The following is a 57671-nucleotide window of genomic DNA, read 5'->3' as shown; positions in this document are numbered from 1 at the left end:
CCCCGACGAGAAGTTCCTGCACCGGCTGTGGGACGCAACCCGCGAAGGGGCGATGCTGCAGCTCAAGATCTACAAGAAGGCGCACGTCACCCCGTCCTCCTGGGTGCGGGTGAAATACCCGCACTTCGCCAACCTCGGGTTGACGGACACCCAGATGCTCAAGGTCGCCCGCGCGGAAGGGTGCCGCTTCGAGGAGGAGGCCTTCCTCCGCGCGATCCGGAAGTTCGAGGGAAAAGGGTAACCGCGCCTTCCACAGGCCAGGGAAAGGACTCCTCTGCATGCCCTTCCTCGAGGCTCTGGGAAAAAGATGGGAAACCCTCAAGGGCGATGTCGAGATCGCCGACGTCGGATTCCTGTTCCTCCGGGTCGCCGCCCCCGCGGGAAATTATGCCTGGCTCCTTCTCTCGGGAATACCGGAGGGGGAGGCCGGGATCTTTCACTGGATCATCCGATATTTCATCGTCTATTCCCTGTTCCTTTATCTTCTCCTGTTCCTGCTGCCCGGAAGGAAGAAAACGATCTACGGCATTTCCCTGGGCTTCGATCTCTCCTACGTATACCTCCTGGCCGCCCATTCCGGCGGCTACGACAGCAGTTTCTTCATCGGATTCTACCTCCTGACGGCCCTGCATTCCTTCTACTACGGACTTCGTGGCGGGCTTCTCGTCGCGGGGGCAAGCGCAATCGTCTACTTCTTCAGCGGGACCTCGGTCTCTGCCCTGAACCGGATCGACTTCTTCCTGCGCGTCTCCTTCCTTTTCCTCATCGCCCTTCCCCTCGGGATCCTGTCCGCGAAGCTGCGCGTGGACAAAGCCCAGATCGAATCGCTCAACGCGGAACTCCTTCGCTCGATCGAGGAATTGAAACGGCTGCAGGACAAGCTGATCCGGGCGGAGAAACTTTCCGCCCTCGGTCGCCTCACCTCGGACGTAGCCCACGAGATCCGGAACCCGCTGACCGTGATCGGGGGCTTCGCCAGGCGCCTGGAGAAACGTCTCCCGGAGAACGAGAAGCAAAAGGAGTATGCCGGGATCATCGTCTCCGAGGTCGCCCGGCTGGAGCTGATCCTGAAGGACATCCTCGCCTTCTCGAGAGAGGCGAAGCATCACCAGAGCCACACGAACCTCAACGACATCCTTACCGAGACCGGCGAAGCCATCGCCGACTTGTGCAAGGAGAAGGGGGTCCGCTCTACGATCGAAGCGGCGCCGCATCTGCCGTCCTGCGTCGTGGACAGGGACCAGGTCCGGCAGGCCGTCAACAACCTCGTGCAGAACGCCGTCGAGGCGATGCCGGCGGGGGGAACCCTGACGCTGCGGACCCGATCGATGGAGGATAACGGCGTGCCCTACATCGTCATCGACGTCGCCGACACCGGCGTCGGGATCCCGAAGGAAAAGATGGTCCGGATCTTCGAACCGTTCTATTCCAGGAAGGAGATCGGGCAGGGGACGGGCCTCGGCCTCTCGATCTGCAAAAAGATCCTGGAGGAGCACAGAGGTGTTATCAAGGTCGATAGCACGCCCGGAGAAGGATCCGTCTTCAGCCTCTGCTTTCCCTACACGCCGGCGGAAGAGGCCTTCAAGATCCAGTGCTGGGAGTACATGAAGTGCGGCGTGGAGAAGTCCGCCGATGCCGGCAGGAGCTGCCCTGCGTACCCCAATTACGGGAGGATCTGCTGGTCGGTGGCGGGAACCTTCTCCGAAACGAGGGTGCAGGGGGTAATGGCGCAGAAACTCGGCGACTGCAGGAAATGCGAGTACTACATCCGGGTGGAAGTGACGAGAGACCTATAAACCGGAAGAGGGCTGCCGGCCGGGCTTCCACAGGCGGGCCAGCAGCGCCGTGAGGCAGATCGCAAGAACCAGCCGCGCCCCCAGCATGATCCATGCGCTCCCCCCGATCACCACGAAGATCAGGGTGTCCTCCACCACGGCGTGGCACGTCGCCAGGAACAGGCCCATCAGAAAAAGCTCGCGCGACGGGAGGCGCTTTTCCTGCGCGACGCGGATGATGATCCCCGCGCCGTAGGCGATCCCCAGGAAGACCCCTGTGAAAAGGGGAAGGGCGGCCTCCCGGGTCAACCCGATGCCCCGCATGAGAGGATCCACCGCCTCCCCGGTCCGCCGGAAAACGGGCAGGTAGCGCAAAAGCTCGAAGAGCGTCACCAGCGGAACGATGATGAGGACCAGTTTCCCGGCGAGTTTCAGGGCCCCCAGGAGGGCGACGGCCACCGCGTCCATCATCCCGAGGCCATCCGGTGGACGATGTGAAACGCGAGCCCCGACGCCGCCGAGAGGCAGAACCGGCAAAGGGTGAGGAATCCCCCGCGCGCGCCGGTGCTCTTCAAAACCCCGCCTTCCACCACCAGGTTGTGGGCGACCCCCATCATGAGGCCGCACTGGGTCACCTGGAAAGCGTCGAGGTGAAGCGGGACGAGAATGGCGATCGCGGCGTAGAGGTTGAGAAGGAACGCAGCGATGAAGGCGAATGCGGCCTCGCCGGGGAGGCCGAACAGCCCCATCACCGGCGCGAAGAAGCCGCCCAGGACCTCGATGACGGGGGTCCGCTTGAGAAGGTCCACCGCGACGTAAAGGGGGACGGTGATCTTGAGGATCTGGAGGGCGGTCCGCAGCCCGGCGTCGAAGCCGGTGCGGAGCCGGGCGCGGAGATCGGGAACCGTCCCCTCCGCGCCGCGCCCGGGTTCCTGTGCGCGATTCACTTGACCGCGATCAGCTCGACTTCGAAGAGGAGCGTGGCGTTCGGCCCGATTTCACGCCCCGCGCCGCGCTCGCCGTAGGCGAGGCTCGACGGGACGAAGAGCTGCCACTTGTCGCCTTCCTTCATCTTCTGCAGCGCCTCGGTCCATCCGGGGATCACGCCGTTGACGGGGAAGGTCACCGTCTGACCGCGCTTGTAGGAGCTGTCGAACTCGGTCCCGTCGATCAGGGTGCCGCGGTAGTGGGTCTCCACCGTGTCGGCAAGCGCAGGGGTCTTGCCTTTACCCGACCGGATCGCCTTGTATTGCAGGCCGGAAGGCAGCGTGACCACCCCCTCCTTCTTTCCGTTTTCGGCCAGGAACGCCTCTCCCTCCTTTTTGTTCTTTTCCGCCAGCTTTTGTATGGCCTCGGCCTGTTTCTCCATCAGATCCTTTTGAAGGGCGGTCATCGCGGCGTGGTACTCCTCTTCGCTCATCAGGGTCTTCTCACCGGAGAAGGCATCCCTCATCCCCTTCGAGACCAGGTCGGCGTCCACGTCGACCGCGTCCCTTTTGAGGTTTTTCCCGATACTCATCCCGATGCCGTAGCTGACCTTGTCCTTCTGGGTCTTCAGCACGACCGCCTCCTCCGCCCATGCCGTGCCTGCCAAGAGCGCGATCCCGAACGCCGCCACCCAGCGAAATCCCATGGAAGCTCCTTTCCTCCTGCCGGCTCGTCCCGTTTTACAGGGGGAATTTTATCACCCGGGGATGCGGCTGTCACCCGGCGGCGCGAGCGGACGCCGGCCCCGAAAAACACCTTGACACCTCCCTACGATAATGCGATGAAACAATTTCTCGATGAAGCCGGAAGTCGCCAGAATCCTCCAGGGAGCCGACACCGCCCGCTGGAAGGAAGTGGGCGTGGAATACGGAAACCGGGTCCTTTCGATCCGCGTCCCGGAGAACTCCACCGTTCTGGAGATGAAGGAGCATCCGGCGCTCCCGGATCCCAAGGCGGCGATCGAGGCCTCCCTTCGCCACCCCATCGGCACGCAGACCTTGCCGGACCTCCTGAAAGGGAAGGGGAAGCCCGCCGACCATCTGACGGTCTGCATCGCCACGTCCGACATTACCCGGCCCGTGCCCTACAAGGGAGAATCGGGAATCCTGCCCCCCCTCCTGGAGGCGTTGCACCGGGCCGGGGTCAATAGGGAGAACGTGACGCTCCTGGTGGGCACGGGGACGCACCGGCCGAGCACCGCGGAAGAAAAAGTCGCCATGTTCGGGGAGCCGGTCGCGGCGCAGTACCGGATCATCGACCACGACTGCGACGACGAATCGATGCTGGTCCACGTCGGAAAAACCCGCCGGGGCACCGAAATCCACCTCAACCGGTTCTTCTGCGAGGCGGACCTGAAGATCGCCACCGGGTTGGTGGAGAGCCACTTCATGGCCGGGGTCTCCGCGGGAAGGAAAGCGATCTGCCCCGCCCTGGTCAGCAGGAAGACCGTCGAGATCTTTCACGGGGCGGAATTCCTCGACTCGCCCCTTGCCACGAACCTGGTCCTGGACGGAAACCCCTGCCACGATGAGTCGCTGGAGATCGCCCGGACGTCGGGGGTCGATTTCATCGTCAACACGGTGCTGAACCGGCGCCTGGAGCTGATCGGCGTCCATTCCGGCGACCTGGTGGAGTCGCACGCAAGGGCCGTCGAGCTGGTCCGGGACGTCGTCGCCATTCCGGTCGACGAAGAGTTCGACATCGTGCTGACGCACGGGGGATACGTCGGCATCAACCACTACCAGAACGCCAAGGCCGCCGTGAATGCGCTGCCGATCGTCCGGAAAAACGGATTCATCCTCCTGGCCGCCTGCGAGCGAGACGAGGACCCCGTGGGGCCGTCCACCTACAAGACGCTGCTGCACCTGCTGAAGCTCCAGGGTCCCGAGGGCTACCTCTCCATGCTGCGGAGCCCTTCCTGGAAGTTCACCCGGGACCAGTGGGAGCCACAGATGTGGGCGAAGGTGATCCGGAAGATCGGCGAAGAAGGCATCCTCTACTGCTCGCCGATCCTCACGGAAAAGGAGCACGAGATCGTTCCGGGCGTCATGGGATGGGACTTCCTGACGGCTCGCAGCTACAAGGACGATGCCGAAAGAGCCCGGGAGATGGTCCAGAACGCTGTCCTCTTCGCAGTGAATCATCCGAAATGGGGAGGCGCCCTTCCCTCCTTCGCCTTCCTTGCGGAAGGCCCCTACGCCGTGCCGGTCCTCAAGTCCGCACCGGCTGCTACGTAACCCTCCAGACGAACGATGACCGGAACGGTCGCGGGGCGCCTCACCCGGATCTTCCACGCGGCACTTGCTGCCGTCGACCCGGCCCGGCTGGTGAAGGAGGCGCTGCGGGCCGGACCGGAAGGGCTGTCGTTCGCTTCCGGCGGGACCGTTGCCTCCGCGCCGTGGGCCGGCACGAGAAACATCTACCTGGTCGGCGGGGGGAAAGCCGGAAGGACGATGGGGGAAGCGGCCCTCGCGGTCATCGGGAAGAGGGTTGCGGCCGGCGCGCTGGCCTGCCCGGCGGGGAGCGGGGGAAGCGCGGGGGCGTTGCGGTTCATCGAGGCGGGGCACCCCCTGCCCGACAGCGGAAGCCTTTCGGCGGCGCGCGAAATCCTTTCCCTCCTTTCGCGGGCGGGAGAAGGAGACCTCGTGATCGCCCTGATCTCCGGCGGCGGCTCCGCCATGCTCTCTGCCCCCGTCGAAGGGGTTTCCCCCGAGGAAAAGGCGACCCTGTCGAAGCTCCTCCTGCGCGCGGGGGCCGACATCGCATCGTTCAATACGGTTCGCAAGCACCTCTCGCTGGTCAAGGGGGGCCGGGCGGCCCGGGCGGCGGTTCCCGCGCGGGTGTGGGCACTCCTCCTCTCCGACGTCCCCGGGGACGACCCTTCCGTCATCGCGTCGGGACCGTTCTCCCCCGACCCGACGACCTATGGGGATGCGCTGGAGATCCTGTCCCGCCCGGGGATCCTTCACGAGGTCCCCCGCAGCGTGCTCCGGCATCTCGAGGCGGCGGCGGCCGGAGAGGTGAGCGAGACCCCGAAGCCCGGCGATCCCGTATTCGCGTCGGTGAGCTGCGCCGTCGTGGGATCGAACCGCACGGCCCTCGAGGCGGCGGCGGCGGCGGCGAAAACCGAGGGGCTGAGTCCCATCCGCCTCCTGCCGGGATTTCTATCGGGCGAAGCCAGGGGATGCGCAAAGTCCTTCGTCGCGGAAATGCGACTTCTTTCGTCTTCCCTTGCGCCGGGCGGGACCGCCGTTCTCCTTGCCGGCGGGGAGACCACCGTCAACGTGAAGGGAACAGGAAAAGGAGGGCGCAGCCAGGAGTTCGCGCTGTCGGCGGCGCTCGAACTTTCCGGAACCGTGGGGCTGACGGTACTTTGCGGAGGGACCGACGGAGTCGACGGGCCCACCGACGCCGCAGGGGCGATCGCCGACGGATCCACTTGCGGCCGGGCGGAGGAGGAAGGCCTGTCCCCCCGTTCTTTCCTGGAAAACAACGACGCCTATTCCTTTTTCCGGGCAATCGGAGACCTCGTCGTCACCGGCCCCACGGGGACCAACGTCGCCGATGTCGCCATCGGGCTGGTTTCGAAGACGTAAGGCGGTTCTGCCGACACCGTCAGGAAGACTTCAGCGGAAAACGATTTTCCCGCCTGTCAGCGGACCCAGGCCGGAGAGGAAGCGGTCCTGGTTGCGGAACAGCACTGCCCGGAGGCCCCGGGAGGCGGCACGCTCCACGTGCCCGGAATTGTCATCCACGAACAGCGCTTCCCCGGGAGCCACGCCCAGGGCGCAGACCGTGTCGTCGAAGATCGTCGCGTCGCGCTTCCCCTTACCGAGACGGTAACTGTTGAACACCCGGTCGAACTCGAGGAAGAACCGATCGCGCGCGTCGAGCCGCTCCAGCCAGTCGGTCTGGTCGCTCAGGATCGCCGTGAGGAAGCCGTCGGCGCGCAGCGCCCGCACGGCCGCAAGCATCCGGGGGCGCAGGACGAAACGCCGCAGGATCTCTCCGGTGAGATCGGAATCCTCCCCCGCAATGCCGGTCTTTCGACGCAGAACGTCCCAATAGTCGGTTTCCGTCCCGCGCCCCGTGATATAGCCCGTCTCATAGATCACGTCCGAAGCCATCGTGAATAACTCCGCGGGATCCAGCCCGTGGCGGAGGGCAATCGCCTCGAGCCCCTCCCGGAACCCTTCGGCGGCCAGCACCCCGCCGAAATCGAAGATCACCGCCCGTATCGGCATTTCGGCCCGCGTCACTTGAGGGTCCGGAACAGGTTACTGTAATCGTCGGTCCACAGGCGCACGTCTTCCCTCGCCGCAAGGGGCTTCCCGGCATCCGTAAGGGAAGGCCCGTCGAACCATCGTCGATCCCCCGACACGAGGATCCAGGTCGACCCGTAGGTGCCGCTCCCTTCTTCGTCTTCCGTGTCCACCACCACGGCTCCCTTTCCCATCGATTCCGCCGCGCGCCATACGACAGGTTTCAAATCCAGGTACTTGTTCGACACGTGCACCGCCAGGATCCCGCTCTCCTTCAGATGCCGGAAATAGAGATCGAACGCCTCCCGGGTCAGGAGGTGGACGGGGATCGAGTCGCCGGAGAAGGCGTCCACAGCAAGGACGTCGAAATCCTGGGGCGGCTCCCCCTCCAGGGAAAGGCGGGCGTCGCCCAACACGATGTCGACCTTCGCCCCGGAATCCCGCAGGTAGCTGAACTCCGTGTCCGCCAACCGGACGACCAACGGGTTGATCTCGTAGAAGCGGTAGGTGTCCCCCGGCCTTCCGTACGCGGCGATCGTCCCCGCGCCAAGGCCGACGACGCCGACGCGCCGGGGAGTCCCCCGCCTGCGGTCGAGCAACGCGAACCCCACACCCGACTTCGTGCCATAGTAGGTGGTCGGCTGTCGCCGCCGCACGGGCGAGAGGAATTGCCTGCCGTGCGTGATGGTGCCGTGGACCAGCGTGCGCATCGCGTTGCCGCTGTCCGGGGAGCCCGAATCGCTCACCTTCAACCCCCCGTAGAAATTCCGGGCCAGCACCCGCGCGTCCCGGGTCGTCTCCCGGATCTGCCATGCCAGCAGGCCCGCAAGCCCCACCGTACAGATCGCGGCGAACAAAAGCCCCGCCGCCCACCGCCGGCGATTCGACGAATCCAGCGGCCGGAGCCGGGACAGGACGACCAGGGACAGGGCGGCGCAGGCGGCGATCCCCGCCGGTAGTTCGTAGATTCCACGGAAGCCGTACGGCGCAACAAGGCCGACGAAGACCCCGCCCACCGCTCCCCCCAGCGAAATCATCAGGTAATAGGAGGTGAGGTGGCGGGGAGGCGGCTTCATCCTGGCCAGCTCGCCATGGCACACCATGCAGCAGACGAAGAGCCCACCGGTAAAAAGGGGGATCAAAATCGAAAGCCTTTCGGTCTCATGCCCCTTGGAGAGCAGAAAGGACATCCCCCCGAGCGCCAAGGCAAGGAGCGGCAGGTACGCGCTTCGGCGGTACCGGCCCTCCCCGGAGAAGCACAGGATGAAGCTCAGCAGGTAAAGGGATAAAGGGAGCACCCACAGAAACGGGATCGCCGCGACGTTCTGCGTGAGATGGTTGGTGACGGCCAGCAGCATCGTCGACGCGCAGGCCGCAAGGGCCATCCAGAGGGCCCGCACCCCCCACCTCGGTTTCGCGTCCCCCTCCTCCGCGGCCACGCCCGGCCGCTCGGGTTCGTCCTTCCGGCTGCGCAGCGCCACCGCCGCGCACAGGAGGCCAAAGACCAGGAAACCCGCCGACCATCCCTGCGCCTGGCGCCGGACGGCAAAAAACGGCTCGATGAGCACGGGGTAGGAGAGAAGGGCAATCATCGAGCCGGCGTTCGAAAGCGCGAAAAGGCGGTAGGGCATCGCGCCCCGATAGGTCCGGACGTACCAGGCCTGCAGCAGAGGGCTGGTCGTCGAGAGCAGCAGGTAGGGCGGCCCGACGGTGGCCGAAAGGAGCGCCAGGATCCGCAGGGTCGGATCCTGGGAAGGAGCCGGTTTCCAGCCGCCGCCGGGGACGATCGGCAGCAGGAAGAGACAGATCGCCAGGAGGGAGATGTGCAGAAGCACCTGACCCTTCGGCTTCAGGAACCGGATCGATGCGTCCGCGTAGAAGTAGCCGAGAAGGAGAACCACCTGGAAGAACAGCATGCACGTGGTCCAGACCGCCGCCGATCCGCCGAACCACGGCAGGATCATCTTCGCGATGAGCAGTTGCACCTGGAACAGCAGGAACGCGCTGAGGAAGATCGTGGCGGCGTACACGGACGGGCCGCGGACCTACTTCCTCTTCATCCCCGGCGGGATCTTTCCGAACAGCTGCCCCGTACGCAGGACCGGCCTGCCGTCGAGGTAGAGCTCCCCCTCCCGCCGCAGGTCCTTGATCATGTCCCAGTGGACCGCGGAGTCGTTCCTTCCCCCGGACTCCGGGTAGGAGCGCCCGATGGCCAGGTGGATCGTCCCTCCCATCTTCTCGTCGAGGAGGATGTCCCGCGTGAAGGAAGTCACCCCGGCGTTGGCGCCGATGCCGAACTCGCCCAGGACGCGGGCTCCCGGGTCGGCGGCCAGCATCTCCTTGAGGATCGACTCGTTCTTGTCGGCGGAGGCCCCGACGACTTTTCCTTTCCGGAAGGTCAGCCGGATGCCGGAAACCTCGCGGCCGCCGTAGATCGCCGGGAACTCGTAGGAGATCGTCCCTTCCGTGGAGCTCTCCACCGGCGCCGTGAAAATCTCCCCGTCCGGCATGTTGCAGTCGCCCGCGCAGGGGATCGCCGTGCGGCCCTTGATGGAAAAGGAGAGATCGGTGTCCTTCCCCACGATCCGCACCCGCGCGCTCTTTTCCAGGATCCTCTTCGCGCGGAGGAACATTTTTCCCATCGCAGCCCAGTCCTGGTCCACGGCCCGGTAGTACAGCTTCTCGTACTCCGGGAGGGACCGGTCCGTTTCCTGTGCAAGCGCTTCGGTCGGGAAGTTGGTCAGCACCCAGCGGACCCGGCGCAGGACGATCTCGGAGATCGGCTTGGTCGCCTTCCGCCTGTCGGCCAGTTTCTTCGGGGGGATGTGGCTCAAGGCCCGGGTGTTGCCCGGGGCGAGGATGACGATATCGGCGTCGATCCTCTTCGCTTCGTACCGCTTCGTCGGCGGCAGGTGGGCGATCTGCGCCTCTGCGGCCTCCTCGAAGAAGATCCGCTGGGCATCCTCGAACCCCACGGACAGCAGCGGGTGCGCACCCGCGCGCAGCACCTCGCGGAAGACCTCCAGCGACAGGGGACGGGCCAGATCGCTGCACGAGATCCGGACGATCTCCCCCTTCTTCGCCTTCACCGAGTGGTGGACCAGGATGCCGGCGAGCCGCCGGACCTGCGCCTCAGAGCCCATAAATCTCCTTGTCCGCCGGGTATTCCACCGTGAACGACAGCCCCAGCTTCCTTTTTTCTCCCGGCGCGAGCGGAAGCTCCCACCGGACCTCGCCGCCCTCGCCGACCTTGCCGCCGCCGGCGACTTCGACGTCCTTCACCACGATGTCCTTGTGGCGGGGAAGAGGGACACGGTCGAGCACCGTGAGCGGGACGGTTTCCTTCCGGTAATTGGCCACCTCGATCTCGAACCGGAACCGGAGCCGTTTCATCTTGGAGAAGACCCCGCCCTCCTCCCGCTTCCTCTCGATTTCCCTGCGCCGCACCTGGACGGCGTCATCCTTCCCGAAGTCGATCGTGAACTCCGCGCCTTCCGGGATGTCCTGCAGGCGGCCCTTCCCCGCGTACGCATCCTCTACAAAGAGCCCCGCGGAGGAGGAGAGGACCGGCAGCCCGCTCTCGTTTCTCCCTTCGGCGGAAAGAAATCCCCCTTCGGCGATCCACGGGATCGAGCGCCATGCAACTTTCGCCTTCTGTTCGTGGCGGGCCAGCGCAAAGGTCTTTTTCTCCCCGCTGCCGGGGAGTGCGTGCATTCCTTCAAGGGTCACGTCGAAGGATGCGAACCGGCGTTCGGGAGCGGACGGGGCTTCCTCCTTCGCTTCCGATTCCAGCGCTGCCGGGGAACCCGCCCTCAGCGCATCCTGCGCCTGCATTTTCATCATCGGCCGCGCGATGGGGGGCGCGGGAAAATCGATGTTCCAGGGGGGGAGGGGAAGCGGCGGAAGCTGGGCCGTCCGTCCGGGTCTTCCGGTGGAGAAGGTGAATGCCGCCTCCTTCCAGTCCTCGCCCGTGCGCTGCCACGCCTCGCCCAGCAGCTCGAAGGAGAGATTTCCCGTCCCGGGGAGAAGCCGCACGTTGTACCGCGGGATGAACCCCGCCGCAGGGACCAGGTAACTCACGGCGATGCGGCCCGCAGCGGGGCGGGCAAGCTCGATCCGGATCGCTTTCTCCTGCGTGGGCCGGGCGGGGCGGATCTTGTCCAACTCCTGCCGGACCGCTGCGATCTTCCTGTCATAGTCCCGGACGGCGCGCTCCCTCTCCAGGATCCTCTCGTCGATGGCCTGGGCCCGGGAGCGGAAAAGCGAAAGCGAGGCCTCGATCTCGGCGGTCGTCAGACGGGGCTGACGAACGCTCTTCCGCGCGTCGGCCTCCTCCCCGGGCGAGAAAACCGACCGGACGCCGCTCTCCAGAAGCTCCTTCTCCTTCCTGTCGTCACGGATGGCCTCTTCCGCGCCGCGCTTGCCTTCGGAGAGCTCCTCGAACTTCCGCTCCAACTCCTTGACCCGCCCGCTCGCGGCTTCCGTCCGGAAGATGTCTTCCGAGGAGACCCCGGCGATCCTCGCGGCGCCGCTCAGCACCTTCACGGAGATCGACTCCGGAAAGAGGGTGGAGGAAAGGCCCGGAAGAACTACCGTCCCCGTCGGCGCGTCCACGTCGACCAGGCGGGTCACTTCCGCCAGATCCGGATAGAGAACCACTTTCCCCACGCGGGAGGTGATCTCGGCCGCACACAGCGGAGTCCATGGAAAGGTTGCCGACAGGAAGAGAACCAGACTTGCCGGGAAAAGAAACCGTCGCATCGCGCACCTCGCCTGCGGCAGGAATCGACGCATCCTGGCCGCGAAAGGATGGACCGCCGAAACCGGAAGAAAGTTCCCGGCGCGTAAAAGACGTGCGGCCGTACGCGGGATTATTCCCCCCGCTTGACCTCCTCGATGGCGGCCATCTTCTTCCTGGCTTGCTCGACCTTCCTCCGGGCGCGGGCCAGGACCTCGCCGTCGACCGACTCCCGGTTGAAGGCGTAGCACGTGTCGACCAGGACGGGAGACTGGAGACCGAGCTGGCGGTTCTCCTCCAGGTCCAGCGCGAGGACCCCTTCCCACTTCTGCCCGTGGATGCTGTACGACCCCACGAAGATCGACCGGAAGGTGGACTCGATCATCTCGTAGACGTGGGTGCAGCCCAGGTTCCGGGGGATGCGCTCCTTGACCTTCTTCAGCCCCCCGCGCTCGAGGACCCCGATCCCCTTCAAGGAGGAAAGCATCTCGAGGGGTTTCTTCTCGCAGCACGGATAGGGGATCCGTTCCATCTCCCCCCCGACCTCCTCGATGTGGAATTTGTCGTCCAGGAGGATGGCCAGGTTCATGTCGTGGTAGTCGTCGTGCATCCGGGACAGGGCGAGCATCTTTCCGTCATCCAGTTTGTACATCTCGCACTTCACGATCCGCCCGAAGACCTGCTTGTGGTGCTTGGCCAGTGCCGTGATCGCCTCGTAGTCCATTCCCCTGCTCCTCTTCCCTATTCCTTTTTCCGGCGGGGACCGGCGAGCCCGCGCAGCGTCGCCAGGTTCCGGATGTCCATTTCGTCATCATCGTCCCCGTCCTTGGGGGTCTCCAGCACCATCGGCAGCTCGCGGAACGCGCGGTGGGTCAGGATCCTCCGGAAGGCGTCCAGGCCGATCTTCCCCTCGCCGATGTGGAAATGCCGGTCGACGCGGCTTCCGAAATCGGTCCGGGAGTCGTTCAGGTGCCACATCCGCACCAGCGGCAGGACGGCGCGCCGTTCCATTTCCGCGAGCAGGTTCCCCCATCCGTCCACGCTCGCAATATCATATCCCGCCTCGAACAGATGCGCGCTGTCCAGGCAGACGGCCACGTCCGGCGGGGCCCCGGCGGCGTCCAGCAGCCTCCGGATCTGCTCCATCGTGCGCCCGATGGAATTCCCCTGCCCGGCCGTGTTCTCCAGCAGAAGGGTCACCCCCTTGGGGAACCGGCCGAACGTCCGGAGCGCCGAAGCGATCCGCGCGATCCCGGCTTCTTCCGGGTCCTCTCCGCTCGATCCCGGGTGCAGCACCAGGTACGGAACCGACAGCATCGCGGCGCGGGAAGCCTCGTCCTCGAGCGCGTACAGGGAGCGCGTCCGGACCGCCTCCTTCGCGGAGCCCAGGTTGATGAGGTACGCGCAGTGGATGGCCACCGTGCGGACGCCCGTGCGGGCAGTCTCGTCCCGGAACCCCCGGACGTCGTCCTCCTCCAGCGCCTTCCCCATCCACCGGGTCTGCTGCTTGGAAAAAATCTGGATGACGTCGGCGCCGATCGTTTTCCCCCGCCCGGGGGCGGTGGCGACCCCTCCGGCCACCGAGACGTGCGCGCCGAGGGGAGGAAGCCTGCGTCCGGGATTCACCTCTATCTTCGTTCGAACCGGTGGCATTGCCGGCAGTTCTTCTTGCGGAGCGGGTGTTCCTTGGTCATCGGAAACACCTTTCCGTCGTCATGGCAGGAGAAGCACTCCGCGTCGGTAGCGGCTTTCAGGTGAGGCTCCGCACGGGTCAAGTAGCGGGGACGCCCGGTGAGGTAGAGAACCATGAGCAACCCGATGACCACCACCACCATGATGAGGAAATGGACGTCCTTCGTCTTCATCCTCTTTGCTACCTCGGAGTCTTGGTTTTCCGCACGCGCAGGACACACTCGTCCTTTCCTTCGCCCCGGGTCCCCTCGAATCGAAGCGAAAACCCGAGAGCCCCTTCCCACGTCCCGAAATCGACCGAATGGGCGATCCGGCACAGGAGCGACACTTCCTCCTGCGGAAACCCCATTTCCTTCCACTGGTCGACCAGCGGGCAGCGGGACATCGCGATCACCGCCTCTTCCCCGTTCGCGGAGACGATCCGGGGAGCAAACTGGTGTTGCTTCACGGGATCGGGGCTGGCGAACTCCCTCGCCGCCTGCACCAGGTCACCGGTGCGCGCCGCAAGCGAATACCCCTTCATGGATTTTTCCTTTCCGTGAGCGTAAATCGCCTCGCACAGAATGGCGACTGCCTCTTCCTCGCCCAATCTTCCCTTAAGAACGCGAAGGAGGTGAGCATAGACGGCTGCGCGCTGGCGTGTGGCCTGTGCGACCTTTTCGCCCGTATCCGGCATTCCGCTCCCTTCTCTCAACGAGATAAAAGTTGATTGTAGGGCCGGATCCGTTATTTTTTCATCAACTTTTTCTGTTCTACTGTTCCGCAAGTCACTATAATGAGGCAAATTCATGTCGAAACGGCGGAGGTGAGATGAAGCCCGTTTCCGTGTACCGCGTAGATTATGTGAGAAAGACGAAGGTACAGATCGGAACGGTATTGGAACGACGCACAAAAGACCGGGGAGACAACCTGGGCGGCCTCCTCTATCTTGCAAGGAAAATGTTTTCGGCTTCGCCGCAGGAAGCCTTTTTAACCGCCCTCGACGGTCAGGAAGCAAGAATGGCGCAAGGGGTGGAAGGACGGGCCCTCCCACCCCGGTAGTCGTTTTTCCCCCGCCGGTTACCGGGAAGCTGCCGCTTTCCCGTTTCCCTCCCCCTTTTTTTCCGGCAGAGCGGCGATTTTCACATACTCGTTCCGGATGTACTGCTTGAAGTTCCGCACCGCGAGTTTTCCCGTAGGGTCGTCCGCGGGCTTCCCTTCCTCCGAGGGGCGCAGCAGCTCGTAGTAGCGGACGCCGCCCGCAGTGGCGTACGACCGGGAAGGGACGAGGACCGTCGGCTCCTCCCCCTTCCGCGAACGCCAGACCGAGCATCCGACCAGCTTGAGTCCGGATAACAAACCTTCCTCGAAATGGATTTCCACATCCGCCAGCCTGGATTCCGGCGTCCCGCCGTGGTTCAGCACGTAATGCACTCTCATGGCACGACCTCCCGAGGAGTATTTGCCGCGGGAGAGGGCAATCCCCGTGCCGGCGCCGGTACGCGCCATCAACGGAAGGCGCTGCGCCTTCCGTTTGGAGCGCATGTCGCAGGAGGATCCGGCGGAGCCAGTCCCGGGTGCGCGGCCGCGCTAGACCATCATGTTGTAGGGATCGACGTCGGCCTCCATGCGGACGCTGTACTTGCGGACGACGTCGCGCAGGGAGCGCATCAGCGAAGGGAAGAAATCTCCCACGGGGAACCGCACGGGCATCTTGAGGAGAACCTGGTAATGGTGCTTCCGCTTCACGAGGGAAATGGGCGAGGGCGCGGGGCCCAGCAGTTGGATCCCCGCGGCGGATACCGGTCCCGCCAGCGCCTCCGCCACCTCCGCCGCCGCCTCGCGGACCTTCCCGGCCGAAGGTCCCCACAGGCGCAGGAGGAGCATCCGCCCGAAAGGCGGGTAGCCGAGGGCCTCCCGCGCCGCCAGCTCCTCCGCCATGAAACCGGCGAAATCGTGCCTCGCCGCCATGCGGATGCAGACGTGATCCGGGGACAGGGTCTGGACGATCACCTTGCCCGCACGATCTCCCCTCCCCGCGCGCCCCGCCACCTGCGTCAAGATCTGGAACGTCCGCTCCGCCGACCGGAAATCGGGAAAGGAGAGGGACAGGTCGGCCAGCAGCACTCCCACGAGCGTCACCTCGGGGAAATCGTGCCCCTTGGCGATCATCTGGGTCCCCACGAGGATGTCCACGTCCCCCGCGTGCATCCGGGAGAGAATCTCTCCATAGGCTCCCTTCCGCCGACTGACGTCGGAGTCGAGGCGCGCGACCCGGGCGTCCTTCCACCGCTTTGCGGCCCATGCAAGCAGGCGCTCCGTGCCGATCCCCACCTGGGCGATCCTGTGCCCGCCGCACGCGGCGCACTTCTCGGGGGGCGCAGTGCGCGCGTTGCAATAGTGGCACAACAGCGCGCCGTGCTGCTGGTGGAAGGTCAACGAGACCCTGCAGTTCCGGCAGCGAGCGGTCTCCCCGCAGTCCAGGCAGGTGATGGCGGGTGCGTATCCCCTCCGGTTCAGGAAGAGCATCGCCTTCTCCCCGCGGGAGAGGGTCTCTTCGATCGCCGCTTCCAGCTCGGGGGAGAAGTAGCGGTCGGCTCCCCGCATGCCCGCACGATCCTTGAGGTCCACGACCAGGATTTCCGGGAGCTCCCTTCCGCCGATCCGCTCCGGCAGGGAGAGGAGCACGGCCTCCCCCGTTCGCGTCCTGTGGACGGATTCCGCGGAGGGCGTCGCGGAGCCCAGCAGGACGACGGCGTCCTCCATTTTCCCGCGCAGCAGGGCGAGGTCGCGCGCCTGGTAGCGGATCCCGTCTTCCTGCTTATAGGCGGAATCGTGCTCCTCGTCGACGATGAACAGCCCCGGCACGGGGAAGGGAGAGAAGACGGCGGAGCGCGCCCCGACGGAAAGGAAGACCTCGCCGGCGCGGACCCGTTTCCACTGGGCCGCACGCTCGGCGGGAGAAAGACCGCTGTGCAGGACGGCCACCCCCTCCCCGAACCGGGACTTCACACGCCCGAGCAGTTGCGGAGTGAGGGCGATCTCGGGGACGAGAAACACCGCTTGTCTCCCCGTGAGGCGGACCTGCTCGATGGCCCGCAGGTAGACCTCCGTCTTTCCGGACCCCGTGATCCCGTGGAGCACGAACGCGGCGAACTTCCCCGAGGCAAGGGCCACGCCGACCTTCGCCAGGGCCGCCTCCTGCTGATGCGTGGGCACGATCTCCCCCGACGTGTCGGGAAGATGGGCAGCGGAAAGCCCGACAGGTTTCTCCCGCGTCGAGGACAAGAGCATTCCCTTCGCCGCAAGTCTCCGGGCGGCGTCCGCCCCGCCGGGGACTCGCGCCGAAATCTCCGAGGCGGAGATCTCCCCCGCCTCGAGGACCGCCGCGACCACTTGCCGCTGCTTGGGCGTCATCGGCAATTCGTCGGCGCCGGGCGCCGGATGGAAAAATGTTTCGGTCCGGGGAACCGACGGAGCCTCTCTCCGGGGAAGCCCGCGGGGGAGGGCCGCGCGCAGCATCTCGCCGATGGGCGAAAGGCACTCGCGCGCCGCCGCGGAGAGGAATGCGAGGTGGCGGGGAGTGACGTACGGTTCCTCGTCGAGAAAGGCAAGGACCGGTTTTGCCTCCCGGCCTTCGAGCGCGGACCCGTCCACCTCCGCGACGATCAGGCCGGTGACCCGCCGCGGCCCGAACGGGACGAGGACGCGAACGCCGATCTTCGCGCGCCCTTCCTCCCCCTGCGGAACCCGGTAGGTGAACGTATGGTCGATCGGAAGCGGCACGGCCACTTCCACATACAGCGGCGTTGTCGGCGGCGTGGACATCTTGATGTCATCTTACCCCGGCTTGGCACGCCAGGCGATGCGGGAAGGTGGGGTCAAGCCGACAAGAAAAATAGGTGGTGGAGGAGAAGGGATTTGAACCCTCGACCCCCACGTTGCGAACGTGGTGCTCTCCCAGCTGAGCTACTCCCCCACCTCGGGTTTCCTATTTTCCCCAATTCGGCTCGCGGTGTCAAACAGGATGCCGGCCCCGCAGCAGCGAAGCAGGGAACGCGTGGCGCAGTTCAAGCGACAACGGCTGCGCTGCATCGAACGAAGGGGCACCTGGTCACCGGCGCAGCCGCCGCAGGAGGGGGGCGCAGCGAGGTAAAGCGCAGACATGCGGATCCATCGCATGTCGAGCCACGAGCGGAGTCCCCCTCCGAGGCGGCGAAGCCGGTACCGGGTGCAAGGCGCCGCACAGCAGGCGATCCCGTTTCGGTCCCGCGCGGGAGGGCTTTTTCCGGGGTATAGAGAAACGGACCGCGGCGGATAGCGATGAGCGGCATTCGGACAAATTTCTTCGACGAATCGCTATTTTTCTGTTGACAGAGTTTTTCCATGTTCATAAAATTTGGATAGATTATTAAACGGGGGGTTTAAAAAACCGTATTGATCGACATCGGGGCAAGGATCAAGCACCTGCGGCAGATCAACGGACTTGCCCAGGCCGACCTCGCGGAGCGTGCCGGCCTCACCAAGGGTGCCATCTCCCAGATCGAACGGAACCACACGTCCCCCTCGGTTACCAACCTCCTCGAAATTCTCTCCGCCCTGAACGAAACCCCGTCCTCCTTCTTCGCCGACGACGAGGAGGAGAAGGTGCTCTTCCGGAAATCGGAAGCGCTTCCCTCCGACGTGACGGGATACCAGTCCTTCGAGACTTCGATCCCCAAGAGCCGCTACCGCTCCATGGTCGCCTATCGGGCGCTGATCAAGCCGGGCAAGGAGACACCGCTCGAACCGGCGCAGGAAGGGGAGAACTACGTGTTCGTCCTCTCCGGCCGGCTGGGCCTGCGGCTGGGGAGCGCCACCTACGTGGCACGAAAAGGGGAGAGCCTCTATTTCTACCCCGAGAAGGAGTTCGCCTTTTCGAACAAGGGAAAGGCCCCCGTCGAATTTCTCTGGGTAAAGACGAGCGGCCGATAAGGCGATAAGAAAACGGGAGGAACCGGGCAACCCAACCCTGGTCGGCGAAGAGCGCACGAGGAGGACATGGACCCAAACCTTGGTGACGATTCCGTTCCGCCGCGTAACGGCCCGGGCAGCCAGAATCCCGTAGGCCTGCCGTGGCCGCAGGTGACCCGGGAGCAATGGAACGACTACCGCTGGCAGCTTTCCCACCGCATCACCTCCATCCGGGAACTGGCCGGACTTCGCTACTTCTCTCCGGAAGAAGCCGCCATCCTCGACCGCGTGAACGACATCTATCACCTCGGCATCACTCCCTACTACCTGTCGCTCATCCGGTTCGACGACCCCGCGGACCCCATCGCCCTCCAGGCGATCCCGGGCACCGAGGAGTATTTCGGGATGGGCGTCGGCGAGGACGATCCGCTCGACGAGGAGAAGGACAGCCCAGTCCCGGGCCTCACGCACCGCTACCCCGACCGCTGCCTGATGGTGGTGACCAACTTCTGCTCGATGTACTGCCGGCACTGTACGCGGAAGCGGATCTGGGCGCTGGGCGAAGGGGCGAAGACGGAGTTCGAGCTCACCAAGATGTTCTCCTACATCAAGCGGCACGAGGAGATCCGGGACGTCATCGTCTCCGGCGGCGACCCCCTCACGCTTCCCACCGATCGCATCGAGTTCATCCTGAAGAACCTGCGGAAGATCCCGCACGTGGAAATCATCCGGATCGGCACGCGCGTGCCGGTGGTCCTCCCGATGCGGATCGACGACGAGCTGTGCGCTTTGCTTTCGAAGTACGGCCCGATCTGGCTCAACACCCAGTTCAACCATCCGCGCGAGGTCACCGAGGAGGCGCGCAAGGCGTGCGACCGGCTGCTCCGAGCCGGCGTCCCCGTGAGCAACCAGACGGTCCTCCTCAAGGGGATCAACGACCACCCGGAGATCATCCGCCGTCTCAACACGCAGCTCGTCAAGGCGAAGGTGCGGCCCTACTACCTCTTCCAGTGCGACCAGGTGCGGGGGCTGGAACACTTCCGGACGCGGCTGTCGAAGGGCGTCGAGATCATGGAGGCGCTGCGGGGGCACACCACCGGCCTGGCCATCCCCACCTTCGTGGTGGACGTCCCCGGGGGCGGGGGGAAGATCCCGCTCATGCCGAATTACATCCTCTCGATGGGCGAGCAGCGGACGATCCTGCGCAATTACGAGGGAATCATCGTCAGCTACGAGGAGCCGCGTGACGGCGGGCGGCCTTCCGCCCAGCCGGAGACGGAGGGGATTCCTCCCCGCCTGGACGTGTACCGCCTGCTGACCGGAGAAATCAAGACGCTCATCCCCGCGGGCAACGAGCGTATGGCCCGGAGAAGGAGACGGTGCGAGTCGGGCTCTCCTACAACGTAAGGCCCGCAAACCCTCCCGCCCACCTCCCTGAAGACGCCTTCGAGGAGTACGACTCGGAGGCGACCGTGGGACACCTCTGCAACGCGCTCTCCGCCCTCGGCCACGAAGTCGCCCGGCTGGGAGCGGGACCCGGCATCATCGACGCGCTGCGGCGAAGCCGGCCCGACATCGTCTTCAACATCGCCGAAGGGGAAGGGGGACGGTGCCGGGAAGCGCACGTCCCCGCCCTCCTGGAGATGCTCGGCATCCCCTACGTCGGCTCGGACCCGCTGACGCTCTGCGTCACGCTCGACAAGCCGGTCGCCAAGCGGCTGGTCGCCGCCGAAGGGTACCCCACGCCGAAGTTCCGTTCCTTCCGCTCGGCCGATGCGTTCACCGGCGCTGGTCTTGCCTTCCCCGTCATCGTAAAGCCGGCCTTCGAGGGGTCGAGCAAGGGGGTGAGACTCTCCTCCCGGGCCGCCTCGCCGGAACAGGCGCGGGAGATGGTGCGGTTCGTCACCGGGACGTACCTCCAGGACGCCATCGTCGAGGAGTTCATCGCCGGCCCCGAGGTCACCGTGGGGATCCTGGGGAACGAGAGTCCGCGCGTGGTCGGCGTCATGGAGATCGCGCCAAAAAATGTGCCGAACGAGGAGTTCGTGTATTCCCTCGAGGTCAAGCGCGACTGGGAGAACCAGGTCGAATACCGGTGTCCGCCGCAGTTCGCGCCCGGGGTCGTCGCCGGGATCGAGCGGTGCGCCTTGGGGATCTACCGCCTGCTGGGATGCAGGGACTTCTCCCGGATCGACTTCCGGATCGACGCGAAGGGGGTCCCGCAGTTCATCGAGTGCAACCCCCTCCCTGGCCTTTCTCCGGGGTACGGCGACCTCCCGATCATGGCCGACCGGATGGGGATGCCCTACCTCTCCCTCATCTCGGAGATTCTCTCACACGCTCTCTCCCGCCAGGGGATCCCGCCGTGATGCCGCAGGAGCTCGCCGGGAAAAACGTGGCGGTGCTCTACACCTCCGTGGAGGAATCCCTCGCGGGGGTGACGGATGCGAAGATGCGGGAGACGATGGACCTCGCCGTCAGCGCCCGCTCGGTCACGGACGGGCTCAACGAGTCGGGGGTGGCGGCGCGGATCGTCCCCTTCGGGAAGGACATCGTCGCGCTCGCCGAATCCTTCCGCTCCTTCGGCGCGGACGCCGTCTTCAACTTGAGCGAGTGCCCGCTGAACTCCGCGCAAAAGGAGCCCCACGCGGCCGCCTTCCTCGAGCTGCTCCGGCTCCCCTACACGGGCAACGGGCCGATGCCGCTGGCGGTGTGCAACGACAAGGCGCTCACCAAGCGGGTCCTCGCCTCCCACGGCATCTCCACGCCGGGATTCCGCCTCTACTCCGACGTCCCGCGGGAGCGCTCCGGCCTTGCCTTCCCCGTCATCGTGAAGCCGTCCAGGGAGGACGGGTCGGCGGGAATCACGGAAGACAGCATCGTCGAGGACGAGGCGGGGCTTCAAGGAAGGGTGGCGCACGTCATCGGGAGGTACGGACAGGAGGCGCTCGCCGAGGAGTTCGTTGGAGGGAGGGAATTCAACGTCGCCGTCCTGGGCAACGGTACGGCACAGGATCCTTTCCGCACCTTCCCCCCCGCGGAGCTCGTCTACCGGAACCGCCGGTGGCGGATCTGCTCCTTCGAGTCGAAGTGGGATCCCGGCCATCCCTCCTACGCGGAGATCGCCCCGCAGTGCCCGGCCGGGGTCTCCGACGAACTGCGCGCGGGCCTGACCCTGCTCACGATCGAATGCGCCCGGGTCTTCGGGTTGTGCGGCTACTCCCGCGTGGACTTCCGGACCGACGGCAACGGCAAGCTGTTCGTTCTCGAGGTGAACCCCAACCCCGACATCTCCCCCGACGCGGGGCTGGCGCGGGCAGCCCGCGCAGGGGGCCTTTCCTACAAAGCGCTGATTCTGGAGATCCTGCGCCTGGGACTCGCCCGGGGGGTGCGATGACGAAGATCCGGTCGATCGAAGCGGGAGACCGCGAGGCCGTCCGCGGCCTGATCGACGGCACGGGCGCGTTCAAACCCCACGAGGTGGACGTGGCGATGGAACTGGTGGAGATCGCCCTCACCCGGCCTGGGCAGGACGACTACCATCCTTTCGTCCTGGAAGAGGAGGACGGGACGGTCGTCGCCTACGCCTGCTTCGGAAAGAATCCGATGACGAAAGCCACTTTCGACCTCTACTGGCTGGCCACCCGCGCCGACCGGATGGGGAAAGGATACGGCCGGAGAATCGTCGCCTTCGTCGAAGAGGAGGTGAAGCGCCGCGAGGGAAGGCTCCTCGTGATCGAAACATCATCGAAGGAGAGTTACGGAACGACGCGGGAGTTCTACATCAAGATCGGCTGCACCCTCGCCGCAACGCTGCCCGACTACTACGACGAGGGAGACGACAAGCTCATCTACCTGAAGAAGATCCACTGACCCGCATCCACTGCCCGCATTATCCGGTTGTGCCCGCACGCGATTGGGAATACCATTCAATTGCGGCTTGTCGAATTTCCTGACAACAACGGTATTCCGCGACGGAGGCGGGCGATGAAGAAAAAACTCAGCTGCAGGGCGATGGGCCTCAACTGCACCTTCGCGGTCGAGGACGAATCAGAAAAAGAGATCGTCCGGAAGATCGCCGTTCACCTCAAGACCGTCCACGCCATCGAGATCACGGAAGAGCACCGGAAGAAGGCGAACAACCTCATCCGCCTCGTGGAGAGGTAAGAGGCACTTCCAAGGCTTCTCCGGTTTCGACGTACCAGATAAAACCACGAACGGGTATGTGAAAGCATTCCGTCAGGATCGCCATGTAGGTTCGAACCTGAAGGAAGTAATCCTTTTCCGAAGCCTTCTCCCGCCGCCCCGTCTTGTAGTCGACTACCCAGTATTCTGCGGAAGAGCGGACGATCAGGTCGGCGCGCTCCTCTCTCGATAGCCCGTCCCTGCACGCCAGCAGGGGGACTTCCGTCCCGACAAGCGACATTCCGCGCAGTTTCCTGCAGAAGGCGCTCGAGGAAATCTTCCGGCAGATCTCCTTCCACCGCCGCTCCTCGCCTTCCCCCCAGGAAATGGCGGGCGGCAGAGGATCCCGCGGAGGCCACGGGGCGAAAACCGGAGGGGCCGACTCCAGCGCCTTGTGGACTTTCTCCCCGAACTGCTTCCCCTTCTCCCGGTCATGGAACTCCTTGAGGGAGAGCGGTTCCGGAAGAACGTGCGGGGGCACCGAAGGCGGGGGGGCCCATCCTTTAATAAAGGAAAGGTCGAACGGCGCCGGGGGGGAAACCTCTTCCAACGGCAACGGCTCCGAAACCACAACTTCCAGAAGCTCTCCCCCCCCGTCAAAGACCCGTCGCGTCCCGGAAAGCCCGGTCACGGCGCACTTCCCCTCTCCGCCGTCCGTTGCGCGAGAAAGACCGTTTCGGAGCGCATCCCTTTGTCCCGACCCCTGGCCTTTCGATCCTTCCACCAGATAGAGCCGGTCGCGCGCGCGGGTCGCGGCGACATAGAGCAGGCGGACCTCCTCCGCGTCCTGCTTCGCCTGCTCCCATTGCTCGAAGGTCGCGGTTGCCGCGCCGAGGGGAATCTGACGGAATGCGGAATAGGTCTTGAATCCCGGGAAAATCACCGCGGAAAGCCTCCGGACCCGGTCCACCCGAAGCCCCTCGACGCGCTTCCTTCCCCCCCGCGAGAGGTTGGCCAGGATCACGATGGGGAATTCCAGCCCCTTGGAGGCGTGGATGGTGGATATCTGAACGGCGTTCTCCCCTTCGTCGAAGGAGGGGAACTCGCTTTCCTGCCGGTCCTCCTCCGTCTTGCGCCGCAGGTCGGCGAGAAACGCCTTCACGGAGCCGCCGCCGGTCCACTCGAACGCCCTCGCCATCCCGGCGGCCTTCGCCAGATTCTGGACGATGCGGTCCCCGTCGGGAAGCCGCGCCGCCACGAACTCCACCCCCGCCTCCCGGTAGAGCTCGGCCAGGAGGCCGGAAAGCGACGCCCTCCCGCTGGTTGCGGAGAGGCGCGCCAGGAGATCGAGCGCGTCGCGCACCCTGGCCGACGGGGGCGACCCGCCGTCCGCGTAGAGCGGCAGGATCTCCTCGTCCCGCAGCCCGAAGAAGATCGTCTTGAGCGCCGCGTATCGCGCGGAGAGGTCCGCCGGCGCATCGACGGCAGAGAGGACCATCCGCAGGTCCTGCACCTCCTGACGGGCATAGAATCCTTTCCGCGGAGGCACGACGAGCGGGATCCCCGCCTTGCCGAAGGCCTCGCGGAAGGCGGAAAGCACCTCCCCGCCCGTGTCCGACCGGTACAGGACCGCGATGTCGCGAAACGAGGCCGGAACCGAAGGCGCCCCGCCCTTTCCCCCCACGACGACCCTTCCGACAATCCCCTGGACCAGCGCGCAAACGAATTCCGCTTCGCGGACCTCCTCTCCCAGTGTGTACAGCGTCACCGCAGAGCCGGTGCCCGGGTCCTGTCGATGGGGGACCACGGGGACGTACACGGGGGAGAAATCCTCCCCGCCGGAGAGGACGTGTCCGAAGAGGCCGTTGACGGTCGCAAGCAGGTCGGGCCGGCTCCGGAAGTTGCGGACGAGCGCGATCCCTTCCCCCGATTGCGAGAGCATCTTCTCCCGGAAATGGGCGTAGACCTGGATGTCCGCCCGCCGGAAGCCGTAGATGGACTGCTTCGGGTCGCCGACCACGAACAGCCTTCCCGGCGAGCCGTCCGAGGAGAGGGCATGGAGCATCTCCGCCTGCAGGGGATCGGTGTCCTGGAACTCGTCCACGAAGATGTAGCGGAACCGCTCCGAGAGCGATGCCGCCACCTCGCGGTTCCGCGCGAGCAGGCCGTTCGCACGGAGCAGCAGGTCCATGAAATCGAGCCCGCTCCCCTTCGACTTCTCGTAGAACGCAAGCGCCGCGCGCGCCCGGTCCACGAGGAAACGGGCGGCGGCGTCGCCCGCCGGCGTCTTCGACAGCTCCCGCCAGAAACTCTTCAGCGCGTCCCGCGCCTGCGCCAGCGTAAAGCCGGAAGGCAGAGGAAAATTTTTCCTGCTCCTCGTCCGGTCGGCCCGGAACCCGAAGGCAACCACCCCTTGCGCGGCCAACGCGGCCGCGGCCGCAAGGTCGTCCCGCGAAACCGCCTCCCATGCCTTTTCTAGAACCGACAAGGCATCGGCGAGTACCGGGGCCATCTCGTGGGAAGGGTCTTCGATCCCGCCGACGAAGGTCCGGAACCATTCGAGCGGGCCGGCATACTCCCGCCTCAGGTACGCGAGGAAATCGGCCGGCGACCCGAAATCGAGCTCCCCCGCCGCAAGAAGGTCCCGCTGGGAAAGGCAAAGGCGGCGAATCATCGACCAGACGGCGTCCTGGCCCGGTGCGCCGAAGAGCACCTGCTCCCAAGAGGAATCGGTTTTCTCCCCCCCGAACTCGGACCGCAGGAACGCGCGGAAGGCGCTGTCCCATGCGTCGGACGCCTCCCCTTCCGGAAGCACCTCGAACCTCGGGTCGACCCCCTCCTCCGCGGGAAAGGAAAGAAGGATGCGCCGGCAGAAGGAGTGGAACGTGGTGACGGAGAGCCTTCCCACTCCGTCCACCAGCTCTTCCACGCGCTCCCGGAGGACCGCAAGCTCCCCCTCCTCCCCGCCGGGAACCCGCACGAGGGAGTTCCACGCCGCGACCTTTTCCTGCACTTCTTCCAGGGAGGATGCCGACCGGCAGGCGGTCAGCAGCAGCTCCAGCCCTTCCACCACCCGGGACTTCATTTCGGCCGCCGCCTTGTCGGTGAACGTCAGGAGCAGGACCTGGTCGGGGAGGAGTTCTTTCCGGGCCAGAAAGAGGTTCGTCACGCGCGCGATCAGGGTCGCCGTCTTCCCCGTCCCCGCGGAGGCGTCCACCGCGATGTCGCGGCCGAAATCCGTGACGGCCCTTATGCGATCGCTTTCCATTACGAGTACCCCGGATAACGGGGGGAAATTCTTTTTTCCTCGAAGATAAAACCAGGAGTGTCCCCCGCTATCGATGAGATCATTTCATCGCAGGACGGTGCTCTCCGATCCCCTGCAGGGCGGGGTCTTCGCCCACCCGGCGCGAAAGCGCCTCCGTCTCCCGTTTCGCCCCCTCGTATCGCGGCGACACGCGGCAGTGGTCCGCGAAGGGGCAGGCGTCGCAATATCGCGGCGGAGGACCGCCCGCGTAGCCGAACCGATGGTGGGGAAGAGGCGGGAACGTTCCCGACCGGTCGAGCGCGATCCAGTCGGAAAGGGCAGCGGACCACTCGTCCCGCACGGCTTTCCATTGCTCGCCCGCGACCGTCACGGGCCGGACCCCGTTCTTCAGAAAGAAAAGGGAAGCGCGGACGTCGGGAGGCGGCGGTGAAAGCGTCCGGGCAAAAGCGAGGTAAACCGGGATCTGGTTGGCAAGGCCGTGCAGGATCCATTCGAGCGGCGCCTTCTCGCGCGTACCGTCGCGGTATTTGTAATCGATGATCTCGGCCTCTCCCGCCTCGCCCCGGTCGATGCGGTCGACCCTGCCGCGGAAGGCGGGGAGGCGCCTCTCCCCCGCCACCGTAAACCGGAGCTCCACACCCGCCACCCGGTACGCTTCCGGGTCGCCCGCGCGGCTTCGCTCCCATTCCACAAAGGCGGCGGCGTCCCGCTCGATCTCCCGGCACCGCAGGTGGAACAGTCCCGGCAGGCCGGTGGGATTCTCCCGCGCGAAACGGGCGAAAGCTTTCCTTGCTGCGAGCGCGACGTCCCCCCACCCTTTCCCGGAGAGGACGTCCTTCCCCAGCAAGTGGAGGATGTCGTGGAGGATGAGCCCCGACTCGGCAGGCGTAAGCAACAGCTCCTCTTCCGGCTCCTCGACCGGGGTAAGTCCCAACCGGTATTGCAGGAAGTACCGGTACGGGCAGCGGGCCAGCAGGTCCAGCTCCGTCGCGCTCCACGTCGGCCGCGACGCAGCCGCCCCGAGACCGGGAAAGAGGGAACTCCCCGCCTGTCGGCTCTCCCACTCCGAAAGCGTCGCCACGATCCTGCGCCATGGAATCCCGTCCGCTCCGTCTTTCGGCGGGAACCCGTCGCGCCATGAACGAAGCACCTCTTCCCTCGGGCTCAAGGGACCCTCCGCACGCAGCATCGCGAAGGGAGAGCGGGGAAGAAAACGGACGGGCGCATTCGCCGCCGACGCCCACTCTTCCGCAAAGACTCCCGGGCCGGCAAACTGCGCAAGGAGGTGGAGAAGATACCGGGAAGGACGCTTCACGGCGCCCTCGGCGTCCGCCCGGAGGACGGAAAAGGCGATCTCCCGCCGAGCCTGCGCCGCCGGCAAGGTGAACAGGAGCTTCTCCTGGGCCGCGTTGCGCCGCTGGAGGGAAAGGGCCTCGGGGAACCCCGCCTGCCGCGCCAGCCGGTTGAGCGCCTCCCGGTCCGCGTCGGGCAGGAGGGGGTCCTCGTCGATCTGGGCCGGTACGAGGTCCTCGTTCGCCGACAGGAAGATCACCCGGTCCGCGGTGACGCCCCGCAGCGTGTTGAGGTCGCCGGCGATGACCGCCCCGGGAACCCGCATCCCGCCTCTCTCTCCGGCGAAGATGCGATGGCTTGCAAGCAGAGTCGCAAACCAGGAAATCGCCTCGTCGGCTCCCGGCCAACGGACCGCGCGCGCAGGGATCCGTTCGATGTCGTCCAGCAGCGAGAGGAGCGCGGAGAGGGCCCGGCGGTCCCGTTCGGCTTCGTTGCTGGCGTCGTCGACGAGGCGGAAATTTCCGACGAGGATCCGCCGCAGGTCCCGTGCCAGGCCGCAATAGCCCTTGGCCTCCCGCAACGGACGCAGCGATGCACGAAGGGCGCGGACCTCTGCCTTGAGGAGCGCAAGCTGCGCTTTTTGCTCTTCCCCCGCTTCCCCTTCCCCATCCTCCCGATCCCGGGGGCGGAGGCGGGAAAGACGCTTCTCCCAGTCGTTCCCGGAAACGACCAGCAACTCGCGGGTCCAGACGTCCCACAGGTCCGGCCGCGGCTGTCTGCGGGGCTTCGCGGCCGCAGGGCGGCGGTACGGAGAAGAGAGGACGTCGATCACCTTCCTCCGAGGAAAATCCTCCCTGGCCGCCTCGATCATCTGGAGCAGCACCCGTACCGGCGGGGCCGATGCGAGAGGAACGGTCAACCGCTCCACCGTTCGGACGCCGTATTCCGCCGCCGCGCGTTCCCAGGCGGAAATCGCATCCTCCTCGAAGCGCCGGGAGACCAGCAGGATCTCCTCCCCGGGATGACGGTCGAGCCAGCGGCGGACCTGGCGGGCCGACAGCCGCGCTTCGCCCTCCTCGTGAGGAGCGGACAGGATCGTCACCGGGGCGGGCGCAAGGGTTTCGGGATAGGACAGGGAGAAGATCCTTTCCCGAACCGCGCGCAGATCCGGCGGCGCTGGATCGGCGAGAATCACCACGTTCCCCTCGAAGGCGCGCGAGAGGCGATCCCACGTAAGCATCGCGTAGAAACAGGCGGGGGAAAGAGAGCCGTCCTCCCGAAAAATCCCCGGGAAGTACGCCTCGTCGAGGAGACCGCTCCCCAGGAGCGCCTCGACGAGGGTCCACTGCAGCCGCGTGAAATCGTAGAAACCATAGAGGGAAACGCGGAAGGGGTAGCCGGGCTGCTCGAACCCGGAAACGGCTTCCTGGAAGATCCGCCGGCGCGTCATCCCTCCCATCGCGTGGACCTTCCGCTCGACCGTCTCGACGAGCCTGCGCCACTCGGCCCACCGGTCCGCCTTACCGGCACGGCCCTCTCCTCTGGCCTTCCGCTCCGCCAGGAGGAGTACGTCGGCCCCGAGCCAACCCTCTTCGAGATCGGTCAGCGTGCGGGAGAGCGCCGGAAGGAATCCCGGCGTCCCGGCGATCGCCGCGAAGTCCCCTCCTCCCCCCGTGTAGACCTCCCGGACCGCCTCGGACAGCGCCGCCGACATCAGGGCCGGGGGCAGCTCCCGGGGAAATACTCCCCTGTGTTTGAGCAGCCGGAGCGCGAAATCGAAGAGGGTCTGGATGGAAGCCCCGACGGCAACGCCTTCCCAGCGGGCCGCGAGCCGGCGCAGCAGGTGTTCCCGCAGCTCGTTCGACGGGACGAGGAGGACCTGCTCCCACCCCCCGGCGCGAACCAGCTTGTCGGGAAGACGCGAGAGAAGCTTCTCCTCGATCGCGGGAAAAGGTCCTGCAAAAAGCCGGGAAACGGGGTGGGCGGGATCGGTCATCGCCATCCCATTGTAATCGTCCTCGCCCCGGCGGAAAATAGGCCGTGGAGGAGATCTTGAAGGAACTGCCTACGAAAAGAAAAACCCGGACCCAGTTCGCGGGGGTAGCCGGTCGGTACCGCGTAAGCGGCGACCACGCCGACCCCGACGACCGGAAGATCCTGATCTCCTGGCTTTCGCTCGAGCCCTCCCACGTCGTCCTCGACGTGGCCACCGGGGGCGGCCACACGGCGGTCGCCATCTCCTCCGGCGTCCGCAGGGTGATTGCCTCGGACCTCACCCCGGAAATGCTCCGGGAGGCCCGTACCCTGTCCCGGGAACAGCGCCGCGGGAATATCGACTTCGTCGTCGCGGACGCGGAATGCCTTCCGTTCCCCTCCGTTACGTTCGACCGGGTCACCTGCCGCATCGCCCCCCATCACTTCCCGGACGTGCGCGCGGCGGTCTCGGAGTTCGTCCGCATCGCCAGGCCCGGCGGGCTGGTGGGCATCATCGACAGCGTCGTCCCGGAGGACCCGGCGCTGGACGCCTTCATGAACGGGATCGAGAAGGTCCGCGACCCCACGCACGTGCGCAGCTACCGTATCGAGGAGTGGGTCTTTTTCCTGAAAGAAGCGGGCCTGTCCCTCCTGCACGTTTCCTGCGCATGGAAAGAGCACCCGTTCCGGGAATGGGTGAGCCGCACCGGAAGGACCGAGGCCGTCCAGCGGGAAGTCGAGGAGATGTTCCTCGGAGCGTTCCCCCGCGCGAGGGAATTCTTCCGGGTCCGGGTTGATGGAAGCCGGGTCGCCTCGTACTCGGACGAAAAGGGGATCTTCGTCGGCCGCAAGGCGTAACGGCCCGCGCGATTTGTCATCCGGAGAGGGATCCTTCCTATCGAACCACCGTAAAATAGAAATGATGGTAAACAGCCGAAACACAACCCTGTCGCGGATCTTCATCCCGGCGATGGACTGTCCGGACGAGGAGAAGGAGATCCGCGCCGCCCTGGGCAGACTCGGCGGGATCGAGGCGTTGACCTTCCACCTCTTCTCCCGGCAGCTCGAGGTGCGCCACCGGGGAGAGCTCGAGGAAATCCTCGCGGCCCTTCGTACGATCGGGATGGAGGGCCACCCGGTGGACGAATCCTTGAGGAAAGCCGACATCCCCGAAGCGCCAAAGGCCCCTCTCACCACGTTTTATCTGTCCGCCTCCCTGTTCCTTGCGGGGACCCTGCTCGCTTTCTTTCTCCCCGTCTCCCCCTGGGCGGGACGATTCTTCCTTGCCGCGGTCCTCGCCGGCGGGGCGCCAATTGCCGTCCGCGGTGCGCGGGAGCTCCGCAACCGCTCCTTGGGGATGAACGCCCTCATGACGATCTCCGTCTCGGGGGCCACCGTGATGGGAGAGTGGGCGGAAGCGGGCGGGGTGGTCACCCTGTTCGCCCTGGCCAACTACCTCGAAGCGAGGAGCCTCGATCGGGCCCGCAAGGCCACCGCCAGCCTGTTTGCGTTTTCCCCGGAAACCGCCGTCATCCGGGAAGGGGGAGTCGGAGGGCGGGAACGGACCGTCGCCGCGGAGGAGGTGCGGCCGGGCGACCTGCTGATCCTCCGGCCCGGCGAGCGGGTGCCCGTGGACGCGGTCGTCTACAAGGGAAGCTCCGACCTCAACGAAGCGATGCTCACCGGCGAGTCGATCCCCGTGGAGAAGCGCGAGGGCGACCCCCTTTACGCCGGCACGGTGAACGGGCGAAGCCTCCTCCTCGCCGAGGCGATCTTGCCGCTGTCGGAATCCGCGTACGCCCGGATCCTGCGGCGGACCGAGGAGGCCCAGTCGCAAAAGGCACCCATCCAGGCCTTCATGGACCGGTTCGCCGCGGTCTACACCCCCTCGGTGCTGGCCGCCGCCGTCCTGGTGGCGTCTCTTCCCCCCCTGCTGGGGGCCGGCGCGCTCTCCGGCTGGGCCTACCGCGCTCTCGTCCTGCTCGTCATCGCATGCCCGTGCGCGATCGTCCTGGCGGCCCCCGTCGTCACCGTCGCCGCGCTCACGCGCGCCACCCGCGAAGGAATCCTGGTCAAGGGGGCGCACCACCTGGAGGCGCTCGGCAAGGTCCGCGCGGTGGCCTTCGACAAGACGGGGACGCTCACCCGCGGGAAGCTGAGGATCACCCGCGTCCGGGCGACGGAGGGGACTTCGGAGGAAGAGGTTGTGCGGCTGGCGGGCGCCGTGGAAGCAGGCTCCGCCCACCCGGTCGCCGAGGCGATCCGGCACGAGGCCCGGCGAAGGGAGGTTGCGCTTGCGGCCAGGGGGACGCTGGCGCGCACGCTGGAAGTTCTCGAGGGGCGCGGCGTTTCGGCGGAGGTCGAAGGGAGACGGGTATTCGTCGGCAACCGCCGGCTCTTCGAGGAGATCGGGACCGCGCCGTTCGCACTGGACGCCCTCCTTTCTTCCGACCGGAAGGAGACGTCCCGCATGGTTTCGATCGTGGGGACATCGCACTCCGTAGCGGGCGTTCTCGAGATGGAGGATGAGATTCGCGACGAGGCGCCGTCCGCGGTCCGCTCGCTGGTGGCACTGGGGGTCGAGCACGTGGTGATGCTCACCGGGGACCGCCCCGAGACTGCCCGCGCGATGGGAGTGGCCGTGGGGATCGACGAGGTGTTCCCCGATCTTCTTCCCGAGGACAAGCTACGGAAAGTCAGAGAGCTGGTCGACCGGTACGGAACCGTGGCGATGGTGGGGGACGGCGTCAACGACGCCCCTGCCCTGGCGCTTTCCTCCGTCGGGATCGCGATGGGCGCGGCGGGGTCCCCCGCGGCCATCGAGACGGCGGACGTGGCCCTGATGACGGAAGACCTGCGCAAGATCCCCGCCGCGGTCGTTCTGGGGCGGCAAATGGTGTCGGCCATCCGTCAGAACGTCGTGGCCTCCCTCGCGATCAAGGCCGGCTTCCTCGCGATGGCCGTGGCCGGGACCGCCACGCTCTGGATGGCGGTGGCGGCCGACATGGGGACGACGCTGCTCGTCATCGCCAACGGCCTTCGCCTGTTGCGGAACCGGTGAACACCGGTATAATCGCGGCGTGGCCCGCGCGCGCCTTCATCGAAACGTCCTCGCCCTCGGGATGGTGAGCCTGCTCACCGACTTCTCGAGCGAGATGATCTACCCCCTCCTCCCCGTGTTCCTCACGACAACGCTCGGCGCCGGCCCGGCCGCCCTCGGGATGATCGAAGGGGTGGCCGAAACCACCGCCAGCCTCCTCAAGCTCTTTTCCGGCGTCTGGTCCGACCGGATGGGACGAAAGAAGCCGCTGGTTGCGGCGGGGTACGGCCTGTCCGCGGCCATGCGCCCGTTGGTGGGGTTTGCCACTTCCTGGGGACATGTCCTGGCCGTGCGGTTCTCGGACCGGATCGGCAAGGGGATCCGGACTTCCCCCCGCGACGCCCTGATCGCCACATCCGTCCCGGCGGAAGACCGCGGGCGCGCCTTCGGGCTGCAGCGGGCGATGGACCACCTGGGGGCGGTGGTCGGCCCCCTGGCCGCTTTCCTGCTCCTCTCCGGCGCGGGGCTCTCCCTGCGGACCGTTTTCTTTCTTTCGGCGATCCCCGGGGCGGCCGCCGTCGCGGCGCTTCTTTTTCTCGTGCGGGAGCCGCAAGCCCCCGCTCCGGTCCACGCAGGGGGAAAACTCGGAGACGGTCGGCTACCGCCCGCCTACCGCCGCTATCTGCTGATCGTCTGCCTGTTCACCCTCGGGAACGCAAGCGACGCCTTCCTCATCCTCCGCGCGGTGGAGTCGGGCATTCCCGTCGCGTACGTCCCCCTGCTGTGGGGGGCGTTCCACGTCGTCAAATCCTCCCTTTCCATCCCCGCGGGGATCCTCTCCGACCGGTGGGACCGCAGGAAGGTGGTCGTCGCGGGGTGGATCGTCTATGCCGTAACGTACGCCGCGTGGGGCCTGGCCCGCGGGCCGGCCTGGATGGTGGGGCTGTTCCTGGTGTATGGACTGTACGCGGCTGCGACCGAGGGGGTGGAGCGGGCGCTGGTCGCCGACTTCATCCCCCCCGAGCGTCGCGGAACCGCCTACGGGTGGTTCCACCTCGTGGTGGGGGTCTCCGCCCTTCCGGCAAGCGTCCTCTTCGGCGCCATCTGGAAATGGCGCGGGGCGGGAGCCGCCTTCGGGCTGAGCGCAACGCTGGCGCTCCTCGCGGCCGCGCTGCTGCTGTCCCTCAAGAGCCCCACATCGCCTGCGGAGAGCGGCCGGGCGACTCGATCACCTTGAGGACGAACGGGCGGCGGGCGGCCACTCCGCCGAACCGCAGGTCGAAAAAGGTTACGACCGTCTTCCCCTCCACCGTAGAAACGTACACCGTGGGGAAGCGCGCAAACCAGAGGTAGGTCCGGACATCCGGGAGATTCCCGAGAGCCCGCGCTTCCGGCACGTCCCGCCCTTTCCGCGCGCGCTCCTTCCAGGCGATCGCCCCGTCGAAGGGGTCGACCTCCGCCCGCAGGTAGGTCGCCCCGTCGTCCACGAAGCCGTTCCAGGCAAACGGGCCGGCAGGGAACGGGAATCCCTTTCGGCCCGGAACTCCGGGAACACCCGGGGGTGTTCCCGACCTTCGGGAATCCACTGCTGCTTCGGCCCTCCGTCCCAGCCCGAGGTCCGGCAGGGACTGCATTTCACCCATCCGCGGCAGCGCCCACGAGGAAACCACGGGGACGCCGTGGCGGACGGCCGCCTCCCGTACGGCGTCCTCCGCCCGCAGGTGGAGGAAGGCCGCAAACCCGACGTATGCGGCAAGAACGACAAGGGCCGCGCGCGCGCGCGATGGGCGGTAACGGGACAGAAGGAGCCCGAGGACGATGATCCCCGTGAACGCGATGTCGACGATGAACAGCAGGTCGAGCGACACCCGCGCGTCGGAAAACGGCTGGAAGATCTGCGTCCCGTAGGAATTGAGAAGATCGAGGGCGATGTGCGAGAGCTGCCCGAGCAGCGCGAGCAGGTAGAGCTTCTTCAGGTCCTTCCACTTCCCGAATCGATAGAGCAACAAGGCGACCAGCAGCGACGTCACCGCAACGCCGGCAAAGGAGTGGGATATTCCCCTGTGGATCCGCAGGTAGAACTCGCTGCCGAGCAGGGAGGCGACGTTATCGGCGTCGGGGAGAACCGATCCCGCGACAACCGCGAGGGTCGCCTCTTTCTTTCCCGCTTCCGAAGGGACCGCCCTGGCGATCAGCCACCCGGTCAGCCCGTGAGTAACCGTATCCATAAGTTTTTAATTATATCATCCCCTTGGGATCGAGTACGCGCTCGATCTCGGCATCCGCCAGAAACCCTTTTTCTTTCAGTAGGATACGGATCGTCTTGCCGCCGTGGTAGGCCTCGTGCGCAAGCTGCGCGGCCTGGTTGTACCCGATCTTGACGGCCAGCGGGGTCACCATCGCCAGGCTCTGTTCGATCAGCTCCGCGCACCGCTTCCGGTTGGGCGTGATCCCGGAAACACACCGTTCCGCCAGAAGGCGTGACGCGGCGGAGAGAAGCCCGATCGACTCGAGAAGGTTGCGGGCCATGACGGGGAGCATCACGTTGAGCTCCAGAACGCCGAGCGAGCCGCCAAGGGTCACCACCACGTCGTTCCCGATCACCTGCGCGCCCGCCTGGATCCCGATCTCCAGGATCACCGGGTTGACCTTCCCGGGCATGATGGAGGACCCCGGCTGGAGCGATGGCAGGTCGATCTCCCCGATCCCGCACCGCGGGCCGGAGGAAAGGAGCCTCAGGTCGTGGCAGATCTTGATGAGGGAGGCCGCCATCGTTTTCAGCGCGCCGCTCACCGAGACGAGGGGATCCTGCGCGCCCATCGCCTCGAAACGGTTCTCCGCCGGCCGGAACGGGATGCCGGTGACCGTGTCGATCTCCGCGACGGTCCTCGCGCCGAACTCGGGGTGGGCGTTCAGGCCCGTACCGACGGCGGTCCCACCCAGCGGAAGCTCCTCCAGGTCCTGAAACGTCGCGCGGATCCGGCGGATCCCGTGGTCCACCTGGGAGGCGTAACCGGAGAACTCCTGGCCCAGGGTCACGGGGACCGCATCCTGCAGGTGGGTCCTGCCGATCTTCAGGATGTCGGAGAACTCCCGCGACTTCGCCGCCAGGGCGTCCCGCAGCAGCTCAAGGGCCGGGAGGAGGGAGCCGGAGAGCTGCCTGCGCGCCGCGATCCGGATGGCCGACGGGATGATGTCGTTGCTGGACTGGCACCGGTTGACGTGGTCGTTGGGGTGGACCGGCGCGTAGCTCCCCTTGGGCCGCCCCAGCAGTTCGTTGGCCCGGTTGGCGAGCACCTCGTTGACGTTCATGTTGGTCGAGGTCCCCGACCCGGTCTGGAAGACATCGAGAACGAACTCCTTGTCGAACTTCCCCTCCAGCACCTCTCGGGCGGCCCGGGAGATCGATTCCGCCAGGTTCGGAGGAAGAATGCCCAGCCCCGCGTTGACCTCGGCGCCCAGCCCCTTGATCATCGCCACGGCGTGTACCACCGGCAGGGGCATGGGGGCGTCGCTCACGGGGCCGTTTTCGACGGCGCGGCGCGTCTGCGCCCCGAAGTACGCCTCCGCCGGAACCTGAACCTCGCCCATCGAGTCCTTTTCCACGCGGAACTCGCTCATCGTCCGTCTCCCGGTGATCTCCGTCCCGACATCCCGTGGGATTCCCTCCGGGATGGGGCGGTTTCCTCCCGTCCCCTCCGCAGCCTACCCTTCCTCATAACCGATCGGCTCGTACTGCTCCTTCTCGGGGGAATAGCTGTAGACACGGCCCATCCGGATATCGAAAAACCACGCGTGGACATGGAGCCGACCCTCTTTCACCGCCTTCAGGACGACCGGGAAGGTCCTCAGGTTCTCCATCTGGACGAGGACGTTCTCCTTGGGGGTGATCTTCAGCCGTTCCTCCCTGGACAGTTCGGGATAGCTTTCGGTGACCATCCGCATCGTGCGCTCGCCGTATTTCAGCCACTCCCCGATATGGGGGGTGTCGGCGTAGTGCGAACGGTCGCTGTACAAGGCCTTCATCGCTCCGCAGTCGGAATGGCCGCAGACGATGATGTCCCGCACCTGCAGGTGCGCGACGGCATACTCCACCGCCGCCGCCACCCCGGTGCCTTCGAGCGGGTTCTCCGAGTAGGGGGGGACGAAGTTCCCCATGTTCTTGAAGACGAAGAGGTCCCCCGGCTTGCCGTGGGTGATCACCACCGGGTCCACGCGCGAGTCGCAGCAGGTGATGAACAGCGCTTCCGGGGTTTGACCCTGCTCGGCCAGCCGTTCGAACAGCTGCCGGTTCTCGCTCCAGTACTGCTTCCGGAACCTGTGGATCCCCGCGATCAGCTTCTGCACGCCGCCCTCCGTTGCACTTTCCGGGTACTGGTAATATGATGCGGAATACCGCATCCAACAAGCGGATTCTTCGCAATTCACATAATTTTCAGGATGCTTGACGTGCATCAAGGCGCACACGCCCCGAACCGTCCTACCCTGACTCCATTCTTCGGGCAACGGGCGGGGACACTCCTTGTTATCCTAGGCGATGAAACCAGGAATGTCCCCGACAAAGGGAAATGATGGACCTTCAACCGGAAAAAAAGGAGGTTACGGAATGACCAAGAAAGTGGCCTTCTGGATCTTCCTGCTGGGAACGGTTTCCTCGGCGATCCTGTTCCTGGCGGCCACGTGGGACACCCACCGGCAGGTGGCCGTCCTGTCGAACGCGGACAAGCTGGACGACCGTGTCGTGGCGGGCAAGCGCGCCTTCGAGAAGTACAACTGCAACGACTGCCACACGATCCTGGGATTCGGCGCCTACTACGCCCCCGATCTGACCCGGGTGGTGCAGCGCATCGGGGAGGAGGGGGTGCGCTACCGGATCAAGAGCCCGGAAAAAGCGTTCGCCAACTCCTGGCGGAAGATGCAAAACGTGCACGCCTCCGACGCCGAGATCGCGGATATGGTCTCCTTCTTCAAGTGGGTGGGGGAGGTCAACAACAACGACTGGCCGCCCCAGGACAGCAAGAAGCGCCTTTCCCGCGGGGAGCAGGCGATGGTCGCCTCGGTGGGCGTGTCGCCCGGCGCAGCGGTCTTCCAGACGAAGGGGTGCATGAACTGCCACTCGCTCCACGGGACGGGGGGGACGTTCGGCCCGGCCCTGGACACCGTCGGCCGCAAGCTGTCGATGGAGCAGATCGAACACTACGTCCGGGATCCCAAGAGCGTCAACCCGAAAGCGATGATGCCGCCGCAGAAGGAGCTCACGAACCGCGAGCTCCAGGAAGCGGCGAAATTCCTTTCGAGCCTGAAATAAGGAGGGAACGATGGAATACCGCTCGCAGAAAATCGCCTACTGGTACTTCGCGGCGGCGCTGCCGCTGTTCGTGCTCCAGATCTTCCTGGGGCTGTACCTTGCGTACAGCTATACCTGGACGGTCCCCCAGTCGGTCGTCGACGTTTTCCCGTTCGCCACGGCGCGCGCCATGCACACGAATCTCCTCGTGCTGTGGATGCTCCTGGGATTCATGGGCGGGACGTACTACATCGTCCCGGAAGAGACGAAATCCGAGATCTTTTCAGAGAAGCTCGCCTGGTTCCAGCTGATCGCCCTGCTCGTCACGGGCGTCGTCGCGCTGGTCGGCTTCCTCTTCGGATGGACGCAGGGGCGTCCGCTCCTGGAGATCCCGCGGCCCCTCGACCTCGTCGTCGTGGTCGGGGCGCTGATCTTCCTCTTCAACATCGCGATGACGATGATCAAGGCGAACCGATGGACCGCGATCCAGGGGACGCTGCTGGGGGGGCTGACCTTCCTCGCCCTGCTCTACCTGTTCGGGATCCCCTTCTACAAGAATGAGGTGATCGACTGGTACTACTGGTGGTGGGTCATCCACCTTTGGGTGGAGGGCGCCTGGGAACTCGTCACGGCGGCCATCTTCGCGTTCGTCCTGATGAAGCTCACCGGCGTCCAGCGGCAGGTCGTGGAGAAGTGGCTCTACGTGGAGATCGGGCTCTTCCTCTTCACGGGGATCGCCGGGACGGGCCACCACTACTACTGGATCGGGGCTCCCCGCTACTGGCTCTGGATCGGCGGGATCTTCTCCGCGCTGGAGCCGCTTCCGATCATCCTGATGCTCGTCGACACCGTCATGCACGTAAAGAAGCGCGAGGCGAAGATCCTGAACCCCCTCACCTGGACCTACGCGGTGGGGTGCGCGATCTATCACTTCATCGGGGCCGGCATCTTTGGGTTCATGCACACGCTTCCACAGATCAACTATTACACCCACGGCTCGCAGGTCACCGCGTCCCATGGCCATCTGGCGTTCTTCGGCGCCTACGCCCTTCTGAACCTGATGACCTTCTACTATGCGATGCCCAAGCTCAAGGGGATCGAGGTCTACGACGACCGCCGCGGGAAGTTCGGGTTCTGGACGATGTGCATCGCGATGATGCTGATGGGGCTGTTCTTCGGCGTGGCGGGCGTCCTGCAGAGCTACATCGAGCGGGTGCTCGGGATGGGGTTCATGACGGCACAGTCGAACATGCGGCTGTGGATGGGGATCGTGTTCTTCTGCGGCTTCGCCTTCCTGGCGGGGCTGCTGACCACGGTGATCGACCTCCTGACGCTGCGCCCGGCGAAGGTCCGGGCCTAAACTATAGGGAAGCGCATCTAAAAAAAGCCGATTGCGGCAAAGCGGACGCAGCAGGGGGGGTCGAACGGAGCTTTAAGGCAAGGGGATAGCGCAGACTTGCAGGTTCACCGCAAGGCGAGCGACGGAGGGAGAGCCTCCCTGCGAGGCAGCGCAGCCGCTTGCGGCGAAGCGGGCGGGGACACTCCTCGCGATTTCAGGCGCATGAATCAGGAATGTCCCCGATAGGGAGGAACGATGGATCGCTACACCAAGGGCTTTGTCGTCGCAGCGCTCGGTTACTTTTTCCTGGCCGCCGTCCTGGGGATCTGGATGGGAGCGGCCGAGACGGCTTCATGGACCAGATTCGCCCACGTCCACTTCAACCTGCTCGGCTTCATGGCGATGATGATCTACGGGGTCGGGTACTTCATCCTGCCCCGGTTCAACGGCCGTATCCTTCGCTGGCCGTCGTGGGTCCCCGTCCATTTCTACCTGGCCAACATCGGGCTGATCGGCATGGTGGCCACGTCCCCCGAGCGACCTTCGACGGGATTTACCCTGTTCGCCGTACTCTCGGTGGTCTCCGTCGCACTGTTCGCGGTCAACCTGGGGGCGACGATGCTCCTTGCTCCCGCTGCGTCGGAGGAAGCCGAAGAGGACGAGGAGTCCCCCCCGGAAGCCGCCCGGCAGGAACCGCCCGCCGCATCGCCCGTGGACATCCACCCCGACATGCGGGTGGGCGAGATCCTCTCGCGCTGGCCGGAAACGGTGGAGGTGTTCGTGGAGAACGGGTTCGCCTCCCTTGGCAACCCCGAGCACCGGGAGCAGGTCAAGCAGATCCCGATCACGCTTCGCATGGCGTGCCAGAGGCACAACGTCGACCTCGAGCCGATGATCGCCCGCCTGATCGCTGCGGCTTCGGGGAAGGTGGCACCGGCCGCGGCGGCCGGCTCCCGGACAGGGCCGTCCCGAAAAGGAGGGCTCTCCAGGGGAGAACCGATCGGGAGTGAAAATATCCTCGGGGACATCCTGACCGTCTATCCGGAAACGGTGAAGGTGTTCAAGAAGTACTACGGGGAAGGGTGCTTCTCCTGCCCGGGGCAGGCGACCGAGAGCGTCAAGCAAAGCGCGATGATGCACAACATCGACGAGCGGCGGATTCTTGAGGAGCTGAACCGCGCCGCGGGAGCGAGAACCCAACCGCTATAGTGGACATGTAGGGTTCGAGCTCCGAGGCGGCGCCGAGCGAGCAGCGAGGATGAGCGGCCATTCATGGCCGTGGAAGCCGCCGAGGCGGGGCACGCAGCCCGTACAGGAGGCGAGGGCACGAGAGGGTCGGTACTGCGAAGCAGATCTCTTGGAACGAATGCCGAAACGATCTGGGACGAGGAGGTCGTGATGATCGAGCGGATGCAGGAGTTGCTGGAGGCCGAGCGCGCCGGGGTGAAGTGCCTGACGGCGATGGCGGACGAGGCGCCGCAGGGAGAAAAGAAGGACTTCCTGACGTTCCTCCGCAACGACGAGGGGAGGTTCTGCGCGGGGCTGTACCGACTCATCGAGGTGCGCGGGGCTGCGCCCCACGGCAAGGTCGGCCCGTTCGCCGACAAGGTCCTGGCGCTTCCGGGCGAGGCCGAGCGGCTGGCGCTCCTCGTCAAGGGGCAGGCGTGGGTGGTGCGGAAGATCGACGAACTGCCGCAAGCGGAGATGACGCCCGGCGAGAAGACGTTTTTCGCCGACATGCGGGATGCGCACGTGGTAAATATAGAGGCGTGCCGCAAGTCTCTTCCTGCGGGGTGACGCATGCACGTTTCGCGATGGGAGGAAGTAGAGGTGAAGCCGGTCACCGACCCGGGAGCCAACGGGGTCTCCCTCCGGGTCCTGATGGGGGATAATGTCGGGGCACCGACGTTCACCATGCGCCACTTTTCCCTGGCGCCGGGGGGCGGTACCCCGTACCACACCCACCCTTGGGAGCATGAAGTCTACATTCTCTCCGGAAAAGGGAGGGTGATGCGGAAGGGAGGGGAGACGGAGGTGGCATCGGGGAGCTTCGTCTACGTTGCGCCCGACGAGGAGCATTCCTTCGCCAACGCGGGAGACGGACCCTTCGACTTCCTGTGCGTCATCCCCGCGGCGAAGCTCTGCCTTCGGTAATTATTTTGGTTCGCCTGTTCCGATTGCGATAGAATCAAGACTTACGGATCGCAGGTAAACCGGGAACCGGAAGAGGACCGATGCCCCGACCGCGACGGCAGGCCGCCATCGCCGCCTCTCTTTTCGCTCTCCTTCTGTTCGGCGCCGCGGCCGCCGCGCGCGCGAAGGATTCACAGCCCATCCGGTACAGCCACAAGGTCCACGTAACGGACTACGGGATCGATTGCCTCTTCTGTCACTCCTCGGCGACCAAGTCCGCCTCCGCCGGGATCCCTTCCGTGGAGAAGTGCATGATGTGCCACCGGGTGATCGCGGTGGACAGCCCGGAAGTCCGGAAGATCGCACAGTACTGGAAGGAGAAGAAGCCGATCCCCTGGAACCGGGTGACGGAGTTTCCCGATTTCAACTATTTCCCCCATTTCCGCATGGTCAACGCCGGAGTGCCTTGTCTTACGTGCCACCCTGTGATCGACAAGGCGGACATCGCGGTCCAGCGGCAGGAGTTCACGATGGGATTCTGCCTAAAGTGCCACCGGAGCCGGGGCGTTTCCATCGAATGCTGGTCCTGCCACTTTTGAGAGGGGCGTAGATGCTCGACCGGAGAGACTTCCTGAAACTCGGCGGGGCGACGGCATTCGCGGCCCTGTTCGGAGGGTGCGACAAGATCCCGAAGAAGATCATCCCCTTCGTGATCCCGCCGGAGAACTACACCCTGGGAGAATCGCTCTGGTACGCCTCCGTTTGCCGGCAGTGCCCGGCGGGGTGCGGCATCGTGGTCCGGGTTTCCGAGGGGCGCGCGAAGAAGATCGAGGGGAACCCGCTCCACCCGGTCAACCGCGGGAAACTGTGCGCGCGGGGACAGGCCGGCCTCCAGGCGCTCTACCATCCCGAGCGGATCGGGCGGCCGCTTGCGCTTTCCGGTCCGCGGGGATCGGGCAAGTTCGCGGAGATCTCCTGGGAAGAGGCGCTCTCGATCCTTTTGACCGGATTGAAGAAACTTCGGGCCGGGGCGCCGGCGTCGCTCCTGATGCTCACCGAGCCCATGCGCGGCCATCAGAACCTCGTGGCCGCCCGGTTCCTGCGCGCGTTCGGATCCCCGAATCGCGTCGCCTGGAACCCGTTCGGGCAGGACGCGCTCCTCGCGGCGAACGAGGCGGTGTTCGGCGTCCGCGATCTCCCCGAGGTCGACATCGCCAACGCCCACTACCTCCTCTCCTTCAGCGGCGACTTCCTCGAGACGGGTATTTCGCCGGTCCATTTCGGCCGCGCCTACGGGCAGATGCGCCAGTCGCGCCCGACCGTCAGGGGAAAGTTCGTGCATTTCGGCCCCCGGCTCTCGATGACCGCGGCGAACGCGGACGTCTTCCTTCCGATCGCGCCGGGATCCGAGGGGGCGGCCGCGCTTGGGATCGCGCACGTGATGGTGAGGGAGAAGCTTGTTCCTTCCGCCGCCGCGGCCTCTTCCCTGTGGACCGCCGGGCTTTCGCGGATGACGCCGGAAGCCGTGGGGAAGACGACCGGCCTGCCCCCATCCGACATCGAGGCCGTCGCGCGCGAGTTCGCAAAAAATCCGCCGGGGCTTGCGATCGCGGGCGACGGCGCGGCCGGGTGCACGAACGGGACGTTCAACCTCGCGTGCGCCGCGCTCCTGAACGCGCTGGCGGGCAACGTGGGCAGGCCGGGGGGGATCTCTTTCCCGAACCGGCTGGCGGCGTTTTCTCGGTATGGATCCGACGCGGCGCTGTTGCTGCCCTCTCCCGAGAGCGGGTTCGCACACGTTCGGGACGCGGTAGAGAAGATGCGCAGGGGGGCCTTCGGGATGGCGCTGTTGTCCGGGGCGGCGAACCCCGCATTCACCCTTCCCGCGCAGCTCCAATTCGGGGAGGCGCTCCTGTCGGTTCCGCAGGTCGTGTCGTTCGCCTCCTTCCTGGACGAGACCACGTCCCTGTCCGACCTCGTGCTCCCCGTCCCGACGTACCTGGAGGAGTGGGGCGACGACATCGCGCCTGCAGGGCACTCGGGCAACGCAATCACCATGGCGCAGCCGGTCGTCGATCCATTCCGCGACACACGTTCGATGCCCGACATCCTGATCGCCGCGGCGAAGGAGCTGGGCGGTCCCGTCGCGGCCGCCCTGCCGTGGGCCGGCTTCCGGGATTGCGTGGAGAAGTCCTACGCCGGAATGGGGGTGAACCTTGAAGACGCCCGCAAGGATGGCGGGCTCTTCCCCGTGAAGGCGCCTGCGCCGCGCCCCGCGCCGAAGACGCAAAAACTTTCCCTGCCCAAAATCACGGAAGCGGAATTCGAAGGAGACCCGGCCCGCTACCCGCTCCTTCTCCACGTCTACCCATCCATCGCCCACTCCGACGGCCGCGGGGCGAACCTCTCCTGGTTGCAGGAGCTGCCCGATCCCGTCACCACCGCCGTGTGGCGCAACTGGGTCGAGGTGAACCCAAAGACCGCCGGAAAGCTGGGGCTTGCGGACGGCGACGGCGTCGTCGTTACCTCCCCCTTCGGATCGATGGAGGCTTTCGTCGTCCTCCACCCGGCGATGGCGCCTGACGTGGTCGCCCTGCCGCTGGGGCAGGGGCACACCCGGTACGGCAAGGACGCCGCGAACCGGGGGGGGAATCCCTTCTCGCTCCTGCCGTTGAAGGAGGAAAAGGGATCGAAGGGCCCGGCGCGACAGTCCACCCGGGTTTCCCTCGCGAAGGCGAAGCTCAAGGGAAGCCTGGTGCGGACCGTCAACGTCGAAGGGCAATGGAAGTACGAGAACATCCTGTGACGCGCGCGGAAGGACCGCCACGATGAAGCACAAGTGGGCGATGGTGATCGACATGGACCGCTGCACCGGCTGCGGGGCGTGCGTGGTCGCCTGCGTCGCGGAGAACAACATCCCGACCGCCGGGGAGGAAGAGGCCGGGAAGGGCCGCTTGATGCAATGGCTGCGGGTGTCCCGATACTGGAAGAAGGAAGGAGCGGAAACGCGCGCGATCTTCGTTCCCACCCCGTGCATGCACTGCGAGAAGGCGCCCTGCGAGATCGTCTGCCCGGTGTACGCCACCTACCACGACGAGGACGACCAACTGAACGCCATGGTGTACAACCGCTGCATCGGGACGAGGTACTGCGCCAACAACTGCCCCTACTCGGTCCGGGTGTTCAACTGGTGGGACCACAAGTGGGAAAAACCGTTGGACGAGCAGCTCAACCCGGACCTGTCGGTCCGGTCCCGGGGCGTGATGGAGAAATGCACCTATTGCATCCAGCGGATCCGCAGGGGGAAGGAGACGGCCCTTAAGGAAGGAAGGAAGATCCGGGACGGCGAAGTGATGCCCGCCTGCGCGCAAACGTGCCCCCCGGGGGCGATCCAGTTCGGCGATCTTCTCGACCCGGTCAGCGCCATCTCGCGGATGGTCAAGGATCCGCGGCTGTTCAAGCTGATGGAGCACAAGGGGACCGAGCCGAGCACGGTGTACCTGAAGAAGCAGAGGGGGCCCGGGCGATGAGCGAACGGCATCACCTGGCGCGGCACGAAGAAGGCAAGCTCTACGAGGAGCTCTCCCGGTCGAACCTCGTCACGACGAAGTCCTGGTACCTGGCGGCGGGGATCCTCCTCGCGGTCACGGCCGGAGCGGTAGGCGCCTTCCTCTACATGATGGCGACGGGCCTGGGCGTCACCGGCCTTTCCCGCCCCGTCATGTGGGGCACCATGATCATCCTCTTCGTCTTCTGGATCGGGGTTTCCCACTCGGGGACGCTCATCTCCGCGATCCTGCGGATCACCCAGGCCGGCTGGCGCGCGCCCGTCCTGCGCGGCGCGGAGGCGATGACGGTCTTCGCGCTGATGGTGGGCGGCCTCTTCCCCCTCATGCACCTGGGGCGGAACTGGCGCTTCTACTACATGATCCCCTACCCCAACGAGCGGATGCTGTGGCCGAACTTCCGTTCCCCCCTCCTGTGGGACATGGTGGCCATCAGCACCTACCTCACCGGGAGCATCCTGTTCCTCTACTTCGGGATGATCCCGGATCTCGCGATCGCGCGGGACCACTCCACGGGGTGGAGGAAGAAGCTATACACGATCCTCGCCGCCGGATTCCGGGGGACGCACTCCGAATGGCGCCGCTACCGCGTCGCCTCCACACTGTTCGCGGTCCTCATCATCCCCGTCGCCGTCTCGGTCCACTCGATCGTGAGCTGGGACTTCGCCATGGCGATGGTGCCGGGCTGGCACAGCACCATCTTCGCGCCGTATTTCGTGGCGGGGGCGATCTACTCCGGGATCGCCGGCGTCATCACCGTCATGGCGTTCCTGCGGCGCGTCTTCCGGCTGGAGAACTTCCTCACGGTGCAGCACTTCGACAACCTCGGAAAACTCCTCCTGACGATGACCCTCATCTGGGGCTACTTCTATTTCGCGGAGTTCCTGACCACCTGGTACAGCCGCCTCCCCGAGGACTGGGCGCTTGTAAGCTCCTACGGGGGGCACTTCCTGCCGCTTTTCCTCTTGATGCTTACGTGCAACTTCCTCCTTCCGCTGCCGGCCCTGTGCCTTTCCAGGGTGCGGCGGTCGGTCCCCGCTTTATTCGCCGTTTCCCTCGTCGTGAACATCGGGATGTTCGCGGAGCGGGCCCTGATCGTGGTGCCCTCCCTCGCGCGGCGGAACGACCCGTCCATATGGCTCAACTATTTCCCCACCTGGGTGGAGATGTCCTACATCGTGGGCTCCGTCGCGATGTTCTCCCTGCTCTACGTTCTGTTCTCCAAGATCCTGCCCGTCATGGCGATCAGCGACATCAAGGAGCATCTCTTCCGCACGACGGACCGATCCATCGGGGCGGCCACCGTCGCGTCGGTAGCCCAGGAGGAGGAAGGGGAAGGGAAATGAGCGGCGGAAGCAGGACGGTCATCATCGGGCTTTTCGACGCCGTGGAGTCGGCGGGAGCGGCCGCTCAGGCGCTGCGCGCCCTGCCGATTCCGGCCGCCGATGTCACGACGATCTCCTCCGTGGCGCTTCCGGACGGCGCTGTCGTCTCGGACCCCCGGCCGATCCGGTTCCCATGGGCCGTGGCCGTCTTCTGGTTCGTGGGGGCGGCCGCCGGGGCGGGCCTGACCCTCTATTCCTACCTGGTGTATCCCCTGGTCACGGCCGGCAAGCCGATCGCCTCCGTACCGCCGACGATCATCGTCACCTACGAGACGGCCATGCTGGCGGCTCTGCTTGCGACGCTCGTCGCCGGCTTCCTGTCCATCGGGCTGGCCAGGTTCTGGAAAAGGAAGGTGTTCGACCCGCGGATCCACGAGGGGAAGATCGCGGTGTGCGCCTATGTCACGCCCGGGGATCAGGCCCGGCGGGCCGCCGGCGCGCTTTCCGGGGCAGGTGGAACCGACGTCCGGATCGAGGAGGGGGTGCTGTGAGGGGCCGCCTTCCCGCGCTGCTTGCCGCCCTGGTCCTCGCGGCGGGGTCATTGACCGCCTGCGAGCGGATCGACCGGAACATGTGGGACAATCCGGCTTACAAGCCCCAGGAGGAGCCGGTCCGCCTGCCGCCGAAGGACTCGGTCCCCACGAAGGGAAAGGAGCGCAATCTCTCGATGGCCGAGGCCGTGAAACTCAAGAATCCCGTCGATCCATCGGAAGGGAATCTGTCGAAAGGAAAAGATCTCTACGGGATCTTCTGCGTGCCCTGCCACGGCGTCTCCGGCAAAGGGGACGGACCCGTAGGGAAAAAATACGTTCCCACCCCCGCCGACTTGCATGCCGGATCCCCTGTGTCCGCACTGCCCGACGGGGCGCTCTTCGCCATCCTTTCCAACGGTGCCGGCGGGATGCCGGCCTTCCGGGCGGATCTCACCCCCGACGAGCGGTGGCACGTCGTCGTCTATCTACGCACACTTAAGTGAGCGGCTTCCCGGCGTGATCTTCTTCTTGCTGAATGCCTGAAAAACAACCGGAGAACCGCATCCCCGAACCGGGGGATACGGTTCCCTCATCTTCTACAAGAGAGGTACTTCCCATGTGCAGGATGATCGGATTCGCATCCGCGGAGCCGTTGGACTTGGCCCCTTTCCTTGACGGCCTCTCCGACTTTTCACGACGCGGGAACCTGGTGGATGGATGGGAGCGGAGGGCGGGCGGGAACCATCCGAACGGGTGGGGGATCGCCTATCGCGCTGGGGGGGGGATACGGCTCCTGCGCAGCGGGAAGCCGGCCAACGCCGACCCGGCGCTCTCCGGGGTAAGGGTAACGACCGACCGGTTCATCGGACACGTCCGGTATGCCTCCAACATCGCGACGGTCAGCGCCTCCAACGCACACCCCTTCCTCGTCCGCGGTACGGCGCTTGCCCACAACGGTACCTTCCACGGGAAAATCGGGGAGGAGGCCCAGCGGCGCAACGTCAGCGACACACTCGTCTTCCTGGAGCGGCTGTCCGTGCTCTGGGAGGAAAAGGTCTTCTCACATCTCGGAGAGGCGCTGATGGCGATCCTGTGCGACCCCGGGCAGGTCGGGGATTATTCCGCCGCCAACCTGCTGATCGCATCCGGGGAGGCGCTTTTCGCGCTGCGGCACTGGCGCAGGAACGAGGACTACTACACGCTCTTCCTGAAGGACGGGCCCGGCCTGGCCGTCGCGGCGAGCCAGCCGCTGGACGACGGTCCCGGATGGCGGCCGTTTTGCAACGGGGAGCTGGTGGAGCTGCGCCCCGGGGCCCCACGTTCAGCGGTCCTCTTCGCGGCCGCCTGACCCGTCCATGGCCGAAGCCGTCGACCTGCGTTCCGATACCGTCACACTCCCCACGCCCGGGATGAGAAGGGCGATGGCGAGGGCGAAGGTCGGCGATTCCCGGCGGGGGGAGGACCCGTCCGTCCGCGCTCTCGAGGAACATTCCGCCGCCCTCTTCGGAAAGGAGGCGGGGAGGTTCTTCCCCTCCGGCACGATGGCGAACCTGTGCGCCGTGGCGGCTTGGACCCGCCCAGGCGACGGGATCGTTGCTTCTTCCGCATCCCACATCGCGGGACGCGAAAGCCCCGCCGTCTCCCATCTCGCTTCCGTTGTCATCCTGGGGATCGACGCCCCGGAGGGGATCTTCTCGGCGGAGGATGTTGCGGAGGCCATCGCCGCGGCGCCACGGCGCGTCGAGTCGAACGTGCGCCTGGTGACCGCCGAAAATACCCACAACGCCGGGGGAGGAACCGTCTTCCCCCTGGCCGCCCTGAAGCGCATCCGCACCGTGTGCGGAAAGGCTTCCATCCCCCTTCACCTCGACGGCTCGCGCATCTTCAATGCGTCGATCGCGTCCGGCGTGTCCCCGGCGTCCTACGGGAAGGTTTCCAACTCCTTGATGTTCTGCCTCTCCAAGGGCCTGGGGGCTCCGGTCGGCTCGGTCCTGGTGGGTTCCCGGGACTTCCTGAAGGATGTTCGGAGCATCGCCTTGCGGATCGGAGGCGGGATGCGACAGGCGGGAATCGTGGCCGCGGGGGGGCTCTACGCCCTCAGGCACCACATCGAGCGGCTCGCGGAGGACCACGATAACGCGCGGACGCTGGCGGCCGGGCTCAAAGAGATCCCCGGGGTGGAGGTCATCAACGCACCGGTGGAAACCAACATTGTCCTGTTCCGATGGAAAATGCCCTCGATGGGGCTTCCCGCTTTCCGGGAACAACTGGGTGCCGGCAAAGTGCTCCTGGAGGACCGGGGGTTCCCGCTCTTCCGGGCGGTCACCCACCTGGGGATCGGGAAAAAGGACGTTTCCCGCGCCGTGCGGGCGCTTCGGGAGGTTATCGTCGGGCGGGGTTCCTAATGGGAATCGGAGTGCTTCGCGATGTCCTCGGCGACTTCCCCCACCGTCTGCTTCATGAAACGATCCGCTTTCTTCTTCGCGGATTCGCCCGAGGAGGCCATCTTGGAGGGCCAGTTGCTTCCCTTGAGCACGAAGCCGCCGGTTCCCGCGATCTGGCGCTTCACCTTCCCCCCGCAGGTCGGGCATTTCGAGAGGGGCGGGGCGCTTATCTTCTGGGTCGTTTCGAACTCCCCGCACTTCCCGCACTTGTATTCATATGTCGGCACCCCGTCCCTCCGGTGGCAAAATAGTGACGTAATTATCTCATAATACGATCGCCGCCGGAGGCTTTCCCTTGTCCCTTTTTCTTCTTACCTTCTTCCTGATCTATGGCGGGACCCACGCCTACGCGCTGTCCAAGGCCCAGGCCGCCCTGGGGCTGGGTTGGAAGACGACCCTCGCCGCGATTCCCCTGCTCGCCGCGCTTCTTTGCGGCCCCTTGATCGTGTACGTTCTCGGAGAGCGCGGAATGGAGGGGGCCTCACGGGCCGCCTCCTGGATCGCGTACACGTGGATGGGGCTGCTCTTCTTCTTCACCTGGATGAACCTTGCCGTGGATGCCGCAAACCTCCTCGCGCGCCTTCTGACCTCCGTTTTCGGCGACGGGCCGCGCCCGTTCATCGCCTACGGCAGGCCCGCGTTCCTTTCCCTTGCGGGACTATCTGTCGTTCTGGGAATCGCCTCTTTCCTCGAAGCCTCGAACCTCCGGGTGGAGCGCATCCGGATCCTCACGGACAAGCTGCCGGCGGCAACGAAGCGGATCCGGGTCGCGCAGATCTCCGACGTCCACCTGGGGCTGATGGTCCGGCACCGGAAGGCTGCCGCCATCGCGGAACAAGTGCGGAACGCCACCCCGGATGTCTTGGTTGCCACGGGGGACCTCGTCGACGGCCGGATCAACCATCTCGACGGGCTCTCCGAGATCTTCCGGGAGATCCGCCCGCCTCTCGGCAAATACGCGGTAACGGGCAATCACGAATTCTACGCGGGGATCGGCCCGTCCCTCGATTTCATGCATCGCTCCGGCTTCACGGTCCTGAGGGGAGAGGCCGTTACGGTCGGAAACGTCCTGCGCCTCGTCGGGGTCGACGACCCGGCAGGCCGGTCTTTCGGTCCGGCCCCCGGGCGTTCGGAAGAAGAACTCCTGGGAAACGGGCCTTCCCCCCTCTTCACGCTCCTCCTCAAGCACCGACCCTTTTTATCCCCCGCCGCGCGGAAGGCGGCCGACCTTCAGCTCTCCGGCCACACGCACAACGGGCAGATCTTCCCCTTCCGGCTCCTGGTCCGGATCTGGTACCCGCTCCTCTCCGGCCTGTACGAGTCGAAGAACGGCGCAGCCCTCTACACCAGCCGGGGGACGGGGACCTGGGGCCCGCCGATGCGTTTCCTCTCCCCCCCCGAGATAACGATCATCGACATCGATCGCTCCCCGGCCCGGTTATAATCTTTGCCATGGCGACGTTTCTCTTCGTGACCGACCTGCACGGGAACCGGCGGAAGTACGAGCGGACGCTCGCGCTGGCGAAGAAACTGGGCGCGTTCCTCGTCATCAACGGCGGGGACATGTTTTCCCACGGGCGGATGCACGAGGAACAGGCCCGGTTCGTCCGGGAATTTCTCGATCCGCTCTTCGCGCAATACCAGGCGGCAGGGATCCGTCACCTGGGGTTATTGGCGAATGACGACCTGCGCGCGCACGACCCCCTGTTCGACGCCGCCTGCGGGAAATACCTCCTGGTGGAGAACCTTGCCGGTCGACGGATCTCCCTCGGGGCGCACGATTTCATCGGGATGAACCTCGTGACGGATTTTCCGTTCCGCCTGAAGGACCGCGCCCGGATGGATGCGCGCGACTTCACCTTCCCCCCGCAGTTCGGCGGCGGGATCCTCTCCCTCCCCGGTGGCTGGAAGGAGATTCCCGATTGGCCGGCGTACGCCAGGACTCTCCCCACGATCGAGGAGGAGCTTTACCGCCTTCCCGAGCCGAGGGATCCGGAGCATGCCGTTTATGTCCTCCACGGGCCGCCGTCGAGCCTGGGGCTCGACGTCTGCCGGGGAGGGGCTGCGGTGGGATCCGCGGCCACGCTCAAGTTCCTTGAACATCGCCAACCGCTTCTCTCGCTTCACGGGCACATCCACGAATCCCCCGAGGAGAGCGGCGTCTGGAAGGCGACCGTCGGCCGCACGATCTGCATCCAGCCGGGCCAGTCGGCCAACGGCCTCACCGTCGTTATCGGGAACCTGGAGACGATGAAGTTCGAGCGGCAGGTCATCGACGTATAGGAACGGGAGTACGGCATTCGACATGGGCAGGTCCACGACCTCATCGCGGCGAGCCAGCGGCGTCCAGCTTCCCATCATCCCGACGGTGGCGGGCTGGATCGCGGAGACCCCGGGGGCCATCTCGCTCGGCCAGGGAGTGGCGTACTACGGGCCCCCGCCACAAGCCATGCAGGTCCTCGATCGTTTTTCCTCGACTCCCGGAAGCCACCCGTACAAGCCCGACGCCGGGCTTCCCGAACTCCGGAAGGCGTTCGAGGGGAAACTTCGCACGGAGAACGGGATCTACGCCCCCTTCGAGCGGAGGATCATCGTCACCGCCGGCGCAAACCAGGCGTTCTTCAACGCCGTCCTGGCGATCTGCGACCCCGGCGACGAGGTGATCCTGATGACGCCCTACTACTTCAACCATGAAATGGCGATCGCGCTGGCAAGCTGCCGGGCGGTGTGCGTTCCGACGGACGGGAACTACCATCCGCGCGTCGGCGCGATCGAGGCGGCCTTGACGCCCAGGACGCGGGCGATCGTCACGGTGTCCCCGAACAACCCCACCGGCGTTGTCTATTCGAGGGAAACGCTTTCAGAGATCAATCGTCTATGCGCCAGGCGTGGGATCTACCACATCAGCGACGAGGCCTATGAGTACTTCACCTACGACGGCGCCGCGCACTTCTCCCCCGGCTCCCTGGGAGGCGAGGACCATACGATCTCGCTCTACAGCTGTTCCAAGGCATACGGGATGGCGAGCTGGCGGGTCGGGTTCCTGGTTGCGCCGGCGCATCTCTTCGACGACCTGATCAAGATCCAGGACACGGTGATCATCTGCGCCCCGGCGGTTTCCCAGGCGGTCGCCCTGGAGGCGCTGCGGATCGGGCGCGGCTACTGCCACCAGCACCTGGAGTCCATCGCGAAGGTCCGGCAACAGGTCCTTGAGCGTCTCTCGAGCGTTCCCGACCTCCTCACGATCCCCCCGTCGCAGGGGGCATTCTATTTCCTGGCAAAGGTGCGCACCTCGATGGGCGATCTCCCGCTTACCGAGCGGCTGGTCCGGAACCACAAGGTGGCCGTCATCCCCGGCGGGACGTTCGGGGTCACGGAGGGGTGCTGCCTGCGGATCGCCTACGGGAGCCTGAAGATGGAAACCGCCGTCGAAGGAACAGGCCGACTGATCGAGGGGCTGAGGGCAATCCTCGGCAGGTAGCGCGCCGCTTATTCCGCAGAGCGATCCGGCGGGGGAGCGTCGTCGATCAGGACGCCGTAGAGATTGCCTTCCGGGGGGGTCCCCCTTTTCTCGATGGAAACCGCGCATTCGTTTGCCGGAGGCTTGCCCTTTCGGTTATGCGCCACGAGCGCCTTCACGATGTTCCAGTCGATCTTTCCCTGGTTGGCCATCTCGGTGATTTCCTCGAGGGCGGTCCGGTTGTCGTAAGAGACCCTGCGATACGGCCTTGGGGAAATGAGCGCGTCGTAGACGTCGCACGTCACGACAATCTCCACCAGACGGTCCCGGAGGAGGATCCCCAGGGGATAGCCGGACCCGTCCTTCCTTTCGTGGTGCTCCGCGGCCACTTTGGCGGCGATGCATTTGAAGTCCTTCAGGTAATAACTGATCAACGCGAATCCGGCAACGGTGTGGTGTTCCAGGATGGCCCTTTCGGACCGTTGCAGCGGAGTGGTCTTTTTCAGGATCCGGAGCGGGACGCAGATCTTGCCGAAATCGTGCAATGGGCCGGCCGTTGCCTCCAGGATCTGATCCTCGAAATTCGACTCCAGATCCCGGGCCAGGAGGATCGACAACGCGAAAACCCTCAGGACATGGCGGTAGGTGTACGGATCGGCTCGCTGAAAGTAACGGAGGGTTTCCAGAACGGGTTGGGCCAGGGCCACCTTTTCCATGAGCGACTGGATGACGCCATTTTTCCGCGGATCTTCGAAAATACGCCGGAACGCCCCCTGGCGGAGAAATCCCTGGAGGTCCCGGCGAACGGTGCCGTACTCCAGCAAAGGCATCACCGGAAAGGATTTCCCCTTGACGGGACGGGACAGCTCGTCGAGGGTCTCCCGCGTAAGCAGCGTGCCCGCCGGAAGCAGTTGTCTGTGGTCCAGCGAATGGACCGGGAATCTCAGCCTGAGGATCGCCACAGAATCCCCCACCACTTCATGCCTATAAATCCGACTCTATCGAAAAAGAAAACGAAGTCAACACGGAAGTGAATAGGATTCAGTTCCGAGCGAACCATAGGCCAACCGGCAACGCGTGCGCCGCGCCCCGAAAATGCAAAAGCCCCGGTTTTCTTCCCTCCGGGGCTTTCACTCTCTCTCAAGAACGGGGGGTCGTCCCAATCCCCCGTTTCCCTCCCCGCAGATCGGTCATCCGTGCACAATAACCCGATCCCGCGGAAAAGCAGGGGGCCTTACGCGGCCCCCTTGCCGGTCACCAGGTTTTCTGGTCGTGGCATCCTGAAATACCGCCGGCGCCCGGATTGCACGTTGCGCCGTTGTACTGGAGCCCCGTCAGGAGCGTGGCCCTCGGGGCCTGCTCGAAGGCCGAGGTTGCGAGGTTCGTGAAATGGCCGAGCGCGAGCCTTGCGGTGTCGTGGCAGGACGTGCACCCGTTGCTGACATGCTTCCCGACGTTCGTGTGCCGTCCCGAGTTGTAGCTATTGAACTGCGCCGTACCCGAAGCGTGGCAACTCGTGCATCGGGTGTTCACATCGAGCGTTCCCGTCTGCCAGTTGAGGTTGGCCTGCCCGCCATGGCAGCTCACGTTCGAGCAGGTGAGCGCGGTTGCGCTGAACGACGACGCCCCGGTTTTCGCGTTGTACGTGGCGGGAAACGCCGCATCCCCGGGAGGAACCCGCAGTGCGTTCAACCCTGGCCGTGCGTTGGCACGGTTGTAATGGTTCAAGGTATTGGTCCCCAGCCCGTTGTGGCAAGTGTCACAGGAGATCGGGGTCCCCGCGCCGTTCAAGGCGATGTGCACGGGATGGGCCCCCGCGATGTTCGGATACGCCGCTCCCGCCGCCCCGTTCGGCGGGAAAGCGTGGCAGGAGGTGCAGTTCGTGAGCGTGAACGGCGACCCCGCGGTGTGGCACACGGTGCAAAGCGGCGCCGCGGAAATCGGTGAAGTTCCCGTGACCGCGTGGCAGCTCGAGCAGTCGTTCGTGAACGTGGGCTGCGTCGACTGCGTATGCGTGGGCGCAAGGAAGGGGACGGTATGGTTCGCCCCGCCGGGCCCTACCCCATGGCACAACGTGCTGTTGAAGCATCCCGGGGGGGTCCCCGCAGGCGCCGGCGTGGGCGGCGGATGCGGCGGGTTCGTGTTGGCCCCGCTGGCATGGCAGTTGATGCATACGACGGCGTTCGCCGGGTCCGTGTTCGTGTGCGTATTGCCCGTCCCGGTGAGGCGCCAGAGCCTGCGGGAATGAGGGGAGTTGACCCCGCTCCCGTGGCAGGCGGCGTTATTCAGGCAGGAGACGCCGGAACCCCCTCCGGCAAAATCGTTCCCATGGCAGATTCGGCAGGAGGCGAACCCCGAGCTGCCGGGCGCTCTCTTGGCCGAGGCGCCGTGCTCCGCGGGCAGCGCCCAGCTCGATTTCGTTCCGTGATGGCACGCGGACGTGAAGCAGGAAGTCTTTGCGATCCCTCCCGCCAGGTCGCTTCCGTGGCAGGATTCGCATTGCGTTGTATCCGAAATGGCGAAGGCGGTATGCGTCGAGAGGAATCCCGCCGGATGGCTACCGGACGGAGTAACGAGGTTCAGTCCGGAATCGCCGGTGCCCGTCGAGCACCCGGCGGAAAGAAGCACCCCGAAAAGCAGCAGAAAAACCCAAGGCCTTGTCGGCCGCAGATTCCTCGTTCCCGTCATCGTGTTTCCCCCTCCTTCGAACTCCGCAATGCTTTGCTCCCCCGCCCGCAGTCCTACCTGTGGCATGCCCTGCACCTGGCGTCGTTCTTATTGCCGTGGCAACGGAAGCAGGACCCTGGGTCCATCCTCCCGTCCAGCTGGTGCTGCACGATGTAATCGCCCCGATGCGGCAGCGCCAAGTCGGGGCGGTCACCCATCCGCGTGTCGGGCTTCAACTCCTCTTTCCGGGCATGGCAGCCCTGGCAGAACGACGGGCCGTGGCACGACTGGCACAGGTTCTGACCCTGGCGAGCATAAAGGCCGTGGTGCCGGACAAAAGCCGTCGAATGCCGGAAGGAGGCATACGGTTTGAGCGCCCCTGTGGAGATATCGGAATGGCACTCGCGGCAGTCCACCTGCGTCCAGCCCGCAAGCTCCTCAGGGTGTCTCGGAGGCACGGAAGGCGACTGAGAGATGGCGGAGCACCCCGCGATCAGGGCCGTAAAAACCGCTCCGAAAACGATCCCTTGGCATGCGCGTCGCATCATTTCTTCCCTCCCGTGCCGGACCCGAAAAACAGCGAAGCCCGGACGAGCCCGGCGTAATCCTTGTCGAACTGCGGACTCTTCGTGTACGTCAGGTCCCCCGACAACCGGAGAACTTCAAACAGCCGGTACCCCGCCGACCCCACGACGTGATAGGCGTTCTTCACCCCGCTGATCGCCTGCTTGTACTGCTGCGTAAGAGCATCCAGCGCAAACCGCCATTTTGCGGGAGAGTAGGTGGCATAGCCCCGATACTCCTGGTAGGCGTTCCGGTCTTTGTCCGCGCTGACCGTGGCCGCCGAGACTCCGGCCGCGTCCCGGTTGTTGTTGTAGACGTACTTCACCCCCAGCTCCCCTCGGGTGGCGTCGCCGACGGCCGCCGTGTCGTGCTTGATGCTCTTCGCACCCAGGGTCGCCGTAACGCTTTTGACCACTTCCCAGTCAAGGACGGCGAACACGGTCCGGACCCGGTCGGTGTTGTCGATCGTCGGAAACTGAAAGGCGGGGTTGAGTGTCGTCTGGAAGTAGTCCTTGTACTTGTAGGCCTCGTACCCCACCGACAGGTCGACTCCGGAGGCCGGCGCAAGCCGCAGCAGGTAGCGCTGGTATGCCAGGGCGCGGGTGGCGTCGTTGTACGTGGCGCGGCCGATGAGCTCAACGGGGCCGAAAGGCCGAAGCCAAAGGTCACCGCCGATCTCTTTCCGGTCCTCTCCCTGGAACTTCCCCTTTTCAATAAGGTAGCTCACGCCGAGCTCGGTGAATCCGGGCTTGGCGAAGAAGACCCTCCCCCCGTAGATCGAGTCACCCGTCTTCGTGGAAGTGATGGTGGCCTCCGCAGGCACGCCGCCGAAGACGGATAAGCCGAGGCCCACGGGGGTCCTGGCCTTGAGGAAGATACCGTCCATGATCTCGAAGGCCGCCCCTTCCGTCAGGAAGAATCGCCCCAAGCGCATCTCCCCGTTTCCCGTCGGGTGGAGATATTGCAGGTAGGCACTTCCGAGCTCACCGCTCGTCTTGCCGCTTCCGGTCGCATCCTGGAGGTCCTGACGACCCCAGCCGTAAAAGTGGAAGGAGAAGGGGGTCCCGCCCAGCTGACCCGCGTCGGCGGACAGGTATTCGTACAAGGGGGCGAATTGCTGGGTGGAGCTGCCGGGGAGATCCCTTTTGTAGTAGAGTAGATAGGTCTTCGAGGAAAGGGTGATGTCCGCGGCGCGCAATTCTGATGGAAACAGGGCAGCCAGAAGAAGCAGGGCGGCGGCACAACATAAAGTTGTCCGTTTCCCGGGGCAATTCCTTGACCTCGAAAGTCCCATCGCTTTCCCCCGATTGTTTTATTGATTGAAACTACTTTATATAATTAAACGGCTGACGCCAATTGCAATAAGAACCATCCCGTTCACCGGACCATGCAGGTCCTTCGAACACCTCATGGAAGAATGGGAAACTGACCAGGATGATAAAGACAGACCTGAAACAGACCGACAAATCAAGGGGATACACCCTGCCCCGCAATACGCTCCCCCCCCCGATCCTTCCTAAAGGTGGCGCGTTATACGCAATAATAGTGCCGACTCTCAACAAGAACCTCTCTCAAGGAGTCCCGATGAGTCTTCCGGCAGGGAGCAACGAACTGAAGTGCTCACAACACAAAAGAATATTGTGATGTCAAGAATCAGCCTTTTCTTTTCCGGCCATCCAGCGGTAACGATGGCGAAAAAAGGAACCGGGGAAAAAATGAAACTATAATAAGAATGATCTTACGATTTTGTATCCCGGGAGGAAGTATGAGGAACTTGCTCATTAGATTTTTTTTGGTCGCCATGATTCTCGCCGCTGGTGAAACCGGCGCTTTGGCCTTCATGAAGGAGGCCTGCGGATCCGGTGAATGCCGGGACTGCCACAGCCTGACTCGCGAGGAGGCCGGAAAACTTCTGTCCGGCATGGTCGACAACGTGCTAAACGTCGAGATGAGCCCGGTCCAGGGGCTATGGGTAGTGGATATCGTGAAAACGGGGAAGAAGATCCCCGTCTACATCGATTTTTCGAAAAAATACCTGCTCGGTGCCCAGATCATCCGGCTCAGCACGAAAGAGGACCTCACCGGCGCGAGGATGAACAAGCTGAACGAGGTCAAGGTCGACCTCTCCCGGATCCCGCTGGAAGATGCCCTCGTGATGGGGAAACCGTCCGCGAAGCGCCGGGTCATCGTGTTCAGCGACCCGGACTGCCATTTCTGCGGGAAGCTCCACGGGGAACTCCGAACCGTGACCGAAAAGGAGCCGGATG

At 65.3% G+C, this 57671-nt stretch carries 51 protein-coding genes, 1 tRNA gene and 3 pseudogenes (1 of these 55 running past the window's edge); 31 read left to right on the top strand and 24 right to left on the bottom strand.

What is annotated here, in order from left to right:
• Both A2Z13_06935 and A2Z13_06930 read left to right on the top strand, forming a co-directional pair.
• Positions 1-241, top strand: the final stretch of a protein-coding gene (locus A2Z13_06935) for a hypothetical protein (protein ID OGP76743.1). The gene continues 383 nt to the left of window position 1, outside the view; 241 of the gene's 624 nt are visible here — the last part of the coding sequence; its start codon lies beyond the left edge, outside the window; it ends in the stop codon at positions 239-241.
• Between the two features lie 37 nt (positions 242-278).
• Positions 279-1796 (top strand): hypothetical protein, encoded by a 1518-nt coding sequence (locus A2Z13_06930; GenBank protein OGP76742.1) that lies wholly within the window; start codon positions 279-281, stop codon positions 1794-1796.
• Here the strand turns inward: A2Z13_06930 and A2Z13_06925 are convergent.
• From A2Z13_06925 to A2Z13_06915, 3 genes are read right to left on the bottom strand one after another with little or no spacing between them, the layout of a single operon-like run.
• The gene (locus tag A2Z13_06925; protein ID OGP76795.1) at positions 1791-2243 is read right to left on the bottom strand and encodes a hypothetical protein; all 453 of its coding nucleotides are present in this window, start codon (positions 2241-2243) and stop codon (positions 1791-1793) included. The two genes, A2Z13_06930 and A2Z13_06925, sit on opposite strands and share 6 nt — an antisense overlap.
• Positions 2243-2722: a hypothetical protein gene (locus A2Z13_06920; protein OGP76741.1), complete on the bottom strand. Its 480-nt coding sequence runs from the start codon at positions 2720-2722 to the stop codon at positions 2243-2245. Before A2Z13_06920 ends, A2Z13_06925 begins: the two co-directional genes overlap by 1 nt.
• Positions 2719-3408, bottom strand: a complete 690-nt coding sequence (locus A2Z13_06915) for a hypothetical protein (GenBank protein ID OGP76740.1) — start codon at positions 3406-3408, stop codon at positions 2719-2721. The genes A2Z13_06920 and A2Z13_06915 overlap by 4 nt, the downstream gene beginning before the upstream one ends.
• Positions 3409-3559: 151 nt before the next feature.
• On the opposite strand from A2Z13_06915, the gene A2Z13_06910 reads away from it, so the two are divergent.
• On the top strand, positions 3560-4999 hold the full coding sequence (locus tag A2Z13_06910; protein ID OGP76739.1) for a hypothetical protein: 1440 nt from the start codon (positions 3560-3562) through the stop codon (positions 4997-4999).
• 15 nt (positions 5000-5014) lie between these two features.
• Positions 5015-6358 carry a hypothetical protein gene (locus A2Z13_06905; GenBank protein ID OGP76738.1) on the top strand — a complete coding sequence of 448 codons (1344 nt, stop codon included), beginning with the start codon at positions 5015-5017 and terminating at the stop codon, positions 6356-6358.
• 30 nt (positions 6359-6388) lie between these two features.
• Here A2Z13_06905 and A2Z13_06900 read toward each other — a convergent pair whose 3' ends face one another.
• The 8 genes and pseudogenes from A2Z13_06900 to A2Z13_06865 all read right to left on the bottom strand — a co-directional run bounded on the left by A2Z13_06900 (position 6389) and on the right by A2Z13_06865 (position 14043).
• Positions 6389-7006, bottom strand: coding sequence for a hypothetical protein (locus A2Z13_06900; protein ID OGP76737.1), 618 nt, complete (start codon positions 7004-7006; stop codon positions 6389-6391).
• Between the two features lie 11 nt (positions 7007-7017).
• Positions 7018-9084 (bottom strand): annotated as a pseudogene (locus A2Z13_06895) (hypothetical protein).
• Positions 9085-9108: 24 nt separating this feature from the next.
• Positions 9109-10167, bottom strand: a pseudogene (locus A2Z13_06890) (hypothetical protein).
• Positions 10157-11785: a hypothetical protein gene (locus A2Z13_06885; GenBank protein OGP76736.1), complete on the bottom strand. Its 1629-nt coding sequence runs from the start codon at positions 11783-11785 to the stop codon at positions 10157-10159. The pseudogene A2Z13_06890 and the gene A2Z13_06885 overlap by 11 nt, the downstream one beginning before the upstream one ends.
• Positions 11786-11895: 110 nt before the next feature.
• On the bottom strand, positions 11896-12486 hold the full coding sequence (locus A2Z13_06880) for a hypothetical protein (GenBank protein OGP76735.1): 591 nt from the start codon (positions 12484-12486) through the stop codon (positions 11896-11898).
• A gap of 17 nt (positions 12487-12503) precedes the next feature.
• Entirely contained in the window at positions 12504-13415 is a 912-nt protein-coding gene (locus A2Z13_06875) for a hypothetical protein (GenBank protein OGP76734.1), read from the bottom strand.
• Positions 13391-13627, bottom strand: coding sequence for a hypothetical protein (locus tag A2Z13_06870; protein ID OGP76733.1), 237 nt, complete (start codon positions 13625-13627; stop codon positions 13391-13393). The genes A2Z13_06875 and A2Z13_06870 overlap by 25 nt, the downstream gene beginning before the upstream one ends.
• Before the next feature lie 8 nt (positions 13628-13635).
• Positions 13636-14043 (bottom strand): hypothetical protein, encoded by a 408-nt coding sequence (locus A2Z13_06865; GenBank protein OGP76732.1) that lies wholly within the window; start codon positions 14041-14043, stop codon positions 13636-13638.
• A 221-nt stretch (positions 14044-14264) separates the two neighbouring features.
• Between A2Z13_06865 and A2Z13_06860 the strand changes: the two genes are divergently transcribed.
• Positions 14265-14495: a hypothetical protein gene (locus tag A2Z13_06860; GenBank protein OGP76731.1), complete on the top strand. Its 231-nt coding sequence runs from the start codon at positions 14265-14267 to the stop codon at positions 14493-14495.
• An 18-nt stretch (positions 14496-14513) separates the two neighbouring features.
• Here A2Z13_06860 and A2Z13_06855 read toward each other — a convergent pair whose 3' ends face one another.
• From A2Z13_06855 to A2Z13_06845, 3 genes are all read right to left on the bottom strand, one after another.
• Positions 14514-14873: a hypothetical protein gene (locus tag A2Z13_06855; GenBank protein ID OGP76730.1), complete on the bottom strand. Its 360-nt coding sequence runs from the start codon at positions 14871-14873 to the stop codon at positions 14514-14516.
• A 150-nt stretch (positions 14874-15023) separates the two neighbouring features.
• Positions 15024-17261: a primosomal protein N' gene (locus A2Z13_06850; protein ID OGP76729.1), complete on the bottom strand. Its 2238-nt coding sequence runs from the start codon at positions 17259-17261 to the stop codon at positions 15024-15026.
• A gap of 75 nt (positions 17262-17336) precedes the next feature.
• Positions 17337-17412: transfer RNA gene (locus A2Z13_06845), tRNA-Ala, on the bottom strand.
• A gap of 461 nt (positions 17413-17873) precedes the next feature.
• On the opposite strand from A2Z13_06845, the gene A2Z13_06840 reads away from it, so the two are divergent.
• From A2Z13_06840 to A2Z13_06815, 6 genes are all read left to right on the top strand, one after another.
• A complete protein-coding gene (locus A2Z13_06840; GenBank protein ID OGP76794.1) occupies positions 17874-18407 on the top strand; it encodes a hypothetical protein in 534 nt (177 codons plus the stop codon).
• Between the two features lie 135 nt (positions 18408-18542).
• The gene (locus A2Z13_06835) at positions 18543-19793 is read left to right on the top strand and encodes a lysine 2,3-aminomutase (GenBank protein ID OGP76793.1); all 1251 of its coding nucleotides are present in this window, start codon (positions 18543-18545) and stop codon (positions 19791-19793) included.
• Positions 19766-20755: a hypothetical protein gene (locus A2Z13_06830; protein OGP76728.1), complete on the top strand. Its 990-nt coding sequence runs from the start codon at positions 19766-19768 to the stop codon at positions 20753-20755. Before A2Z13_06835 ends, A2Z13_06830 begins: the two co-directional genes overlap by 28 nt.
• Positions 20755-21783, top strand: coding sequence for a hypothetical protein (locus A2Z13_06825; GenBank protein OGP76727.1), 1029 nt, complete (start codon positions 20755-20757; stop codon positions 21781-21783). Before A2Z13_06830 ends, A2Z13_06825 begins: the two co-directional genes overlap by 1 nt.
• A complete protein-coding gene (locus tag A2Z13_06820; GenBank protein OGP76726.1) occupies positions 21780-22259 on the top strand; it encodes a hypothetical protein in 480 nt (159 codons plus the stop codon). The genes A2Z13_06825 and A2Z13_06820 overlap by 4 nt, the downstream gene beginning before the upstream one ends.
• A gap of 114 nt (positions 22260-22373) precedes the next feature.
• Positions 22374-22553: a hypothetical protein gene (locus A2Z13_06815; GenBank protein ID OGP76725.1), complete on the top strand. Its 180-nt coding sequence runs from the start codon at positions 22374-22376 to the stop codon at positions 22551-22553.
• Here A2Z13_06815 and A2Z13_06810 read toward each other — a convergent pair.
• Positions 22531-25779 (bottom strand): hypothetical protein, encoded by a 3249-nt coding sequence (locus tag A2Z13_06810; protein OGP76724.1) that lies wholly within the window; start codon positions 25777-25779, stop codon positions 22531-22533. The genes A2Z13_06815 and A2Z13_06810 overlap by 23 nt on opposite strands.
• A 79-nt stretch (positions 25780-25858) precedes the next feature.
• On the bottom strand, positions 25859-29074 hold the full coding sequence (locus tag A2Z13_06805) for a hypothetical protein (GenBank protein ID OGP76723.1): 3216 nt from the start codon (positions 29072-29074) through the stop codon (positions 25859-25861).
• Between the two features lie 59 nt (positions 29075-29133).
• Between A2Z13_06805 and A2Z13_06800 the strand changes: the two genes are divergently transcribed.
• From A2Z13_06800 to A2Z13_06790, 3 genes are all read left to right on the top strand, one after another.
• A complete protein-coding gene (locus tag A2Z13_06800; GenBank protein OGP76792.1) occupies positions 29134-29904 on the top strand; it encodes a hypothetical protein in 771 nt (256 codons plus the stop codon).
• A gap of 61 nt (positions 29905-29965) precedes the next feature.
• Positions 29966-32107 carry a hypothetical protein gene (locus tag A2Z13_06795; protein ID OGP76722.1) on the top strand — a complete coding sequence of 714 codons (2142 nt, stop codon included), beginning with the start codon at positions 29966-29968 and terminating at the stop codon, positions 32105-32107.
• A gap of 61 nt (positions 32108-32168) precedes the next feature.
• Positions 32169-33323: an MFS transporter gene (locus A2Z13_06790; GenBank protein OGP76791.1), complete on the top strand. Its 1155-nt coding sequence runs from the start codon at positions 32169-32171 to the stop codon at positions 33321-33323.
• On the opposite strand, the gene A2Z13_06785 is transcribed toward A2Z13_06790, so the two are convergent.
• From A2Z13_06785 to A2Z13_06775, 3 genes are all read right to left on the bottom strand, one after another.
• Entirely contained in the window at positions 33271-34314 is a 1044-nt protein-coding gene (locus A2Z13_06785) for a hypothetical protein (protein ID OGP76721.1), read from the bottom strand. The two genes, A2Z13_06790 and A2Z13_06785, sit on opposite strands and share 53 nt — an antisense overlap.
• A gap of 10 nt (positions 34315-34324) precedes the next feature.
• Positions 34325-35707 carry an aspartate ammonia-lyase gene (aspA, locus tag A2Z13_06780; GenBank protein ID OGP76720.1) on the bottom strand — a complete coding sequence of 461 codons (1383 nt, stop codon included), beginning with the start codon at positions 35705-35707 and terminating at the stop codon, positions 34325-34327.
• An 84-nt stretch (positions 35708-35791) separates the two neighbouring features.
• Positions 35792-36433: a hypothetical protein gene (locus A2Z13_06775; GenBank protein ID OGP76790.1), complete on the bottom strand. Its 642-nt coding sequence runs from the start codon at positions 36431-36433 to the stop codon at positions 35792-35794.
• A gap of 259 nt (positions 36434-36692) precedes the next feature.
• On the opposite strand from A2Z13_06775, the gene A2Z13_06770 reads away from it, so the two are divergent.
• The 13 genes from A2Z13_06770 (at position 36693) to A2Z13_06710 (ending at position 48674) form a co-directional block, all read left to right on the top strand.
• Entirely contained in the window at positions 36693-37394 is a 702-nt protein-coding gene (locus A2Z13_06770; GenBank protein ID OGP76719.1) for a hypothetical protein, read from the top strand.
• A gap of 10 nt (positions 37395-37404) precedes the next feature.
• Positions 37405-38733, top strand: coding sequence for a nitric-oxide reductase (locus tag A2Z13_06765; protein ID OGP76718.1), 1329 nt, complete (start codon positions 37405-37407; stop codon positions 38731-38733).
• Positions 38734-39711: 978 nt separating this feature from the next.
• Positions 39712-39921 (top strand): hypothetical protein, encoded by a 210-nt coding sequence (locus tag A2Z13_06760; protein OGP76789.1) that lies wholly within the window; start codon positions 39712-39714, stop codon positions 39919-39921.
• 63 nt (positions 39922-39984) lie between these two features.
• Positions 39985-40509, top strand: coding sequence for a hypothetical protein (locus A2Z13_06755; protein ID OGP76717.1), 525 nt, complete (start codon positions 39985-39987; stop codon positions 40507-40509).
• 3 nt (positions 40510-40512) lie between these two features.
• A complete protein-coding gene (locus tag A2Z13_06750) occupies positions 40513-40866 on the top strand; it encodes a hypothetical protein (GenBank protein ID OGP76716.1) in 354 nt (117 codons plus the stop codon).
• An 80-nt stretch (positions 40867-40946) separates the two neighbouring features.
• The gene (locus A2Z13_06745) at positions 40947-41444 is read left to right on the top strand and encodes a hypothetical protein (protein OGP76715.1); all 498 of its coding nucleotides are present in this window, start codon (positions 40947-40949) and stop codon (positions 41442-41444) included.
• 11 nt (positions 41445-41455) lie between these two features.
• Entirely contained in the window at positions 41456-43651 is a 2196-nt protein-coding gene (locus tag A2Z13_06740) for a hypothetical protein (GenBank protein OGP76714.1), read from the top strand.
• A gap of 22 nt (positions 43652-43673) precedes the next feature.
• Positions 43674-44375 (top strand): 4Fe-4S ferredoxin, encoded by a 702-nt coding sequence (locus A2Z13_06735; GenBank protein OGP76713.1) that lies wholly within the window; start codon positions 43674-43676, stop codon positions 44373-44375.
• Positions 44372-45757, top strand: a complete 1386-nt coding sequence (locus tag A2Z13_06730; GenBank protein ID OGP76712.1) for a polysulfide reductase — start codon at positions 44372-44374, stop codon at positions 45755-45757. The genes A2Z13_06735 and A2Z13_06730 overlap by 4 nt, the downstream gene beginning before the upstream one ends.
• On the top strand, positions 45754-46287 hold the full coding sequence (locus A2Z13_06725; GenBank protein ID OGP76711.1) for a hypothetical protein: 534 nt from the start codon (positions 45754-45756) through the stop codon (positions 46285-46287). Before A2Z13_06730 ends, A2Z13_06725 begins: the two co-directional genes overlap by 4 nt.
• Before the next feature lie 17 nt (positions 46288-46304).
• Positions 46305-46772 carry a hypothetical protein gene (locus A2Z13_06720; GenBank protein ID OGP76788.1) on the top strand — a complete coding sequence of 156 codons (468 nt, stop codon included), beginning with the start codon at positions 46305-46307 and terminating at the stop codon, positions 46770-46772.
• Positions 46773-46885: 113 nt separating this feature from the next.
• Positions 46886-47617, top strand: a complete 732-nt coding sequence (locus A2Z13_06715; GenBank protein OGP76710.1) for a hypothetical protein — start codon at positions 46886-46888, stop codon at positions 47615-47617.
• A gap of 7 nt (positions 47618-47624) precedes the next feature.
• Complete coding sequence (locus tag A2Z13_06710; protein ID OGP76709.1) at positions 47625-48674, top strand: hypothetical protein; 1050 nt, start codon at positions 47625-47627, stop codon at positions 48672-48674.
• On the opposite strand, the gene A2Z13_06705 is transcribed toward A2Z13_06710, so the two are convergent.
• Positions 48671-48940 carry a hypothetical protein gene (locus A2Z13_06705; protein OGP76708.1) on the bottom strand — a complete coding sequence of 90 codons (270 nt, stop codon included), beginning with the start codon at positions 48938-48940 and terminating at the stop codon, positions 48671-48673. The genes A2Z13_06710 and A2Z13_06705 overlap by 4 nt on opposite strands.
• A 68-nt stretch (positions 48941-49008) precedes the next feature.
• On the opposite strand from A2Z13_06705, the gene A2Z13_06700 reads away from it, so the two are divergent.
• The 3 genes from A2Z13_06700 to A2Z13_06690 are packed head-to-tail and all read left to right on the top strand — an operon-like array spanning position 49009 to position 52194.
• The gene (locus A2Z13_06700; GenBank protein OGP76707.1) at positions 49009-50157 is read left to right on the top strand and encodes a hypothetical protein; all 1149 of its coding nucleotides are present in this window, start codon (positions 49009-49011) and stop codon (positions 50155-50157) included.
• 8 nt (positions 50158-50165) lie between these two features.
• Complete coding sequence (locus A2Z13_06695) at positions 50166-50996, top strand: hypothetical protein (protein OGP76706.1); 831 nt, start codon at positions 50166-50168, stop codon at positions 50994-50996.
• Positions 50997-51018: 22 nt separating this feature from the next.
• The gene (locus A2Z13_06690) at positions 51019-52194 is read left to right on the top strand and encodes an aspartate aminotransferase (protein OGP76705.1); all 1176 of its coding nucleotides are present in this window, start codon (positions 51019-51021) and stop codon (positions 52192-52194) included.
• Between the two features lie 8 nt (positions 52195-52202).
• Here A2Z13_06690 and A2Z13_06685 read toward each other — a convergent pair whose 3' ends face one another.
• The 4 genes from A2Z13_06685 to A2Z13_06670 all read right to left on the bottom strand — a co-directional run bounded on the left by A2Z13_06685 (position 52203) and on the right by A2Z13_06670 (position 56602).
• Positions 52203-53135, bottom strand: coding sequence for a hypothetical protein (locus A2Z13_06685; GenBank protein ID OGP76704.1), 933 nt, complete (start codon positions 53133-53135; stop codon positions 52203-52205).
• Between the two features lie 292 nt (positions 53136-53427).
• Entirely contained in the window at positions 53428-54861 is a 1434-nt protein-coding gene (locus A2Z13_06680) for a hypothetical protein (GenBank protein OGP76703.1), read from the bottom strand.
• 53 nt (positions 54862-54914) lie between these two features.
• Positions 54915-55385, bottom strand: coding sequence for a hypothetical protein (locus A2Z13_06675; GenBank protein OGP76787.1), 471 nt, complete (start codon positions 55383-55385; stop codon positions 54915-54917).
• On the bottom strand, positions 55385-56602 hold the full coding sequence (locus A2Z13_06670) for a hypothetical protein (GenBank protein ID OGP76702.1): 1218 nt from the start codon (positions 56600-56602) through the stop codon (positions 55385-55387). Before A2Z13_06670 ends, A2Z13_06675 begins: the two co-directional genes overlap by 1 nt.
• Positions 56603-57196: 594 nt before the next feature.
• Between A2Z13_06670 and A2Z13_06665 the strand changes: the two are divergent.
• A pseudogene (locus tag A2Z13_06665) lies at positions 57197-57671 on the top strand (hypothetical protein).

It is taken from the genome of Deltaproteobacteria bacterium RBG_16_64_85, assembly GCA_001798885.1.
Classification (GTDB): domain Bacteria; phylum Desulfobacterota; class Deferrimicrobia; order Deferrimicrobiales; family Deferrimicrobiaceae; genus FEB-35.
The sequence above is the reverse complement of the archived record's forward strand: the minus strand, read 5'-3'. Positions and strand labels throughout refer to the sequence as shown.

Excerpts from the sequence above, each read along its gene's own strand:
- A2Z13_06930 (OGP76742.1), top strand. The coding sequence starts at position 279 with ATGCCCTTCCTCGAGGCTCTGGGAAAAAGATGGGAAACCCTCAAGGGC.
- A2Z13_06925 (OGP76795.1), bottom strand. The coding sequence starts at position 2,243 with ATGGACGCGGTGGCCGTCGCCCTCCTGGGGGCCCTGAAACTCGCCGGG.
- A2Z13_06915 (OGP76740.1), bottom strand. The coding sequence starts at position 3,408 with ATGGGATTTCGCTGGGTGGCGGCGTTCGGGATCGCGCTCTTGGCAGGC.
- A2Z13_06910 (OGP76739.1), top strand. The coding sequence starts at position 3,560 with ATGAAGCCGGAAGTCGCCAGAATCCTCCAGGGAGCCGACACCGCCCGC.
- A2Z13_06905 (OGP76738.1), top strand. The coding sequence starts at position 5,015 with ATGACCGGAACGGTCGCGGGGCGCCTCACCCGGATCTTCCACGCGGCA.
- A2Z13_06900 (OGP76737.1), bottom strand. The coding sequence starts at position 7,006 with ATGCCGATACGGGCGGTGATCTTCGATTTCGGCGGGGTGCTGGCCGCC.
- A2Z13_06885 (OGP76736.1), bottom strand. The coding sequence starts at position 11,785 with ATGCGACGGTTTCTTTTCCCGGCAAGTCTGGTTCTCTTCCTGTCGGCA.
- A2Z13_06880 (OGP76735.1), bottom strand. The coding sequence starts at position 12,486 with ATGGACTACGAGGCGATCACGGCACTGGCCAAGCACCACAAGCAGGTC.
- A2Z13_06875 (OGP76734.1), bottom strand. The coding sequence starts at position 13,415 with ATGCCACCGGTTCGAACGAAGATAGAGGTGAATCCCGGACGCAGGCTT.
- A2Z13_06870 (OGP76733.1), bottom strand. The coding sequence starts at position 13,627 with ATGAAGACGAAGGACGTCCATTTCCTCATCATGGTGGTGGTGGTCATC.
- A2Z13_06860 (OGP76731.1), top strand. The coding sequence starts at position 14,265 with ATGAAGCCCGTTTCCGTGTACCGCGTAGATTATGTGAGAAAGACGAAG.
- A2Z13_06855 (OGP76730.1), bottom strand. The coding sequence starts at position 14,873 with ATGAGAGTGCATTACGTGCTGAACCACGGCGGGACGCCGGAATCCAGG.
- A2Z13_06850 (OGP76729.1), bottom strand. The coding sequence starts at position 17,261 with ATGTCCACGCCGCCGACAACGCCGCTGTATGTGGAAGTGGCCGTGCCG.
- A2Z13_06825 (OGP76727.1), top strand. The coding sequence starts at position 20,755 with ATGCCGCAGGAGCTCGCCGGGAAAAACGTGGCGGTGCTCTACACCTCC.
- A2Z13_06820 (OGP76726.1), top strand. The coding sequence starts at position 21,780 with ATGACGAAGATCCGGTCGATCGAAGCGGGAGACCGCGAGGCCGTCCGC.
- A2Z13_06815 (OGP76725.1), top strand. The coding sequence starts at position 22,374 with ATGAAGAAAAAACTCAGCTGCAGGGCGATGGGCCTCAACTGCACCTTC.
- A2Z13_06810 (OGP76724.1), bottom strand. The coding sequence starts at position 25,779 with ATGGAAAGCGATCGCATAAGGGCCGTCACGGATTTCGGCCGCGACATC.
- A2Z13_06805 (OGP76723.1), bottom strand. The coding sequence starts at position 29,074 with ATGGCGATGACCGATCCCGCCCACCCCGTTTCCCGGCTTTTTGCAGGA.
- A2Z13_06795 (OGP76722.1), top strand. The coding sequence starts at position 29,966 with ATGATGGTAAACAGCCGAAACACAACCCTGTCGCGGATCTTCATCCCG.
- A2Z13_06790 (OGP76791.1), top strand. The coding sequence starts at position 32,169 with ATGGTGAGCCTGCTCACCGACTTCTCGAGCGAGATGATCTACCCCCTC.
- A2Z13_06785 (OGP76721.1), bottom strand. The coding sequence starts at position 34,314 with ATGGATACGGTTACTCACGGGCTGACCGGGTGGCTGATCGCCAGGGCG.
- aspA (OGP76720.1), bottom strand. The coding sequence starts at position 35,707 with ATGAGCGAGTTCCGCGTGGAAAAGGACTCGATGGGCGAGGTTCAGGTT.
- A2Z13_06770 (OGP76719.1), top strand. The coding sequence starts at position 36,693 with ATGACCAAGAAAGTGGCCTTCTGGATCTTCCTGCTGGGAACGGTTTCC.
- A2Z13_06765 (OGP76718.1), top strand. The coding sequence starts at position 37,405 with ATGGAATACCGCTCGCAGAAAATCGCCTACTGGTACTTCGCGGCGGCG.
- A2Z13_06755 (OGP76717.1), top strand. The coding sequence starts at position 39,985 with ATGGCCGTGGAAGCCGCCGAGGCGGGGCACGCAGCCCGTACAGGAGGC.
- A2Z13_06750 (OGP76716.1), top strand. The coding sequence starts at position 40,513 with ATGCACGTTTCGCGATGGGAGGAAGTAGAGGTGAAGCCGGTCACCGAC.
- A2Z13_06745 (OGP76715.1), top strand. The coding sequence starts at position 40,947 with ATGCCCCGACCGCGACGGCAGGCCGCCATCGCCGCCTCTCTTTTCGCT.
- A2Z13_06740 (OGP76714.1), top strand. The coding sequence starts at position 41,456 with ATGCTCGACCGGAGAGACTTCCTGAAACTCGGCGGGGCGACGGCATTC.
- A2Z13_06735 (OGP76713.1), top strand. The coding sequence starts at position 43,674 with ATGAAGCACAAGTGGGCGATGGTGATCGACATGGACCGCTGCACCGGC.
- A2Z13_06730 (OGP76712.1), top strand. The coding sequence starts at position 44,372 with ATGAGCGAACGGCATCACCTGGCGCGGCACGAAGAAGGCAAGCTCTAC.
- A2Z13_06725 (OGP76711.1), top strand. The coding sequence starts at position 45,754 with ATGAGCGGCGGAAGCAGGACGGTCATCATCGGGCTTTTCGACGCCGTG.
- A2Z13_06715 (OGP76710.1), top strand. The coding sequence starts at position 46,886 with ATGTGCAGGATGATCGGATTCGCATCCGCGGAGCCGTTGGACTTGGCC.
- A2Z13_06710 (OGP76709.1), top strand. The coding sequence starts at position 47,625 with ATGGCCGAAGCCGTCGACCTGCGTTCCGATACCGTCACACTCCCCACG.
- A2Z13_06695 (OGP76706.1), top strand. The coding sequence starts at position 50,166 with ATGGCGACGTTTCTCTTCGTGACCGACCTGCACGGGAACCGGCGGAAG.
- A2Z13_06690 (OGP76705.1), top strand. The coding sequence starts at position 51,019 with ATGGGCAGGTCCACGACCTCATCGCGGCGAGCCAGCGGCGTCCAGCTT.
- A2Z13_06680 (OGP76703.1), bottom strand. The coding sequence starts at position 54,861 with ATGACGGGAACGAGGAATCTGCGGCCGACAAGGCCTTGGGTTTTTCTG.
- A2Z13_06675 (OGP76787.1), bottom strand. The coding sequence starts at position 55,385 with ATGCGACGCGCATGCCAAGGGATCGTTTTCGGAGCGGTTTTTACGGCC.